General features: G+C 71.8%; 49 protein-coding genes, 1 tRNA gene and 1 pseudogene (1 of these 51 cut by a window edge). 19 read left to right on the top strand and 32 right to left on the bottom strand.

All coding sequences use genetic code 11. The features are described from left to right. Window positions 1-28, bottom strand: the 5' portion of a protein-coding gene (locus tag ABZ911_RS30855; protein WP_358063682.1) for an ATP-binding cassette domain-containing protein. Its footprint begins 965 nt before the window's first position; only the first 28 of its 993 coding nucleotides appear in the window; the start codon lies at window positions 26-28; the stop codon falls past the left edge of the window. Between the two features lie 274 nt (window positions 29-302). On the opposite strand from ABZ911_RS30855, the gene ABZ911_RS30850 reads away from it, so the two are divergent. Continuing rightward, window positions 303-809, top strand: a complete 507-nt coding sequence (locus ABZ911_RS30850) for a hypothetical protein (RefSeq protein WP_358063679.1) — start codon at window positions 303-305, stop codon at window positions 807-809. A gap of 15 nt (window positions 810-824) precedes the next feature. Here the strand turns inward: ABZ911_RS30850 and ABZ911_RS30845 are convergent, their stop codons facing one another. The 6 genes from ABZ911_RS30845 to ABZ911_RS30820 form a co-directional block, all read right to left on the bottom strand. Next, window positions 825-1,964, bottom strand: coding sequence for a winged helix DNA-binding domain-containing protein (locus ABZ911_RS30845; protein WP_358063676.1), 1,140 nt, complete (start codon window positions 1,962-1,964; stop codon window positions 825-827). 58 nt (window positions 1,965-2,022) lie between these two features. Beyond that, on the bottom strand, window positions 2,023-2,991 hold the full coding sequence (locus ABZ911_RS30840; RefSeq protein ID WP_358063673.1) for an NAD(P)-dependent oxidoreductase: 969 nt from the start codon (window positions 2,989-2,991) through the stop codon (window positions 2,023-2,025). 5 nt (window positions 2,992-2,996) lie between these two features. Continuing rightward, entirely contained in the window at window positions 2,997-4,145 is a 1,149-nt protein-coding gene (locus tag ABZ911_RS30835) for a nucleotide disphospho-sugar-binding domain-containing protein (RefSeq protein ID WP_358063670.1), read from the bottom strand. A gap of 64 nt (window positions 4,146-4,209) precedes the next feature. Further along, window positions 4,210-5,082, bottom strand: coding sequence for a glucose-1-phosphate thymidylyltransferase RfbA (gene rfbA / locus ABZ911_RS30830; protein ID WP_358063667.1), 873 nt, complete (start codon window positions 5,080-5,082; stop codon window positions 4,210-4,212). Next, entirely contained in the window at window positions 5,079-6,518 is a 1,440-nt protein-coding gene (locus ABZ911_RS30825; RefSeq protein WP_358063665.1) for an NDP-hexose 2,3-dehydratase family protein, read from the bottom strand. The genes rfbA and ABZ911_RS30825 overlap by 4 nt, the downstream gene beginning before the upstream one ends. Further along, window positions 6,518-7,150: a dTDP-4-dehydrorhamnose 3,5-epimerase family protein gene (locus ABZ911_RS30820; protein ID WP_358063662.1), complete on the bottom strand. Its 633-nt coding sequence runs from the start codon at window positions 7,148-7,150 to the stop codon at window positions 6,518-6,520. Before ABZ911_RS30820 ends, ABZ911_RS30825 begins: the two co-directional genes overlap by 1 nt. Before the next feature lie 238 nt (window positions 7,151-7,388). On the opposite strand from ABZ911_RS30820, the gene ABZ911_RS30815 reads away from it, so the two are divergent. Both ABZ911_RS30815 and ABZ911_RS30810 read left to right on the top strand, forming a co-directional pair. Beyond that, entirely contained in the window at window positions 7,389-8,168 is a 780-nt protein-coding gene (locus ABZ911_RS30815; protein WP_358063659.1) for a cyclase family protein, read from the top strand. A 35-nt stretch (window positions 8,169-8,203) separates the two neighbouring features. Continuing rightward, window positions 8,204-9,433 (top strand): class I SAM-dependent methyltransferase, encoded by a 1,230-nt coding sequence (locus tag ABZ911_RS30810; protein ID WP_358063656.1) that lies wholly within the window; start codon window positions 8,204-8,206, stop codon window positions 9,431-9,433. Between the two features lie 69 nt (window positions 9,434-9,502). Here ABZ911_RS30810 and ABZ911_RS30805 read toward each other — a convergent pair whose 3' ends face one another. Beyond that, on the bottom strand, window positions 9,503-10,930 hold the full coding sequence (locus ABZ911_RS30805) for a carboxyl transferase domain-containing protein (RefSeq protein ID WP_358063653.1): 1,428 nt from the start codon (window positions 10,928-10,930) through the stop codon (window positions 9,503-9,505). 177 nt (window positions 10,931-11,107) lie between these two features. On the opposite strand from ABZ911_RS30805, the gene rfbB reads away from it, so the two are divergent. Then, on the top strand, window positions 11,108-12,103 hold the full coding sequence (gene rfbB, locus ABZ911_RS30800; RefSeq protein ID WP_358063650.1) for a dTDP-glucose 4,6-dehydratase: 996 nt from the start codon (window positions 11,108-11,110) through the stop codon (window positions 12,101-12,103). An 11-nt stretch (window positions 12,104-12,114) separates the two neighbouring features. On the opposite strand, the gene ABZ911_RS30795 is transcribed toward rfbB, so the two are convergent. The 9 genes from ABZ911_RS30795 to ABZ911_RS30755 all read right to left on the bottom strand — a co-directional run bounded on the left by ABZ911_RS30795 (window position 12,115) and on the right by ABZ911_RS30755 (window position 22,879). After that, complete coding sequence (locus ABZ911_RS30795) at window positions 12,115-14,250, bottom strand: BTAD domain-containing putative transcriptional regulator (protein ID WP_358063647.1); 2,136 nt, start codon at window positions 14,248-14,250, stop codon at window positions 12,115-12,117. 161 nt (window positions 14,251-14,411) lie between these two features. Further along, window positions 14,412-14,633 carry a hypothetical protein gene (locus tag ABZ911_RS30790; protein ID WP_358063644.1) on the bottom strand — a complete coding sequence of 74 codons (222 nt, stop codon included), beginning with the start codon at window positions 14,631-14,633 and terminating at the stop codon, window positions 14,412-14,414. Window positions 14,634-14,836: 203 nt separating this feature from the next. After that, a complete protein-coding gene (locus ABZ911_RS30785) occupies window positions 14,837-16,420 on the bottom strand; it encodes an acyl-CoA carboxylase subunit beta (RefSeq protein ID WP_358063641.1) in 1,584 nt (527 codons plus the stop codon). Further along, entirely contained in the window at window positions 16,413-17,078 is a 666-nt protein-coding gene (locus ABZ911_RS30780) for a hypothetical protein (RefSeq protein WP_358063638.1), read from the bottom strand. The genes ABZ911_RS30785 and ABZ911_RS30780 overlap by 8 nt, the downstream gene beginning before the upstream one ends. 20 nt (window positions 17,079-17,098) lie before the next feature. Next, on the bottom strand, window positions 17,099-17,809 hold the full coding sequence (locus ABZ911_RS30775; protein ID WP_358063635.1) for a class I SAM-dependent methyltransferase: 711 nt from the start codon (window positions 17,807-17,809) through the stop codon (window positions 17,099-17,101). 19 nt (window positions 17,810-17,828) lie between these two features. After that, complete coding sequence (locus tag ABZ911_RS30770; protein ID WP_358063632.1) at window positions 17,829-19,028, bottom strand: NAD(P)/FAD-dependent oxidoreductase; 1,200 nt, start codon at window positions 19,026-19,028, stop codon at window positions 17,829-17,831. Window positions 19,029-19,066: 38 nt separating this feature from the next. Continuing rightward, window positions 19,067-20,512 (bottom strand): alpha/beta fold hydrolase, encoded by a 1,446-nt coding sequence (locus tag ABZ911_RS30765; protein ID WP_358063629.1) that lies wholly within the window; start codon window positions 20,510-20,512, stop codon window positions 19,067-19,069. Between the two features lie 53 nt (window positions 20,513-20,565). Further along, window positions 20,566-21,777 carry a cytochrome P450 gene (locus ABZ911_RS30760; protein WP_358063627.1) on the bottom strand — a complete coding sequence of 404 codons (1,212 nt, stop codon included), beginning with the start codon at window positions 21,775-21,777 and terminating at the stop codon, window positions 20,566-20,568. 85 nt (window positions 21,778-21,862) lie between these two features. Further along, on the bottom strand, window positions 21,863-22,879 hold the full coding sequence (locus ABZ911_RS30755; protein ID WP_358063624.1) for a ketoacyl-ACP synthase III family protein: 1,017 nt from the start codon (window positions 22,877-22,879) through the stop codon (window positions 21,863-21,865). A 217-nt stretch (window positions 22,880-23,096) separates the two neighbouring features. Here ABZ911_RS30755 and ABZ911_RS30750 point away from each other — a divergent pair, with 217 nt between their 5' ends. From ABZ911_RS30750 to ABZ911_RS30725, 6 genes are read left to right on the top strand one after another with little or no spacing between them, the layout of a single operon-like run. Continuing rightward, the gene (locus ABZ911_RS30750; RefSeq protein ID WP_358063621.1) at window positions 23,097-24,143 is read left to right on the top strand and encodes an acyltransferase domain-containing protein; all 1,047 of its coding nucleotides are present in this window, start codon (window positions 23,097-23,099) and stop codon (window positions 24,141-24,143) included. Between the two features lie 14 nt (window positions 24,144-24,157). Next, a complete protein-coding gene (locus ABZ911_RS30745) occupies window positions 24,158-27,067 on the top strand; it encodes a type I polyketide synthase (protein WP_358063618.1) in 2,910 nt (969 codons plus the stop codon). 39 nt (window positions 27,068-27,106) lie between these two features. After that, complete coding sequence (locus tag ABZ911_RS30740; RefSeq protein WP_358063615.1) at window positions 27,107-33,172, top strand: type I polyketide synthase; 6,066 nt, start codon at window positions 27,107-27,109, stop codon at window positions 33,170-33,172. A gap of 23 nt (window positions 33,173-33,195) precedes the next feature. Beyond that, window positions 33,196-34,131 (top strand): aromatase/cyclase, encoded by a 936-nt coding sequence (locus tag ABZ911_RS30735; protein ID WP_358063612.1) that lies wholly within the window; start codon window positions 33,196-33,198, stop codon window positions 34,129-34,131. Window positions 34,132-34,155: 24 nt separating this feature from the next. Continuing rightward, on the top strand, window positions 34,156-34,401 hold the full coding sequence (locus ABZ911_RS30730) for an acyl carrier protein (protein ID WP_358063610.1): 246 nt from the start codon (window positions 34,156-34,158) through the stop codon (window positions 34,399-34,401). A 30-nt stretch (window positions 34,402-34,431) separates the two neighbouring features. Then, a complete protein-coding gene (locus ABZ911_RS30725; protein ID WP_358063607.1) occupies window positions 34,432-35,592 on the top strand; it encodes an acyl-CoA dehydrogenase family protein in 1,161 nt (386 codons plus the stop codon). A gap of 55 nt (window positions 35,593-35,647) precedes the next feature. Here the strand turns inward: ABZ911_RS30725 and ABZ911_RS30720 are convergent, their stop codons facing one another. Then, window positions 35,648-36,862 (bottom strand): beta-ketoacyl synthase N-terminal-like domain-containing protein, encoded by a 1,215-nt coding sequence (locus tag ABZ911_RS30720; RefSeq protein ID WP_358063604.1) that lies wholly within the window; start codon window positions 36,860-36,862, stop codon window positions 35,648-35,650. Further along, window positions 36,859-38,127: a beta-ketoacyl-[acyl-carrier-protein] synthase family protein gene (locus tag ABZ911_RS30715; RefSeq protein WP_358063602.1), complete on the bottom strand. Its 1,269-nt coding sequence runs from the start codon at window positions 38,125-38,127 to the stop codon at window positions 36,859-36,861. Before ABZ911_RS30715 ends, ABZ911_RS30720 begins: the two co-directional genes overlap by 4 nt. A gap of 250 nt (window positions 38,128-38,377) precedes the next feature. Here ABZ911_RS30715 and ABZ911_RS30710 point away from each other — a divergent pair, with 250 nt between their 5' ends. Next, entirely contained in the window at window positions 38,378-38,845 is a 468-nt protein-coding gene (locus ABZ911_RS30710; protein ID WP_358063599.1) for an SRPBCC family protein, read from the top strand. A 67-nt stretch (window positions 38,846-38,912) separates the two neighbouring features. Here ABZ911_RS30710 and pruA read toward each other — a convergent pair whose 3' ends face one another. Then, entirely contained in the window at window positions 38,913-40,538 is a 1,626-nt protein-coding gene (gene pruA, locus ABZ911_RS30705) for an L-glutamate gamma-semialdehyde dehydrogenase (protein WP_358063597.1), read from the bottom strand. Next, complete coding sequence (locus ABZ911_RS30700; protein WP_358063594.1) at window positions 40,538-41,455, bottom strand: proline dehydrogenase family protein; 918 nt, start codon at window positions 41,453-41,455, stop codon at window positions 40,538-40,540. Before ABZ911_RS30700 ends, pruA begins: the two co-directional genes overlap by 1 nt. 75 nt (window positions 41,456-41,530) lie before the next feature. On the opposite strand from ABZ911_RS30700, the gene ABZ911_RS30695 reads away from it, so the two are divergent. Next, the gene (locus ABZ911_RS30695; RefSeq protein WP_358063591.1) at window positions 41,531-42,604 is read left to right on the top strand and encodes a helix-turn-helix domain-containing protein; all 1,074 of its coding nucleotides are present in this window, start codon (window positions 41,531-41,533) and stop codon (window positions 42,602-42,604) included. Here ABZ911_RS30695 and ABZ911_RS30690 read toward each other — a convergent pair. The 6 genes from ABZ911_RS30690 to ABZ911_RS30665 form a co-directional block, all read right to left on the bottom strand. Continuing rightward, window positions 42,583-43,302 carry a glycoside hydrolase family 16 protein gene (locus tag ABZ911_RS30690; RefSeq protein ID WP_358063588.1) on the bottom strand — a complete coding sequence of 240 codons (720 nt, stop codon included), beginning with the start codon at window positions 43,300-43,302 and terminating at the stop codon, window positions 42,583-42,585. The two genes, ABZ911_RS30695 and ABZ911_RS30690, sit on opposite strands and share 22 nt — an antisense overlap. A 39-nt stretch (window positions 43,303-43,341) precedes the next feature. After that, complete coding sequence (locus ABZ911_RS30685) at window positions 43,342-43,962, bottom strand: FMN-binding negative transcriptional regulator (RefSeq protein WP_358063585.1); 621 nt, start codon at window positions 43,960-43,962, stop codon at window positions 43,342-43,344. Window positions 43,963-43,980: 18 nt separating this feature from the next. Next, complete coding sequence (locus tag ABZ911_RS30680) at window positions 43,981-45,099, bottom strand: glycosyltransferase (protein ID WP_358063583.1); 1,119 nt, start codon at window positions 45,097-45,099, stop codon at window positions 43,981-43,983. Window positions 45,100-45,174: 75 nt separating this feature from the next. Beyond that, the gene (locus tag ABZ911_RS30675; RefSeq protein ID WP_358063580.1) at window positions 45,175-46,179 is read right to left on the bottom strand and encodes a sensor histidine kinase; all 1,005 of its coding nucleotides are present in this window, start codon (window positions 46,177-46,179) and stop codon (window positions 45,175-45,177) included. Next, window positions 46,172-47,002, bottom strand: coding sequence for an MEDS domain-containing protein (locus ABZ911_RS30670; protein WP_358063577.1), 831 nt, complete (start codon window positions 47,000-47,002; stop codon window positions 46,172-46,174). Before ABZ911_RS30670 ends, ABZ911_RS30675 begins: the two co-directional genes overlap by 8 nt. A 72-nt stretch (window positions 47,003-47,074) precedes the next feature. Then, window positions 47,075-48,928 carry a SpoIIE family protein phosphatase gene (locus ABZ911_RS30665; protein WP_358063574.1) on the bottom strand — a complete coding sequence of 618 codons (1,854 nt, stop codon included), beginning with the start codon at window positions 48,926-48,928 and terminating at the stop codon, window positions 47,075-47,077. Between the two features lie 83 nt (window positions 48,929-49,011). Between ABZ911_RS30665 and ABZ911_RS30660 the strand changes: the two genes are divergently transcribed. Then, window positions 49,012-49,710 carry a GAF and ANTAR domain-containing protein gene (locus ABZ911_RS30660; protein ID WP_358063571.1) on the top strand — a complete coding sequence of 233 codons (699 nt, stop codon included), beginning with the start codon at window positions 49,012-49,014 and terminating at the stop codon, window positions 49,708-49,710. Here the strand turns inward: ABZ911_RS30660 and ABZ911_RS30655 are convergent. Next, entirely contained in the window at window positions 49,707-50,081 is a 375-nt protein-coding gene (locus tag ABZ911_RS30655) for an STAS domain-containing protein (RefSeq protein ID WP_358063568.1), read from the bottom strand. The genes ABZ911_RS30660 and ABZ911_RS30655 overlap by 4 nt on opposite strands. 202 nt (window positions 50,082-50,283) lie before the next feature. Between ABZ911_RS30655 and ABZ911_RS30650 the strand changes: the two genes are divergently transcribed. The 3 genes from ABZ911_RS30650 (at window position 50,284) to ABZ911_RS30640 (ending at window position 51,860) form a co-directional block, all read left to right on the top strand. Beyond that, window positions 50,284-51,054: a SigB/SigF/SigG family RNA polymerase sigma factor gene (locus ABZ911_RS30650; RefSeq protein ID WP_358063566.1), complete on the top strand. Its 771-nt coding sequence runs from the start codon at window positions 50,284-50,286 to the stop codon at window positions 51,052-51,054. Window positions 51,055-51,126: 72 nt separating this feature from the next. After that, window positions 51,127-51,540 (top strand): ATP-binding protein, encoded by a 414-nt coding sequence (locus tag ABZ911_RS30645; RefSeq protein ID WP_358063564.1) that lies wholly within the window; start codon window positions 51,127-51,129, stop codon window positions 51,538-51,540. A 131-nt stretch (window positions 51,541-51,671) separates the two neighbouring features. Beyond that, complete coding sequence (locus ABZ911_RS30640; protein ID WP_358063561.1) at window positions 51,672-51,860, top strand: hypothetical protein; 189 nt, start codon at window positions 51,672-51,674, stop codon at window positions 51,858-51,860. A 478-nt stretch (window positions 51,861-52,338) separates the two neighbouring features. On the opposite strand, the gene ABZ911_RS30635 is transcribed toward ABZ911_RS30640, so the two are convergent. The 4 genes from ABZ911_RS30635 to ABZ911_RS30620 form a co-directional block, all read right to left on the bottom strand. Next, window positions 52,339-52,536, bottom strand: coding sequence for a hypothetical protein (locus tag ABZ911_RS30635; RefSeq protein ID WP_358063558.1), 198 nt, complete (start codon window positions 52,534-52,536; stop codon window positions 52,339-52,341). A 1-nt stretch (window position 52,537) separates the two neighbouring features. After that, window positions 52,538-53,473 carry a hypothetical protein gene (locus ABZ911_RS30630; RefSeq protein ID WP_358063555.1) on the bottom strand — a complete coding sequence of 312 codons (936 nt, stop codon included), beginning with the start codon at window positions 53,471-53,473 and terminating at the stop codon, window positions 52,538-52,540. Between the two features lie 4 nt (window positions 53,474-53,477). Next, complete coding sequence (locus tag ABZ911_RS30625; RefSeq protein ID WP_358063552.1) at window positions 53,478-54,050, bottom strand: hypothetical protein; 573 nt, start codon at window positions 54,048-54,050, stop codon at window positions 53,478-53,480. 394 nt (window positions 54,051-54,444) lie between these two features. Next, window positions 54,445-54,870, bottom strand: a complete 426-nt coding sequence (locus ABZ911_RS30620) for a hypothetical protein (protein WP_358063549.1) — start codon at window positions 54,868-54,870, stop codon at window positions 54,445-54,447. A gap of 101 nt (window positions 54,871-54,971) precedes the next feature. Between ABZ911_RS30620 and ABZ911_RS30615 the strand changes: the two genes are divergently transcribed. From ABZ911_RS30615 to ABZ911_RS30605, 3 genes and pseudogenes are all read left to right on the top strand, one after another. Next, a tRNA-Pro gene (locus tag ABZ911_RS30615) sits at window positions 54,972-55,045 on the top strand. A gap of 330 nt (window positions 55,046-55,375) precedes the next feature. Further along, window positions 55,376-55,501, top strand: a pseudogene (locus ABZ911_RS30610) (IS256 family transposase); the annotation flags it as partial. Between the two features lie 81 nt (window positions 55,502-55,582). Then, window positions 55,583-55,810: a transposase gene (locus tag ABZ911_RS30605; protein WP_358063546.1), complete on the top strand. Its 228-nt coding sequence runs from the start codon at window positions 55,583-55,585 to the stop codon at window positions 55,808-55,810. Window positions 55,811-56,449: the final 639 nt, after the last annotated feature.

The raw sequence follows: 56,449 nt of genomic DNA, 5'->3' as shown, positions 1-56,449 counted from the left end.
AACCCTCTGCGACTATGGCATTTCGCATGTACCCCTCCAACTTCCCGATCAGGTGGTTGCGCGGGGCCTCACTGTAGAACTCGTCGCGGTCAACTTCCGTCCGCCATTGCGCAGGCCTGGGGAAAAGGGCTTCCGCGGTTCGAGCGTCCGGCTTTGACCAGCATCAAACCGGCGTCTGGACATCCGGTTGAAATCGGCTTAACAGTCCACTCAAGGTGAAATCCAGACCGTCTGCCGTGTCGCTATATAGTCTGCTAATCATGGAGGTCCCGCCGAAATCGGTCATAAGGGGGCAAGGTGTGATGAGACATCAATTACGTACTCTCGCGGTCGCCGGCGTTCTAGGGGCGGCGCTGCTCGTCACCCCGGTCACCGGCGGCCTCGCGCACGCCGTCACCGGGCGTGCGGCCGGGAGCGAGGCGCGGCTGAGCACCCCTATCGGTCTCTGGACCGGGACCGTGGTGTTCGAGGGTGGTCAGATCGAGGCCAAGGTGTCGTTCCACCTCGACGGCGCCATGTGCCTGCACCCCGGGCCGCCCGGTCCGGACGGCGGCGTCGAAGGGTCGGGCACCTGGACGCGTACCGGCTTCAGGACCTTCACCTTCCAGGGCACGGAACGCTTCTTCGACGGCGCGGGCACCACCACGGGCTACCTGGTCACCACGCACAGCGCCACGCAACGGCACAACGTCTTCACCGGTACGGGCACCGCCACCTTCTACGACGCCGCCTGGGTGCAGCAGGGGGACCCGCTCACCACCGCCAGCGAGATGCGGCGCACGCAGTACTACCCGGGACCCCACTGCTGAAGCCGCGGGCGCGGTTCAGGATGCGACCGGTGGCCGGTAGGAGCAGTTCCACGGCGTCTTGTCCGGCCACGGCGCGTCGATGGGCTGGAAGACGAGGTCGTGCTCGCCGGACTCCCTGGCCGCGAAGCGCAGCAGGCGCAGACCCTCCTCGGTCACCGCGTCCCTGTCCTGGCCGGACAGCGGCTCGAAGAGCCTGACGACCACCGTGGCCCGGCCCTTGTCCCGCCTGATCCGCCAGAGTCCGCGGACGAAGCCGTCCACGGTCATCGCCGCTTCGAGGAAGACGTGCTTGCGCTGCTCGTCGTTCACGACCCGGCTCCGGTCGTGGTGGCCGAGCAGCACGTTGTCGAGCGCGGCCAGGAAGCGGACGGGCGCCTCGACGTCCGGGCCGGGCCGCGGCGCGTCGGGGAGGTCGAACAGCTCGCGGCCGCTCTCGTTGCGGAACACCCGCAGCCCCGGCCTGAGCTCCTCCATCACCTCGCGCAGCCGGGTCAGGCCGCTCCACGCCTGGACGTCCCTGACGGTGGCCGGGCCGAAGGCGGCCAGGTGGCGCAGGATGAGCCGGGCCGCGGACGGTTCGTCGGCCAGCGGGCGGCCGAGCCACTGCTCGGCCAGGACGAAGGGCGTCTTGCTGCGCCAGGCCCAGGTGCCGTCGGGCGGCGGGTGCACCACCGCCGTCAGGAACTGGATCGACCTGGCCAGCTCGACGGGATCGCCGTCCGGCCACCGCTCGGCGAGCGTCCGGCCGAGTTCGGGGCGGGTCAGCTCGCCCTGACCGAGCAGCGTGCGCGCGGTCCCCACGAGCTCGTCGAGCGCTATCCCGTCCGTGGTCTTGAAGGCGTTCTTCTGCAGCCGGACCAGCATCGGGTGCAGCAGCGGGCGCAGCCACAGGTAGTCGTCCGCGGTCACCATGTGCTGGGTGCCGCGGTACAGCGACCCCCGCACCACGGTCCGCTCGTACAGCAACCGGGTCAGGTCATCGGTCTCGAAGCCGGTGATCCGCGACCAGAGCCCGATGTACGGCGGGTCGGGATCCTGCGCGTTCAGGCCGACGAGATGATCGACCACGCTGAGCGCGGATGTCTCCCGCCTTTCCAGGAGCATTTGACGGGCCAGCAGCGCCCTGTTGAGCCCGCGCAGGCTCAGGACTTCCATGATGCCCTTTCCCCCGTTTGACGGCATGCCGCTGACATGTTTACCAAGGAAACGCGTTTCATTCCAGTCGGATGCCCGCTGTGCGCGACTCGTCCGGGGCATCGGTGCGCGAATATTCGGCGAACGCCGTCTCCCACATATCCCGTAATGAGGTGATAAGACCTATTTGCGGCTTCCAATGGAGGAGTTCGGCCGCCGGCCGGATATCGGCTTTCCCGCCCTCGCCGCCCAGGCTCGCCACTTCCCTGTGCTCTTCCCTGAGCATGCCGAGCGGGTATCCGGCCGCCGTGACGAACGTTCTGACGAACGTGCGCATGTCCACGACGCCGCCGCCGCCGATGTCGAGCGCCCGCCCGGTGAGCGCCGCGTCGGCCGCCCTGAGCACGGCGCCCGCGACGTCGCGCACGTCCACGAAGTCGCGCCTGGAGTCGGAGACGGCGACCTCCATCGGGCGGCCTGTGGCGACGGCGGCCAGCAGCAGGCGGACCAGCTTGCCGGGAAAGGTCTCCGGCGAGGGATGCGGTCCGGTCATGTTGGCGCACCGCAGCACCACGCCGTCCACCTCGCCGGAGCGGGCCGCGGCCAGCACCGCCCGCGATCCGGCGAGCTTCGTCCGGACGTAGGCGGACGCGGGCTCGGCGTCCCCGCCCTGGCCGTACTCGTGGATCGTGCCGACGTGCACGACGCGCGACGGCCACGGCAGGGCGCGCATCGCGGCCAGGACGTTGCGGACGAGGCCGACGTTGGCCGCGGTCATCTCCTCCTCGGTGCGCGCCCAGCCGTCCGTGGCGTTGGCGGCGTCGGTGGCGTTCACGACGACGCTCACCCCGCGCGAGCGCAGCAGCGCGTGGATCGTCTCCGGTGCGGCGACGGTGAGGTCGAGCCCGGCGAAGAAGTGGCCCGCGACATGAGGCGCGGGACGGCGCGCGACCACGACGACGTCCTGGCCGCGCCGGGCGAAAGCCGCGCACACGTGCCGTCCGAGCCACCCCGTGCCGCCCAGCACGGCGACACGGGGGGCGTTCACCGTGCTCACCAGGCCGGCTTCCGCCTCGCGCCGACCTGCTCGATCGCGGCCACGATCTCGGCCGGCGAGGGCTGCGCGGCGATCTGGTCGCGCACGATGGCGGCCTGCCTACGGTAGCCGGGCTCGTCGAGCAGGGCCTGGCAGGCCTTGGGCACCCGGCTCAGCTCGTCCGGCGCCACCTGGCAGGCGGCGCCGAAGTCGACCAGCCGCGCGATCGCGTCGAGCGGCTTGCCGATGCCCGGGATGATCACCTGGGGCAGCCCCTCGCAGAGGCACGCCATCATGGTCCCCGGACCGCCGTGGTGCACGACGGCGTCGCAGCCGGGCAGCACCGAGGTCAGCGACTGCCATCCGGCCGCGATGACCGAGTCGGGCAGCGGCCCGAGCTTCGGCACCAGGACGTCCGCCACCGCCACGACGATCTCCACGTCCAGCGACGAGACGGATCGTACGAGCTCGCCGAGCGCGCCGAGCCCGCCGGCCATGGGCTGGACAGAGCCCAGGGTGACCAGGACGCGCGGCCGATTCCGATCCCGCCGCAGCGCCCAGCCGGGCACCAGGCCCGGCTCGCCGTACGGGACGTAGCGCATCGGCTGGGCGCCGGGGAACGCCTCGCCCAGCAGCGGCGGGCAGTTGTCGAGGACGAGGTCGGGGCTGGGCAGCCGGTCCAGGCCCAGCTGCGCGAGCTCGGGGGCGAGTTCCTCCGCCACCCAGGTGTCGATGTCCAGGTCGCCGGGTCCCACGCTGTGCTTGACCCAGCCGATGCCGTTCTTCGCGGCCACGGCCGCCGCCGCGGCGTAGGAGTAGGCCTCGGCCAGGACGACGTCGGGCTGCCACCGCTCGACCAGGTCCGTGGTGCCTTCGAGGGCGCGGGCGGCCAGCCTGCCGAACCCGTGGCCGACCGCCACCGTCGCCTCGTGGTCCGTGCGCGGCGGCGTGATCGGTGTGCCGTCGCGGTGGCGCGCCATCGCCTCGGGCATCTGTAGCGGGCCGCAGACCGCCGCCATGGGCAGGCCGGAGCCGCGTACCGTCTCGGCGAAGCTCTCCGGAGCCCCGACCAGGACGTCGTGCCCGGCCGCGCGCAGCGCCCAAGCCAGTGGCACGATCGGGTAGTACAGAGGGTGGGCGGGCCCCGTCGTCACCAATATCTTCATGCCGGGACCGTAGGCGGAGCCGCTGGAGGACAGCTCGACCCTGGTTGGACCGGGCGCACGGCCGTCATCCCAGTTCCTGCGCGATGTCCATGACGTATTTTCCGTACTCGGACGCGCCGAGCCGCCGGCCGAGGTCGTAGCAGGACTGAGCGTCGATGAAGCCCATGCGCAGCGCCACCTCCTCGACGCAGGCGATGCGCACCCCCTGCCGCTCCTCCAGCGTGCGCACGTACAGGCTGGCCTGGAGGAGGGAGGCGGGGGTCCCGGTGTCGAGCCAGGCGAAGCCGCGGCCCAGGTCGACGACCCTGGCCTGGCCGCGGAGCATGTAGGCCCGGATGACGTCGGTGATCTCCAGTTCGCCGCGGGCCGAGGGCCGCAGGTTCTTGGCGATGTCGACCACGTCGGCGTCGCAGCTGTACAGGCCGGTGATGGCCCGGTTGGAGCGCGGCTTGCGGGGCTTCTCCTCGATCGACACCAGCTTCCCCGCGTCGTCGGTCTCGCCTACCCCGTAGCGCCCCGGGTCGGTGACGCCGTAGCCGAACAGTACGCAGCCGCGCAGGTCGGTGAGGTTCGCCCGCAGCACGTCGTAGAAGTGCTGACCGTGGAAGATGTTGTCGCCGAGCACCAGCGTGACGTTGTCGCCGCCGATGTGGTCGGCGCCGATGACGAACGCCTCCGCCAGGCCCCTCGGCTCCGGCTGCAGGGCGTACCCGAGGTTCAGGCCGAGCTGCGAACCGTCGCCGAGCAGCCGCTGGAACTGCTGGAGGTCGTCCGGGGTGGAGATGATCAGGATGTCCGTGATGCCGGCGAGCATCAGCACCGACAGCGGGTAGTAGATCATCGGTTTGTCGCCGACCGGAAGCAGCTGCTTGGAGACCGCCAGCGTCGTCGGGTACAGGCGGCTGCCCCTGCCCCCCGCGAGAATGATCCCTTTCATGACTGAGCCCCTCCGGATAGGCTGTGCAGGCAGGCGATCAGGCTTCGGGCCTGAATGTCCAGGTAGTGGCTGTGCCTGAGCAGGTCGACGAGCTGGTGCAGGGTCATCCAGCGGAAATCGGGGCGGCCGGCGCCCAGGTCCGAATCGGCCTCGATGATCATGTGGCGGATGCGCGCGTGGTAGAAGCGCCCGCCCTCCTCCGACAGCTCGGCGTCGAACCTGATCTGGTCGGGCCGGGCCCGCAGCACCTCGTCCATGAACGCGGGCCGGGCGGCGGCGGGCAGGTGCTCGTAGTTGCGCGGCACGCACTGGAGGGTCGGCGCCAGCTCGACGGTGTCCACGAACCCGGGCTCCGCCCTGGCGTGCATCAGCACGTGCAGGACCCCCTCGATCTCGCTGACCAGGAACGCGACCACGCCGGTCCCGTACGGCTCGATCAACGGCTGGGACCACTGGGCGACCTCCCGGCCCTCCGCGCTCACATCCACGCCGATGACGCCGAAGTACCGGCCGCTCTCATGGCTGATCGCCTCCGCCGTCCGCCGCCAGCCGCGCACCTGGTGGAGCGGGATCTGCCGGGCGCTGACCTCGGTACGGGTGCGCGCCTCGGTGATCCAGCGCAGGATGTCGTCCATGCCGTGCAGGCCGCCGTCTCCGGCGCACGAACGCAGCAGCCCGGCCCGGAACACGTCCCCGCCGGGAGGCAGCGCGGTGTCCAGGCCGGGACCGGCGAACGGCAGGCAGGAGAGCACCGTGCGCGTGTCGCCGTGGACCACGTGGTCGACGGCGAGCAGCCGGTGCAACTGGCCCAGGGTCAGCCAGCGGAACCCGTCGAGCACCTCCACCTCACCGGCGACCTCGACCACCATGTTGCGGTTGCGCTTGCGGTCGAACCACGAGCCGTGCTCGGACTGCCGCACGTCGGCCAGCACCCGGTGCGACGAGGTGTCGGCGAAGTACTCCAGGTAGGGGACCGGCCGCCCGCGATGCACGCCGGTGTAGTTGCTGCGGGTGGCCTGCACGGTGGGGGAGAGCTGGAGGCCGTTCAGGTTGCCCGGCTCGAACTTCGCCTGCATCAGGCAGTGCGGCACGCCGTCGAACTCCTTGACCAGGATGCCCAGGATCCCGATCTCCGGCTGGTTGAGTATCGGCTGGCTCCACCGGGCGACCGGGCTCGCCGGCATGTGCACGTCCAGCCCTTCGACGCTGAAGAACCGGCCGCTGCGGTGCGCGATGTCGCCGGTCTCCGGCCTGGTACGCCAGCCGTTCAGCGCGTCGAGCGGGATCCTCTCCACCCGGGCCCGGTAGCGGTGCCCGAGCTCCTCGAACCAGTGCCGGGCGTCCGCCCACCGCGAGAGCGCCGTGTCCGTGGCCGCGACCGACCTGGCGATCCGCGACGCCGTACGGACCTCGGAGAAGGCCGCGTGGCCGTTCATCAGGCGCCTCCCGGACGGCCGGCGCCCGGCGGCGGGCACAGCTCCCGCTCCCGCTGAAGGCAGGCCGCGTACTCGGGCAGCAGGCCGGTGACCCTGGCCTCCTCCAGCGTGGGCGCCTTGACGTCCCGCTCCGAAAGGATCGGCTCCAGGCCGGCGGGCAGCGGCAGCGCCAGCGCCGGGTCCGTGACGGACAGGGCCCGCTCGTTCTCCGCGACGTAGCTCTCCGACAGCAGGTACGTCATCACCGTGTCGTCCTCCAGCGCGGCGAACGCGTGGCCGACCCCCACCGGCAGGTAGATCGCCCGCGGGCGCTCCTCGTCCAGGACGACGGCCTCGCACCGGCCGAAGGTCGGCGACCCCAGCCTGATGTCCACCACCATGTCCAGCGCCCTGCCCCGGGTACAGGTGACGTACTTGGCGGTGCCCGGCGGCAGCAGCGTGAAATGGACGCCCCGCACCACGCCCCGCCGCGACCTGCTGTGACTGGTCTGGGCCACCGGGAACAGGCCGTGCCCGACGGCCTCCTCGAACGCCGCCCGCTCGAGCGGCGACACGAACATGCCCCGATCGTCGGCAAAGACCGTCGGGGTGAACTCGACCGCGCCCTCAATGGACAGTGCACGTGCCTGCATGAGCGTCGCTCTCCTCCTCGCGGTGCCGATCGGCCCGCTGGACGGACCGATCGGCACCGGGCCGTCGCCGCCGATCGTGGAGCGGCGAGGTCGAGCCTCGCTGGAGAGGCCGGTGAGGCGGGGTCGTCCAACACCTGTTGAGCACTGTTCTAGGCGGGGACGGAAGGGTTCAGTCCATCGTCGCCGGCCGCGCGGAGGCGGTCGCGGCACGGACGCCGCGTGACACTCGGAGGTGCATGTGCGGATCATCGACCTGTCCTCGCCGGTTGACGCGTCCTCGTGGGAACCCGATCCCCTCAACCACGAGATCCTGACGCCGCGCGAGGGCGCCCTGCACATGTGCGAGGAGATGCGCACCCACTTCGGCATGGACTTCTCGGCCGACGAACTGCCGGACGGGGAGTTCCTGTCACTGGACAGGATCACGCTGACCACGCACACCGGCACCCACGTGGACGCGCCGTCGCACTACGGGACCCGCGCCGCCTACCGCGACGGCCCGCCCAGGCACATCCACGAGATGCCGCTGGAGTGGTTCTACAACCCGGGTGTGGTGCTGGACCTGCGGCACATCGGCACCGGGACGGCGGGAGCGGACGACCTGCGCAAGGAGTTCGACCGCATCGGCTACGAGCCGGCGCCGATGGACATCGTGCTGCTGAACACCGGCGCCGCGCACTGGGCCGGGCAGCAGCGGTACTTCACCGACTTCACCGGGCTGGACGGCCCGGCCGTGCACCTGCTGCTCGACCTGGGCGTCCGGGTGATCGGCACCGACGCGTTCAGCCTCGACGCCCCCTTCGGCCACATCATCTCCACCTACCGCGCGACCGGCGACCGTTCCGCGCTGTGGCCGGCGCACTTCGCCGGGCGCGAGCGGGAGTACTGCCAGATCGAGCGGCTCAGCAACCTGGAGGCCCTCCCGAGCGACCACGGGTTCCGCGTCGCCTGCTTTCCGGTGAAGATCGCCGGGGCCGGCGCGGGCTGGACCCGAGCGGTCGCCCTGATCGACGAGTAGCCCACCGCAGGATCCGTTTCATTGGAGGACCTTCCATGAGCCAAGGGAATCTCGCTTGTCGCGTGTGTGGCGGCCGGTTGGCCGAGTTCTTCGACTTCGGGCGCCAGCCGCTGTCGGACGCGTTCCTCACGCCGGACGACATCGACGAGGAGTTCTTCTACCAGCTGACCGTCGGGGCGTGCGAGTCGTGCACCATGGTCCAGCTCACCGAGGAGGTCCCCCGCGATCGCATGTTCCACGAGGACTACCCGTACCACTCGTCGGGGTCGGCGACCATGCGCCAGCACTTCGAGCAACTGGCGAAGCACCTCATCGACACCGAGCTGTCCGGCCGGGACCCGTTCATCGTCGAGATCGGCTGCAACGACGGCGTCATGCTCAGGCAGATCAGCAAGGCCGGCATCCGCCACCTGGGCGTCGATCCGTCCGGGGGCGTGACCAGGCTGGCCATGGCCGACGGCGTGCGGGTGCTGACGGACTTCTTCGAGGAGTCGCTGGCCGAGGCCGTACTGGCCGACGAGGGACCGGCGGACGTGATCTACGCCGCCAACACCATCTGCCACATCCCGTACCTCGACTCCGTCTTCCGCGGCGTGGACCTGCTGCTCAAACCGGACGGGGTGTTCATCTTCGAGGATCCGTCCTTCGGCGACATCATCGAGCGCAACAGCTTCGACCAGATCTACGACGAGCACTTCTACTTCTTCACCCTCCGCTCGGTCCAGGCGATGGCCGAGCGCATGGGGTTCGAGCTGGTCGACGCCGAGCGCCTGCCCGTGCACGGCGGTGAGATCCGCTACACGCTGGCCAGGAAGGGCCGGCGCCGGCCGAGCGCGCGGGTCGCCGAGCTCACCGCCGCCGAGCGCGTCCTCGACCTGGCCGCTCCGGCGACGCTCGAGCGCTTCGCCGCCGCCGTGCGCAACATCCGCCAGGACCTCACGCGCCTGCTGGAGGACCTGCGGGCGGAGGGCAAGCGGGTCGTCGGGTACGGCGCGACCGCCAAGAGCGCGACCGTGACGAACTACTGCGGCATCGGCCCCGGCCTCATCCCGTACGTCTGCGACACCACGCCCGCCAAGCACGGCAAGCTGATGCCGGGCTCGCACATCCCGGTACTGCCCGCCGAGGCGCTCGCCGAGCCGTTTCCGGACTACGCGCTGCTGTTCGCGTGGAACCACGCGGAGGAGATCATGGCCAAGGAGCAGGCCTTCCGCGAGGCAGGGGGCCGCTGGATCCTCTACACGCCGAAGGTGCACATCCTCTGAGCCGCCTCGCCGCGGCTCTGCCGAGCCCGCCGGACGCGTCCGGCGGGCTCGGTTCTGCTTCGGGGGTGTTCACAGGGGGATGTTGCCGTGCGCGCCCCGCCGCACGGGGGCCGCCGCGAACGCCTCCACCAGCGTGCGCCTGGTCAGGGCCGGATCGATGATCTCGTCGACGACGCCGATCGTGAGGGCGCGGCCGAGCCCGTCGTCGCCTCGCTCGTACTCGTCGGCGAGGGCGGTGCGCAGCGCCGCCCTGTCCTCCTCCCGCACGGCGGCGAGCTTCTTGCGGTGCAGGATGCCCACCGCGGCGTCGGCGCCCATCACCGCGGCCTTCACCCCCGGCCAGGCGTACACCGCCGTCGCGCCGAGCGCGCGGGAGTTCATCGCGACGTACGCGCCGCCGTAGGATTTGCGCAGCATGAGGGTGACCCGCGCGACGACCGCCTCGGCGAACGCGTGCAGCAGCTTCGCCCCGCGCCGCACCACGCCGTCCCACTCCTGCCCGACGCCGGGCAGGTAGCCGGGGACGTCCACGACGACCAGCAGCGGGATCCCGAACGCGTCGCACAGCCGGACGAACCTGGCCGCCTTCTCCGAGGCGAGCGAGTCCAGGCAGCCGCCCTTGCGCAGCGGGTTGTTCGCGACCACGCCGACGTGGTGCCCGCCCAGCCGGCCGAACCCGATGACGATGTTGGGCGCCCACCCGGCCTGGAGTTCGTCGAAGGTCTCGGCGCCGTCCCGGCCAGCGTCGAGGAGGCGGCGCAGCAGCGGCTTGATGTCGTAGGCGCGGCGGTCCCGTTCCGGCAGCAGCTTCCTGAGGCCGTCTCCGTCGTCGGCCACGGCGGCGGGATCGAAGCGGCCGGGCCGGGTGAACACGCCGGTGATGCGCCGGGCCCGCGTGTACGCGTCGGCCTCGGAGTCGGCCAGCACGTGGACCACGCCGGACCGGCGGCCGTGCGCCTCGGCGCCGCCCAGCCCCACCATGTCGATCTGCTCACCGGTGACCGCGCGGATCACTTCCGGCCCGGTGACGAAGACGCGCCCTTCCGGGGCCATGATCACCAGGTCGGTCAGCGCGGGACCGTAGGCGGCGCCGCCGGCCGCGGGGCCGACCACGACCGAGATCTGCGGCACCCGGCCGGAGGCGCGGACCATCGCGGCGAACACCTGGCCGACGCCGTCCAGCGAGCCGACGCCCTCGGTCAGCCGCGCGCCGCCGCAGTGCCAGACCCCGATCACCGGGCAGCGCTCTCTCATCGCCAGGTCGATGGCGTCGACGATGCGCAGGCAGTCGGCGGCGCCGATGGCGCCCCCCATGAGGGTGGCGTCGGTGCAGAAGGCGACCGCCCTGGCGCCGTCGACGAGCCCGCGCGCGGCGTACACGCCGCCGCCGTCGTAGTCGCCCAGCGGCTGCGCGGAGCCGGGGTCGAGCAGCCGCGACAACCTCAGTGCCGGGTCGAAGGGTGCGGGGCCGGGGGTCCGCTGTCGTTGTTGGTCCACCGCGTGCGTCACCATCGTCCGCCCTCCGGATCTTCCGGCTTTCGCCATGAGTCAGCCGGCGGATAGCGTACGTAGGGGGCGATCGAGGGCGGCTCGAAGAATTCAGGAAAGCCGTCGACCGGCATGCGACCGAGCTTGCTGCCGCCGCGCGGAACGCCCGGGCTAGTGTGCGGCCTCATGAGATTACTCGTCACCGGCGGCGCCGGCTTCATCGGCTCGCACTATGTCCGCACCATGCTCGGCGGCGGATATCGCGGCTACGAGAACGCGGAGATCACGGTCCTCGACAAGCTGACCTACGCCGGCAGCGTCGGCAACGTCCCCGCCGATCACCCCCGGTTGACGTTCGTGCACGGGGACGTGTGCGACCGCGAACTGCTGGCGGGCGTGCTGCCGGGGCACGACGCGGTGGTGCACTTCGCCGCCGAGTCGCACGTGGACCGGTCGGTGGAGTTCTCCGATCCTTTCGTCACCACCAATGTGGTGGGCACGCAGGCCCTCCTGGACAGCTGTCTGCGCGCCGGCGTGCAGCGGTTCGTCCACATCTCCACGGACGAGGTGTACGGCTCCATCGACGAGGGAACCTGGACCGAGGAGTCCGCCCTGCTGCCGAACTCGCCCTACGCCGCCTCCAAGGCCGCCGGGGACCTGCTCGTCCGGGCCTTCCACCAGACGCACGGACTGCACACCACGATCACTCGGTGTTCCAACAACTACGGGCCCTACCAGTTCCCGGAGAAGGTCATCCCGCTCTTCGTCACCAACCTGCTGGAGGGCAGGGACGTGCCGCTGTACGGCGACGGGCTCAACGTCCGGGAATGGGTGCACGTCGATGACCACTGCCGCGCGGTCCAGCTCGTCCTGGAGTCCGGCCGCCCGGGGGCCGTCTACAACATCGGCGGGACGGCCGCGCTGACCAACCGGCGGCTGACTGAGATGCTCCTGAAGCTGTGCGGGGCCGGCTGGGACCGGGTGACGCCCGTCGAAGATCGCAAGGGGCACGACCGGCGCTACGCCATGGACGACACGAGGATCCGTGAGGAACTCGGCTACCGGCCGCTGCGCCCTTTCGAGCGGGGCCTGGCCGAGACCGTCCGCTGGTACCGGGACAACTCGGAGTGGTGGCGCTCCGGCCGGCCGCAGGCCGTAGGCCCGCGCGCCGCGCTCGGATAGTCGCTACGCGATCATCTGATGCGTGCCGCGGCCGACCTGGCCGTTCTGGTCAGGACCTCGCTCTCGCCGTTCAAGCCGATCCGCCTGGTCCAGGGCTCGGCCACCGCCGGCATCCCGTCCGCGGGCACGGCCGTCCCGTCCGGCGGCGTCCCGTGACCCCTCGGTCCGGTGCGCGCCGGGTCATCGGACGGGGGCTCGCGCCGGGAATCCAGCGCCGAGGTCAGCCGCTCCCAGGCGTAGGCGCGGGTCAGCTCGGGGAAGGCGTAGCGGACCTCGCCGTCCGCCCAGCACATCGTGATCAGGTGGTGGTTCCCGAGCTGTTCCAGCACATGCTGCGCCTCCGGCTCCTCCAGACCGAGCAGGTCGGCCGTGGCCGAGGCGGTGAACTCGGTCACCGGCAGCGCGCTGAGCAGCCTGAAGACGCGCTGCTCCACCTCGCCGAGCCCCTCGTACGCGGAGTCGAACGTGGAGTGCACGTTGAGCCGCCCGATGCGCAGCAGGTCGAGCCGCCGGGACGAGCGCGCCAGTTGCTCGGCCATCTTGGCGATCGGGAGCCCCGGCATCGTGGTGAGGCGCCCGCCGAGGCAGCGCAGCGCCAGGGGCAGCCGGCCGGCCAGTTCCACGAGCCGGGACGCGGCCACGGGCTCGCGGGCCACCCGATCCGGCCCGATCATGCGGGCGAGCAGCTCGACGGCTTCCTCCTCGTCGAGCACGCGCAGGTTGATGTCCCATCGGCCGCCCAGCTCGAACAGCCACCTGCGGCTGGTGACGATCACCGCGCACTGCGAGCCGCCGGGCAGCAGCGGCGACACGTCGGCCTGGGATCCGGCGTCGTCGATGACCACCAGCAGTCGCTTGTCGGTGGTGATGGAGCGGAGCATCTTGCCGCGCTCTTCCAGCGCGTCGGGGATGTAGGTGTCGGGGACGCCCAGCGCGCGCAGGAAGCCGTGCAGCGTCTCGGAGACGCTCTGGCCGGCGCTGCTCGCCCCGTGCAACTCCGTGTAGAGCTGGCCGTCGGGGAACCCGCCGCGCAGCCGGTGGGCCAGGTGGACGGCGAACGCGGTCTTGCCCACCCCCGGCATGCCGGTGATCGCGACGAGGCCGGTGGCGGTACGGTCGGCGGCGATCTCGTCCTCCGCCAGGAGGCCCGCGGCGATCTCGTCCATGAGCTTTTCGCGCCCGGTGAAGTCCGCCAGGTCGGGAGGCAACTGGGCGGGCGGGATGACGGGTTCGGTGAGCGTGGCCTGCGCCGCCGGGGGAGCGGGGTCGAGCGGCGGGAGCTCGGCGGGGACCGGTTCGAGCACGACGGCGGCGTCCGTCAGGCGAGCCGGGAGCATCTGGGACGGGATGGACAGGGCGGTGGCCGAGCCGCCGTGGTGGATGAGCTCGACGGCCTTCTGCTGGGGCCCGGGTTCGAAGGGCGGACCGGTCGGGGAGTCGGCCAGCAGCGCCTGGTGCACCTGCTTGACCTCCGGCCCCGGCTCCAGCCCGAGGTCCTCGATCATGTTGCCGCGCAGGACCCGGTAGGTCTCCAGCGCCTCGTGCCGCCGCCCCGAGCGGTAGAGGGCGATCATCAGGGAGGCGTGCAGGTGTTCGTTGAGCGTGTGGGTCAGCACCAGCGACTTCAGCTCGCTGATCAGCTCGCGGTGGCCGCCGAGCCGCAGGTCGGCCTCGATCCGCAGCTCCAGGGCGCGAAACCGCAGCTCTTCGAGCCGCGTCACGTACGACGACAGCAGCTCCCCTTGGACCACGTCCACGAGCGCGGCCCCGCGCCACATGCCCAGCGCCCGTCTCAGCACCTCGGCGGCACGAGGGGCGTCACCCCCCTCCATGAGCGCCTTTCCAGCCTGGGCGCTCTGCTCGAACACGTGCAGGTCGATGGAGGAGTTGGGGATGGTGAGCATGTACCCGCACGGCTGCGTCCGCAGTATCGTCTCTCCGCCGTGCTCCATCAGGATCTTCCGGAGCTTGTAGATATAGGTCTGCAGCGTCGTCATCGCGCTCGCCGGAGGACCGCCCTCCCATAATTCGTCGATGAGCTCGGACGTCTGCACCATGGTGTTGCGGCGAAACAGGAGCAGCGAGATGACCTGTCGAGGCTTGGCGGCGGTCGGCGCGATATTACGGCCCCGCTCGATTATCTCCATCGGGCCTAGTACGCGGAAATCCACAACACTCCCGAACCGATGCTCGAGTAGATACTCTGCCGTCACTTACCTAAGATGCTTAACACGGGACGACAAGGCGAGTCAAACTTCATTCACCGCATTGACGTAAATATCTTGTCACAGGAGGTGATGAGTGCAGTCTACCGGTCTGTCAGATCTTTGATCGGACTGGTGGAGTTAGGCCTTTCTGTCTCACCAGACAGCCGATTGGTGAGATTTTCTCGTCTTCGGCCGACCAGGTGGTTCTGAAGGGCGGCGATGGCCCTGTCCTGCGGGATCTCCTCGGCGCTCACGGCGCCGGGCCCGGCGGACGGCGAGATCGCCATGAAGAGATCCCGTCCACGGTGGTGGATCAGCCCCATCGGTGAACGGATATATCGGTCGGAGCCGTATCCGCTGATCGAGAGCCTCAATATCCGCCCGGCCACGCTGGACGGGGAAGAGTTGCAAGCGGTTGAGGACCTTCAAGAAGGCGATAAGCTTCAATGCTTCGTTGTTTGATATTTAAATTATGGCGCCAATTTGACTTTTCTCGCATATGCGGATAGTGCAGATCACGGGCGGGTCACAGGGGGATGTTGCCGTGCTTCCTGGGTGGCGGCGTCGTGCGCTTGCCGCGCAGTGCGCGCAGCGCCGACGCGACATGGCGACGCGTGGTGGCCGGCCGGATGACCGCGTCGACGTAGCCGCGTTCCGCGGCCAGATGCGGGTTCTCCAGCGTGTCCTCGTACTCGGCGGCCAGCCGGAGCCGGAGCCCGTCCGGGTCGTCGCTCCCGGCGATCTCGCGGCGGTGCAGGACCTCGACCGCGCCTTTCGCGCCCATCATCGCGACCCGCGCGGTGGGCCAGGCCAGGTTGACGTCCGCGTGCAGGTGCTTGGAGCCCATGACGACGTAGGCGCCGCCGTACGCCTTGCGGATGACCACGGTCACCAGGGGGACGGTGGCCTCGGCGTAGGCGTAGATGAGCTTGGCGCCGCGCCGGATGATGCCGTTCCACTCCTGGTCGGCGCCGGGCAGGAAGCCGGGCGCGTCGACCAGGGTCACCACCGGGATGTTGAAGGCGTCACAGGTGCGCACGAAACGCGCCGCCTTCTCACTGGCGTCGATGTCGAGGCAGCCGGCGGACCGGCTGGGCTGGTTGGCCACGATCCCCACACTGCGGCCCTCCACCCGCCCGAAGCCGACCAGGATGTTCGGGGCGAAAAGCGGTTGCACCTCAAGGAAGTGGCCCTCGTCCAGGATCCGATCGATCACCACCCGCATGTCGTACGGCGCGTTGGGCGAGTCCGGGATCAGCCGGTCCAGGGCCAGGTCGCCGTCCTGCGGCCCGGTGCCGGCCGCGCCGGGCTGCCAGGCGTAGGCGGGCGGCTCGTCCAGGTTGTTCGACGGCAGGAAGGACAGCAGGTTCTTGACGTAGTCGAGGGCGTCCTCCTCGCCGGCGGCGGCGTAGTGGGCGTTACCCGACCTGGAGTTGTGCGTGTGCGCGCCGCCCAGCTGTTCGAGCGCCACCTCTTCGCCGGTCGTCGCCTTGATCACGTCCGGTCCGGTGATGAACATGTGCGAGGTCCCGGCCACCATCACGGTGAAGTCGGTGATGGCCGGCGAGTAGACGGCGCCGCCCGCGCACGGGCCCATGATCAGGGAGATCTGCGGCACGATGCCGGAGGCGCTGACGTTGCGGTAGAAGATCTCGCCGTAGAGCGCCTGCGCCGCGACGCCCTCCTGGATGCGGCCGCCCGCGCCGTCGTTGATGCCGACGATCGGGCATCCGATCTTCATCGCCAGGTCCATGACCTTGAGCACCTTCTGGCCGAACGCCTCGCCGAGCGCGCCGCCGTACACCGTGAAGTCCTGGCTGAACACGCAGATCGGGCGCCCGTCCATCGTTCCGTGGCCGGTGACGACGCCGTCGCCGAGCGGGCGGTGGCCGTTCATGCCCAGGTGGGTGACGCGATGCCGGACCAGCTCGTCGAGCTCGGCGAACGAGCCGGGGTCCAGCAGCAGGTCGACGCGTTCCCGCGCGGTCAGCTTCCCCCGGGCCCGCTGCTTCTCGACGGCTCGCGTGTCGGTTCGGCGCGCCTCGTGCTGGGAGCGGAGCAGCTCGGCCAGTTTGGCCGCGGTCGTGCGGGGAGGCGGCGACTCAGTCATCGCGCCCCTTCTGCGCGGTTCCCGGCAGGCCGTTCGGGGCCTCGGGCAGGCCGGGCCAGATCTCCACGGCGCGCTCGGCGGCGGCCCTGATCTCGAGGCCGCTCAGGTCGGCGCGGGCGGACGTGATGCCCTGGTCCCGCCAGGCGATCGCCAGCACCACGGGACCGGACGGCGGCAGCGGCCAGATGTGCGCACTCTGCCGGTAGTGGAAGGGCCCGCCCTCGCCGCGGCCGGCGAGCAGGACGGGGCCGTCCGGCGGCTTCTCGTCCTCCGGCCGGCGGTTCAGCCAGGGCCTCGAACCCCGCCGGACGGCGCGCCGGCCGTCGGCGAACCAGGCCTCCACCCGCAACCCGCCGGCCCCGGCCTGGCGCGGCGCCTCCTTGCCGAAGGGGGCGAGCCAATCCGGCGTGCGCGGCGGGGCCTGGCGTGCGAAGACCTCCACGTCCACGGTGAACGACTCCGTCCACACCCGGATCCCGGTGAGCAGCACGCGGACGTTCATCGCCTGGGCCAGCACCCGCGTCCACGGCAGCGCCGCGGGCAGCACCCACTGCCGCGGCGGTTCCAGCCATTCCGCGGGACGGCGGGCGTAGAGCTTGAGCAGCGGCTCGCTCACCTGGGCCGCGTCCTCCCACGATGCGACATCGTCATAGATCACGTCGTCGTCCCCTCACTGACTCACTTCAGGACGCCGGCGAACAGGCCACAGGCGAACCGGCCGCTCTCGATGTACTCGACCTGGCAGCCGGCCCGCTCGAACGCCGTCTCGTACTGCCGCCTGGTGAACAGGTTCATCTCATGGACATCGGTGAAGTGCCGGACTCCCGTGGCCCTGTCGCCGACGAGGTAGTGCACGTTGATCGGCACCCGGTCGCCGGCCCGCTGCGAGTGCGACAGCCGTACGACGACCTGGTCGTCTCCCTTGACCAGGTCGTGCGCGATGTAGCCGGGGATGAAGGTGCCGGGGGTGTGCCAGGGCTCGATGACGATGACGCCGCCCGGGTTCAGGTGACGCGCCATGCACGCCAGCGTCCGGTCCAGTTCCTCCGGCGAGCGCAGGTATCCGATGGAGCTGAACATGCAGACGATCGCGTCGAAGGCGCGGCCCAGGTCGAAGTCGCGCATGTCGCCCTCGCGCACGGGGACACCGGGCAGGTTCTCCCCGGCCTGGCGGACCATGTGCTCGGAGGCGTCCAGCCCGGCCACCTCGAACCAGTCCTTGAAGTACGCCAGGTGCGCGCCCGTTCCGCAGGCGACGTCGAGCAGCGACGACGCGGACGCGTGGCGGGCTCGGACGACGTCGGCCACCTCGGTGGACTCCGCCAGGTAGTCCTTCCCCCGGCCGGAGTAGATCAGGTCGTAGATCTTCGAGAACTCGGCACCGTACACCTCGGCAAACCCCCTCTCCTCAAACCGTGTACCGGGTTTCCTTGGCGTCCCAGTCGATGTGGTGCTTCTGCATCCAGGTCGGGTCCTTGACCTTGCCGGGCGGCTTCCTGAAGGCCCTGGCGAGGAAGAAGTTGCGGACCGTACGGCCGACCGGGCCGCGCATGTTGCCCTCGATGTTGTACTTGCCCTGCGCCACGACGGCCTCGACGCGGTCGCGGCGCACCGCCTCGTACGCGGCGAACCCGGCGGCGATCGTCGGAGCGTCGCGCAGGCACTTGGCCAGGACGACGCCGTCCTCCATGGCGATGGACGCTCCGGAGCCGACGGTGGGGGAGACCGCGTGCGCGGCGTCACCGATGATGATCATGCGGCCCCGGTGCCAGCGCCTGACCGTCGGCAGGTCGCGGTTGGGGAAGAGCGGGGCCATGTCGGTGGTGGCCCTGATGATGTCGGCGGCCGGCATGCGGTCCCCCTCGAACAGCCGCAGCAGCTCGTCGCGCCAGGCCGGGTCGCGCAGATCCGCCGCGCCGGGCTCCGTCGGCCGCGGCGGGTTCGCGTACCACACGATGTTGCTCGCGTGGTCCTCGGTGTACATGAAGAAGCACTTCCTGCCGAAGAACATGCGGATCGCGCCCGGGGCCTCGCCGGTCGGGTAGCCGCGCAGGTAGCCGAAGGCGTTGAGCACGCCGAGGTAGCGGGGGCCGGGCGCCGCGGGGTCGATGACCTTGCGCACCTGGGAGTGCAGGCCGTCGGCGCCGACGAGCAGGTCGCCCTCGACCTGCTGCCCGTCCTCGAAGACCGCGACGACCTTGTCGCCCTCGTTGGTGGCGTCCACGAGCCGCTTGCCGTACTCGATGGGGATGCCGCGTTTGACTGCTTCGTCGCGAAGTGTGATGTAGAGGTCGGAGCGTTGCAGCGTGTGGATGGTGGTGCCGTTGCGGGACAGGCGGTTCGTCGGGATGTCGCCGGTGAGGCGGCGGCCGGTGTGCCCGTAGAACGCCATCACCGGGGTGTCGAAGCCGTTCTTGCGGACGATGTCGGCCAGGTCGAGGCAGTCGAGCGCGTCCAGGCCGTTCGCGCCGATGTTCATGAAGGCGCCGACGCCCTCCGCGGTGCGGTCGAACGCCTCGTAGAGGGTCGGCTTGAAGCCCGCTTTCTGCAGGGCCATGGCGGTGACCGGGCCGGCGATACCACCGCCGATGACGAGTGTGCGTAACATGTCCACTTCCTCTTGTCGGGCTCGGCTGCGAATCGGCGTCATGCGGTCGGGTCGGCGGGGACGTCCGGGCGGGGCACGGTGCCGGGACAGACCACGTCGGCCGCGGGCAGGACGCCGTCGAGCAGGTAGTCGTTGACCAGGGCGTTGACGGCGGGATTGCCGCAGAAGGCGTAGATCTCGTGCTGGCCCGAGTCCCGTACGGTGACCAGCCGGTGGCCGAGCAGCCTGGCCATGGCCGCCCCGCCGGACGGGTGGTCGATCGGGTCGCCGTCCGCCACCACGACCAGGCCCGGGGGGAACCCGGCCCGGGTCAGCTCGGCCGGTTTCTCCGGCGGCGTGAACGAGCGGAAGGCACCGACCCACGGCTGGGCCCGCAGCACCCCGTACCCGTACGGGTACTGCTCGCGGTATCGGCGCATGTCGTCGAAGTAGACCTCGAGGTCGGTGGGCCAGTCCTTCTCCAGCGTCACGGCGTCGAGCACCCCGCACCGCGTCGGCCCCTCGGTCTCGGCCGGCGGCCAGACCTTCTCCGCGGCCAGCCAGCGCGCTGCCGCGGGCAGGCCCTCGGCCCGGATGCCGGCGACCATGCGGCCGAGTTCCTCCCACCGGGCCCGGTCGGCCGACCGGTTGCCGAGCGCTCCGTCGAACAGGGATCGGAGGGGGATGCCCGCAGGCTGGGCGGCGAGCCGGTCCACGGCCTCCTCGACGGCGGCCAGCACCCGCTCCCCGGTCGTGCCGAGGCCGAAGGCGCGGTCGCGTCCGGCCACCCAGCCGGCCCACGCTTCGAGGTTGGCCCGGTTGGCCGGCCCCTGCGCCATGAGCTGTTCGCGCCAGGACCAGTCCGGGTGCACGCAGGAGTCGAGCACGCTGCGGTCGAGCCGGGAGCCGAACATACTGCCGTACACCGCGCCGAGATAGGTGCCGTAGGTGTAGCCGAGGTAGTTGATCGTGCTCTCGCCGAGCACCTCCCTGATCGTCTCCATGTCCCTGGCGACGTTGCGGGTGCTGAAGTGCGGGCGCAGCTCCCCGCCCGCCCGCCGGTTGCCGTCCTCGCGGGCGCGGAAGTCCTCGGCGATGGCGAGGAAGTCGGCGTCGGGCGGCCGTGAGTCGAAGGGGGCTTTCGTGTCGGTGATCTCGGCCCGCAGCGGCGTCGAGTCGCCCGTGCCGCGCGGGTCGAAGCCGATCAGGTCGTAGCGCCGGCTCAGCGGGGTGTGCGCCAGGGCCGCGGGGAACCGGCGGCCGAGGCCGAAATAGCCGCCGGGCCCGCCGTTGACCGCCAGGAGCACGCCGCGCCGCCGCCGCGGGTCCGGTGCCCGCCTGCGGCTGAGCGCGATCGTCAGGCGCGGGCCGTGCGGGCTGGAGTAGTCGAGCGGGACCTCGATCTCCGCGTGTTCGACGCCGTCCGTGGCAGGCGCCGCCGACCACACCGGTCGCTGCCGGTGGAAGTCGCCGAGGGCCGCCGACGGATCTTCGCTCGTGCGCATGGTGTGAGCTCGACCTCCGGGATAGGCGGGGCGCTGGGCTTCGATGGGTGGGCTCACCAGGTGACGGGCAGCTCCCGCACGCCGTACGCGAGCCCGCCGTCGCGGAAGGAGAGCTCCTCGGACGGCACGGCCAGCCGCAGTGTGGGAATCCTGCGGAACAGGGTCCCGTAGACGACGTCGAGCTCCAGCCTGGTGAGGTTCGCGCCGATGCACAGGTGGACGCCGTGGCCGAAGGCGAGGTGCCGGTCGGCGTTGGGGCGCCGCAGGTCGAGCTCGTCCGGCTGGTCGAACACCTCGGGATCGCGGTTGGCGGCGCCGCCGAGCATGATGATGCCCTCACCCTTGCGGATCAGAACTCCGCCGATCTCGATGTCGTCGATCGCCACCCGCGGCGTGGCCAGGTCGGCGACGGTCAGGTAGCGCAGCAGCTCCTCGGCCGCGTTGGTGGCCAGCGACGGGTCGCGCCGCAGTTCGGCGAGCTGGCCGGGGCGCTCGAGCAGCACCAGCGTGCCGACCGCGATCATGTTGGCGCTGCTCTCGTGGCCGCCGTTGAGCAGCAGCCTGGCCAGGTCGGGCAGGCGGTCGTACAGGCCGGCCGCCCGGTACTTCGGCACCAGCTCGCTGATCAGGTCGTCGCCCGGTTCCCGCTCCTTGTCCTCGATCAGCCGCAGGAAGTAGGCGTTGAGCCGGTCGAGCCCGGCTCTGCGCTGCTCGGCCGTGCTCGTGCCGTCGAGCATCCCCTCGGTGGCGGCGCGGAAGATGCCGTGGTCGGCTTCCGGCATGCCGAGCAGGTTGCCGATCACGAAGGTCGGCACCGGCAGCGCCAGGGCCTTCATCAGATCGACGGGACGGTCCCCGGCGAGCATGGCGTCGACGCACTCGTCCACCTTCCGCTGCACCTGCGGGCGCATCGAGCGCACCCGCCGGGTGGTGAACGCGCTGGCGATCATGGTGCGGTGCACGGTGTGGTCGGGCGGGTCCATCCCCAGGAACCCGGCGTTGTCGCGGAACTCCTGCGGGACGGGGAAGAAGTAGGGGAAGCCCGGGTCGGCGCGGTTGGAGCTCGCGCGCCGATCGGTCAGGAGGCTGCGCATGTGGTCGTGCCGGGTCACCACCCAGGCGCTCATGCCGGTCGCCAGGCGGATCTTCGTGATCGGCTCCGTGGCGCGCAGCTCGGCGTACTCGGCGGGCGGCAGGTGCGGGCACTGCCGGAGCCAGGGGAACAGCGCACGGGTGGTCTCGGCTGATGCTGGGCTGTTGGTCATGCCCCCTACCTCTCGGTCGGCGTCATGGGTCCCTTGCTACGGCAGCGCGGTGGAGCACTGCTCGAACCACCCCGGATCCGGCCCGTCAGGGGCTGTCCACCATGTCGAGTACGGCCACCGTCCAGGCGAAGCCGCCGCCCGCGCCGACCAGGGCGCAGGACTGGCCGGGGACGATCGCGCCGGTGCTCACGAGGTGCGCCAGCCCGGCGAACTGGTCGCCCGCGCCCAGATGGCCCACCTCCGATCCCCAGGACCAGGTGGTCCGCTCGGGGGCGATGTCGAGCGGCTGGAAGAACTGGTGATCCATCTTCGGATAGCCGAGGTTCGGCGGCACGATCCAGGTGATGTCGACCGCTTTGCTACCGGCCTCGGCTACCGCCTGCTCGAAGGCCCGGCGCTGCCCGGCCTGCAGCCGCTCCAGGACCGCCGCCATGCCGAGCTCGCGGAACAGCGCCTCCCGGTGCGGCTCCACGCTGATGGGCCGCCGGGCGGTCAGCGGCGCGGCCGCGAAGGGGTCGTCGCCGCGCCCCATCTTCTCCAGCCACGGGTCCGATACGGTCACCAGGCTGCGGATCCTCGCGAAACCCCCGGCCTTGGACAGGACGACGGCCGTGCCGCCGTCCGCGCACACGGTTCCCGGCTCGGAGTTCCAGCGGTCGAATCCCGGCTCGCAGAAGCGGTCGCCGGTGGTGATCAGCGCGCTGTGCCGGCCGGGCGCCGCCTGCAGGTAGGCCACGGCGAGTTCCATGGCCGCCATCCCGCCGTTGGACAGCTGGCGCACCTCCATGGCCGGGCAGGCGTTGCCGACGGCCTCGTTCTGCACGTACGAGGCGGGCGCCCACAGGTCATGGCCCTGGAAGTAGGCCCCGGCGTGCAGTACCAGGTCGATGTCGTCGGGGGCCGCCCCCGCGGCGCGGATCGCGTCCTTGGCCGCCCGGGCCGCCATCTCGGGGCCCGACTCCTCGCTCACGCACACCGAGCGCATCCGCGTACGCCGGATGGTCTTCCAGTCGGTCAGTCCCTGCTCCGCGGCCTGCGCCACCGGCATCGCCCGGGGCAGGCAGAGGCCCGTGCCTGACACGTACACACCGGTCACCTTCATCGAGCGTCCCTCCATCGGGTCCGGCCGCGACCGCGGCGCGGCCGGAAACCGGGTCCGGTCAACTGGTGCTCAAGCGAGCCTTGACTCCACGGCCACGGCCCGAGTCTGCTGCCCGCGGCTCGAATCCGGCCTGAGCTCCACCCGGTCAACCCGTTCTCAAGCGAGCCTTGACTCCCGCGGGCCCACCATGTCCCAAGCCCCTAGGAAAGGCGCGTGCATGACGGACATGGCGCAGCGGCCCAGCCGAGCCGTCGCCCTGCTGTTCACCGGGCAGGGCACCCAGCACCTCAGGATGGCGGCGGGCCTGTACGGCACGGAGGAGTCGTTCACCACCTGGATGGACCGCACCTTCGAGCTGTTCGGAGCCGTCGGCCCGCGACTGCGGGAGCAGTGGCTGGCGACCGAGCCGTCCCCGATGTTCGACGACGTGTCGGTGGCGCAGCCGCTGCTGTACGCGGTGAACCACGCGCTCGGCCGGATGCTGCTCGGCTGGGGCGTCCGGCCGGTGGCCCTGCTCGGGCACAGCGCGGGCGAGCTCGCCGCCGCCACCCTGGCCGGGGTGTTCGACTTCGCCGACGGCGTCCGGCTGATGCGCGGGCGGATCGGGCAGTTCGCCGACACCCCGCCGGGCGGGATGCTGGCGGTGGCGGCCTCGGTGGACGACGTCGCCGACGTGCTGCCGCTCGGCGCGCATGTGGCGGCCGTGAACGCGAGCCGCCAGGTGCTGCTGTCCGGCGCGCTCGGTCCGCTGCGGGAGGCGGCGCGGGTCCTCGCCGCCCGGGGCGTGGTCTGCCGGGAGGTGCCCGCCCGGCAGGCGTTCCACAGCCCGCTGGTCGCCTCCGCGGCGACGGCCGCGCTGCCCGACTGGCAGGCGGTACGCCTGCGGCCGCCCCGGCTGACCCTCTACTCCGCCTACACCGGAGGACTGCTCGACGATCTCACGGCCGTCGACCCGGCGTTCTGGGCCGACCAGGCCGTCGCCACCGTCTACTTCGGTCCCGCGCTGACCAGGCTGCTGGCCGACCACGACTGCCTGCTGGTGGAGTGCGGCCCCGGCAACAGCCTCAGCACGCTGGCGCGCAGGCAGCCTGCGGTGATCAGCCGCAGCAGCGCCGTGCAGCCGCTGCTGCCGGACCGTCCCCGCGGCGACGTGGCCGACCTGCGGGCGGTCGCGGAGGCGCGACGGCGGCTGCGGTCCGAGGGAGCGCTCGGCGCGGCCGCTCATCCGCCGGGACGTGAACCGTCGCCGGTTCGTCTTCGCTGATTCCGGAGGATGACGTGTCTGATCACCCCACCCGAACCCCCGCGCCCGCCCCTGGCGAGCCGATCGCCGTGGCCGGCATGGCCTGCCGCTTCCCCGGCGCCGACGACCTCGGCGCGTTCTGGCGGCTGCTGACCTCCGGCGGCCAGGCCATCGCCCCCGGCACGGGCCGCCGGGCCGGGCGCCGGCCGGGTGGCTACCTCCGGGACGTCGAGCGCTTCGACGCCGAGTTCTTCGGCATCTCGCCCAGGGAGGCCGCCGCGGCGGACCCGCAGCAGCGGCTGCTGCTCGAACTGTGCTGGCACGCCCTCGAGGACGCCAGGATCGCCCCGGACTCGTGGTCCGGCCTGCCGGTCGGCGTCTTCGTCGGGGCCTGCGCCGACGAGTACGCCTACCTGACCCGCGCGAGCGGCCCCCCGACCTCCCACACCATGCCGGGGACCGGCCGCGGCTTCCTGGCCAACCGGCTCTCGTACGCGTTCGGCTTCACCGGCCCCAGCCTGGCCGTCGACTGCGGGCCCGCCTCCTCGCTCGCCGCCCTCCAGCAGGCCATGCACGGCCTTCGGCGGGGGGAGTTCGACACGGCGATCGTCGCCGGGGTCCAGTTGAACCTCACCGCCGAGGGCGATCAGGTCATCGAGGCGCTCGGCGCCCTGTCCGCGGGCGGGCGCTGCCACACCTTCGACGAGCGAGCCGACGGGATCGTCCGGGGCGAGGGCGCGGGCGTGCTGGTGCTCAAGCCGCTCAGCGCGGTGGACGCCGGCCGCGACCGCGTCTACTGCACGGTGCTCGGCGGCGCGACGAACAACGACGGCACCGGCTCCAGCCTGACCGCTCCCAGCCGGGCGGGCCAGCGCGACCTACTGGCGGCGGCGTACCGGGCGGCCGGAGTGTCCCCGCAGGAGGTGGGCTATGTCGAGCTGCACGGGACGGGCACCGCGCTGGGCGACCCGGTGGAGGCGGCGGCGCTGGGCGGCGTGCTCGGCCAGGGCCGCCCCGTTGAAGCGCCCCTGCTGGTGGGGTCGGTGAAGACCAACATCGGCCATCTCGAAGGCGCGGCCGGCGTCGCGGGCTTCATCAAGACCGCGCTCAGCCTGTTCCACCGCGAGCTGCCGGCCAGCCTGAACTTCCGCCGGCCGAACCCGGCCATCGACCTGGCCGCGCTCCGGCTGCGCGTGTGCGACCAACGGCAGGGGTGGCCGCCTGCCGGGCGCACGCCGCTGGTCGCCGGAGTCTCCGCGTTCGGTCTCGGCGGAACGAACTGCCATGTGGTGCTGGCCGAAGCGCCCCGACCGGCCGACACCGAGCGGCGGCCGGAGGCCGAGCCGAAGGCCGTACCCGTCCTCGTGTCCGGCCCGAGCCCGGCGGCGCTGCGGCGGCAGGCGGCGGCGATGGCCGGCGCGGCGCGCGGCGGCCTCCCGGCCCTGGCCGATCTCGGGCTGTCTTCAGCGACGACGCGGACCGCGTTCCGGCACCGCGGCGCCGTGGTCGCCGCCACCGTGGACGAGCTCGTCTCCCGCCTGCGCGTGCTCGCCGACGGCGCCCCGGGCACCGCCGAGGGGGTGGTCGAGGGCGTCGAGGGGGACGGCCGCACGGTGTTCCTGTTCCCCGGCCAGGGCGTGCAGCGGCCCGGCATGGGGCAGCGCCTGCACAAGGAGTTCACCGTCTTCGCGCGCGCCTTCGACGCGGCCTGCGCCGCCCTGGAGCCGGTGCTCGGCGTGAGCATCAAGGACGCCATGTGGGGAGGCGGCGACTCCGGCGCGGTCGACGCCAGCGAGTACGCCCAGCCCGCGCTGTTCGCCATCGAGGTCGCGCTGTACCGGCTGCTCGAATCCTGGAACCTGACACCCGACCTGGTGATCGGCCACTCCCGGGGGGAGATCTCCGCGGCGCACGTCGCGGGCGTGCTGTCCCTGGAGGACGCGGCGACGCTGGTCGCCCAGCGTGCCCGCCTGATCGGCGGCCTGCCGCCGGGCGGCGCGATGGTCGCCATCCAGGCCGAGGAGGCCGAGGTACGCGCGGTGATCGCCGGCGAGCCCGGCCTGGTCGGCATCGCCGCCGTCAACAGCCCGCAGTCCCTGGTGGTGTCCGGTGAGGAGCGGGCCACGCTGCGGGTCGCCGACCACTTCGCCGCCCTGTCACGCAAGACCCGCAGGCTGCGCAACGCGGTGGCCGGGCACTCCCCGTTGATGGCCCCCATCCGGGAGGAACTGCGGGCCGTCGCGGAAAGCCTCACCTGGCACCCGCCCACCGGGCCGGCGATCGTCTCCACGGTGACCGGGCGGCCGGTGACCGGCCAGGAGTTCGGCGACCCCGGATACTGGCCGCACCACCTGTGCGCCACGGTCCGGTTCGGGCCGGCGGTGCAGAAGGCGCATGAGCTCGGCGGGCGCTTCTTCGTCGAGCTCGGCCCCGGGCGCGGGCTCATCGCCATGGTGGGCGAGTGCGTCGCCGACGGCGGCGAGCACTTCGCCGCGCCGCTGGCCACCGACGACGAGGTGGGCGGCGTGGCCGAGACGGCGGCCAGGGCCTTCGTCTTCGGCGCGCCGATCGACTGGCCCGCCGTCCACGGACCGCGGGCGCAAGCCGTGGATCTGCCGCTGTACCCGTTCGCGGGGGATCGCCACTGGCTCGACACCCCACTGCCGGATCAGGCGGCCCCGGAGGAACTGCCCGCACCCCGGTGGACGGGCGACCCGCTCGACCTGGTCGTCGACTGCACCTTCCAGGTGCTTGGCCGGAACCCGGACGCCGACCTGGACCTGAGCCGCCCCTTCAACGACCTCGGACTCGACTCCCTGATGGCGGTGCAACTGCGTAACGCCCTGGCCACCGCCACCGGCAGGCGCCTGCCCGCGACACTGCTGTTCGACCACCCCACCCCGGCGGCGCTGAGCGAGGCGCTCAGGTCAGGCGACCCCATCTGACGGCCGGTTTGTGCTCATCCGACCACGTTGAGAAAGGCCATGCTGAGGATGACTCGCGAAACAGCTTCGCGGCGGGCGGCGCAGGACGCGATCGCGATCGTCGCCATGGGCTGCCGGTATCCGGGCGGCGTCCGCTCACCCGAGGATCTCTGGCACCTGGTCGAGGCGGGCGGCGACGCGATCTCCGAGTTCCCGGGCAACCGCGGCTGGGACCTGGCGGAGATCTACGACCCGTCGCCGGAGGCCCACGGCAAGTCGTACACCAGACAGGGCGGGTTCGTGCACGACGCCGACCTGTTCGACGCCAAGTTCTTCGGCATCTCGCCGCGCGAGGCGGCCGGGATGGACCCGCAGCAGCGGCTGCTCCTGGAGGTGGCCTGGGACACCTTCGAACGGGCCGCCCTCAGCCGCGACCGCCTGGCCGGCAGCAACACCGGCGTCTTCGTCGGCGCCATCGCCCAGGAGTACGGGCCGCGCCTGTACGAGCCCGACCCGAGCACGGGCGGGCACCGCATCACCGGCACCATGACCAGCGTCGCCTCCGGGCGCATCGCCTACTGCTTCGGCCTGTCCGGCCCCGCGGTCACGGTGGACACAGCCTGCTCCTCCTCGCTGGTCGCCATCCACCTGGCCGCGCAGGCCCTGCGCCAGGGCGAGTGCGACCTGGCGCTGGCCGGAGGCGTCACGGTGATGCCGTCGCCCGGGCTCTTCATCGACTTCAGCAGGCAGGGCGGACTCTCTCCCGACGGCCGCTGCAGATCGTTCTCCGACGACGCGAACGGCACCTCCTGGTCGGAAGGCGCCGGGCTGCTGCTGCTCGAGCGCGTACCGGACGCCGTCGCCCACGGGCACCGGATCCTGGCGCTGATCCGCGGCAGCGCCACGAACCAGGACGGCGCCAGCAACGGGCTGACGGCGCCACGCGCCCCGGCCCAGGCCGAGGTCATCACGCTCGCCCTGGACCGGGCCGGGCTCGCCCCTCCGGACGTGGACGCGGTGGAGGCGCACGGCACGGGCACCCCACTCGGAGATCCGATCGAGGCGCGGGCGCTGGCGGCGACCTACGGCAGGGAACGCACCCCCGACCGCCCGCTCTGGGTCGGCTCGCTCAAGTCGAACCTGGGACACGCCCAGGCCGCCGCCGGCGTCGGCGGCGTGATCAAGATGGTGCAGGCGATGCGCGCCGGGGTCCTGCCCCCCACCCTGCACGCCGAGCGGCCGAGCCGGCACGTGGACTGGCCGGAGAGCGGGCTCGCGTTGCTCTCCGAGGCCCGCCCGTGGCCGCGCGAGGGCAGGCCCCGGCGCGCCGGGGTGTCGGCGTTCGGCATCAGCGGCACCAACGCGCACCTCGTCCTGGAGGAGGCCGCCCCCGCACCCGCCGAGGAGCGGCGCGAACCGGCGGCGGGCCCGTTCGTGTGGACGGTCTCCGCGCCGAGCTCCGGCTCCCTGCGGACCCAGGCCGCGGCCCTGGCCGGCTTCCTCGCCGACACGCCCGCGACCCTGCCCGAGGACGTGGGGCACGTCCTGCGGTCGCGGACCCGCTTCGCCCACCGCGGCGCCGTGGTCGCCGACACCGCGGCGGACCTGGCCGCCGGGCTGTCCCAACTGGCCGCCGGAACCGCGGCCTCCGCCGTCCCCGGCCGTTACAGGTCGCCGACCGTCCTGGTCGCCGAGGCCCGCCCCGGCGACCCTGGGCCCGTCTTCGTCTTCCCCGGCCAGGGGTCGCAGTGGCGCGGGATGGGGCTCGACCTGCTCGACCAGTCCGAGCCGTTCCGCGCGAGCATGGCGGCCTGCGCCGAGGCGCTGGCCCCGCACTGGGAGGGACGGCTGTTCGACGTGCTGCGCGACGACGCCCTCGACCGGGTGGAGATCGTACAGCCCGCCCTGTTCGCGGTGATGGTGTCGCTAGCGCGCATGTGGGAGTCCGCGGGGGTCAGGCCCGCCGTGGTGGTCGGCCACTCGCAGGGGGAGATCGCCGCCGCCCACATCGCGGGCCTGCTGAGCCTGGAGGACGCCTGCCGGATCGTCAGCGTGCGCGCCCGCGCCCTGCAGTCGGTCGCGGGCAGCGGCGGGATGGCCTCCATCCCGCTGGACGCGACCGAGACGCGGCGGCTGCTGAACTCCGTGGGGGGAGTATCCGTCGCGGCGGTGAACGGCCCCCAGGCCACCGTGGTGGCCGGCCCCGAGCCCGCCCTCGCCGAGGTGCTGGCGGCCTGCGAGCGGCAGGGCCTGGACGCCAGAAGGATCGACGTCGACTACGCCTCGCACACCGAGGCCATGGAAGTGCTGCGCGAGCCGCTGGCCAAGGAACTGGAGGGCGTGCGCGGGCGGCCCGCCACCGTGCCGATGTACTCGACGCTGACCGGCGAGCCCGTCACCGCCGCCGACCTGACCGCCGGCTACTGGTACGAGAACCTCCGCAACACCGTGCGGTTCGAGCCCGCGATCAGCCGCCTGGTCGCGGCCAGGCACCGCGTCTTCATCGAGATCAGCCCGCACCCCGTGCTCACCATCGGCGTCCAGGACATCCTGGACGGCGCCGGCGCGCAGGGCACGGTCGTCGGCACCGTGCGCAGGGACGGCGCGGGCACCGCCCAGTTCCTGGCCGCCGCGGCAGCCGTGCACGCGGCCGGCGCGGCCGTGGACCTCGCCCCGGTGCAGCCGGCCGGTCGCCCCGTCGACCTGCCGCCCTTCGTCTTCGACCGCAGCCGCCACTGGGTGACGCCGCCGGGCGACGCCGGCCGCACACCGGGCGCCTTCCAGATCGGGCGCATGGAGACGCCGACCGGGCAGACCGTGTTCAGCGCGGCCCTCGACCCGGAGCGCCACCCCTGGCTGGCCGACCACGTGGTACGGGACGCCGCCCTGGTCCCCGCGACCGCGCTGCTGTCGATGCTCGCCGAGATGGGCGCCCAGGAGGGGTGCGGCCTCGTCGACGAGCTCGTGCACGGGGTGCCGCTGCCGGTGCCCGAGCGCGGGACGATCGAGCTGCGCGTCACCCTGGAACCGGCGGACGACGCCGGCCGCCGCGCGCTGACCGTCCACGCGCGGCAGGAGGACGGCTGGGTCCAGCACGCCTCGGGCGCGCTCGCGCCCGGAGACGGCGCCGCCGCCGATCCGGTGGAGTGGCCGCCCGGCGACGCGACCCCGATGGACGTGGCCGGGGCCTACACCGCGCTGGCCGGGCGCGGCTACCACTACGGGCCGGCGTTCACCGGCCTGCGGCGCATGTGGGTGCGCGGCGACGAGGTCCTGGCGGAGGTCGCGCTGCCCGGTGAGGCTTCCGCGGCGCCGTACGCGACCGCCCATCCCGCGCTGCTCGACGCCGCGCTGCACGCCGCGCTGCTGCACCTGGACCGGGGGCTGCTGGTGCCGTTCGCCTGGAACGGCGTCACGCTGCGGCGCCGCGACGCGCGGACGCTGCGGGTCCGCGCGGCCGTGGCCGGCGACCGGCTCTCGCTGACCTTCGCGGACGAGCGGGGCATCCCCGTCGGATCGGTCGACTCGCTGGCGCTGCGCCCGCTCGACGCGGCAGCCGACCCCGCCGACGGGACCGTACTCTCGCTGACCTGGGAAGAGGTGCCGGCCCGCGACGACCTCGCGCCGCGCGACTGGTCCGTGCTCGGCGCGCGAGAGTTCGGCGGCAGGGAGGCCCATCCCGACCTCGGGTCCGTGCCCCAGCCCGTGCCGGAGTTCCTCGTCGCGCCCGCCGACGGCTTCACCGCGGGCGGCGACGACCTGGTGGACTCGGTGGACCGGCTGACCGGAGAGATCACTGACCTGCTGCAGGCGTGGCTGGCGGACCGGCGACCGGCCGCGGCGCGGCTGGCGGTGGTGACCCAGTCGGCGCTGGCCGTGTCCGGGCGCGAACATGTGCCGGGACTCGCGCACGCGCCGGTCACCGGCCTGGTCCGGGCGGCCCAGACCGAGCATCCCGACACGTTCGTCCTCATCGACGTCGACGACGAGCCGGAGTCCGTCCAAGCCCTGGGCCTCGCGCTGGCCTGCGGCGAGCCCGAGGTGGCGATCAGGGCGGGCCGGCTGTACCGGCCGCGCCTGCGCGCCCGGACCGACGACGGCCTGCCCCAGCCGCCCGGGCCGTGGCGGCTCGACGTGACCACCAGAGGCACCCTGGACGACCTGGCCCTGGTCCCGCACCCGGAGGCGGCCGGCGTGCTCGGGCCGCGCGAGATCCGCGTCGCGGTACGCGCGGCGGGGCTCAACTTCCGCGACATCGCGGTCGGGCTCAACCTGGTCGCCGCCGAGAAGACGATGGGCGGCGAGGCGTCCGGCGTGGTCACGGAGGTCGGCGCCGAGGTCACCGGGGTCGGGGTCGGCGACCGGGTGTTCGGGATGATCCCGCGCTCGCTCGGCCCGGTCGCGGTGGCCGACGAGCGGGCGGTCAGGCCGGTCCCGGCGAGCTGGAGCGACGCGCAGGCGGCCGCCGTGCCGACCGTGTACATCACCGCCTACCAGTGCCTGGTCGAACTCGCCGACGCCAAGCCCGGGGAAAGCGTGCTCATTCACACGGCGACCGGCGGGGTCGGACTCGCCGCGATCCAGCTGGCCAGGCACCTCGGCCTGGAGGTCTTCGCCACCGCGAGCCCCGGCAAGCACCACATCCTGCGCGCCTGGGGTGTCGCCGACGACCACATCGCCTCCTCGCGCTCGCTGTCCTTCGCCGAGGAGTTCCGCGCGGTCACCGGCGGCCGGGGCGTCGACCTGGTGATCAACTCGCTGTCCGGCGCGGCCACCGACGCGTCGCTGGCGCTGCTCGCCTCCGGCGGGCGGTTCCTCGAGATCGGCAAGACCGACCTGCGCGACAAGGCGCGGACCGAGGCCGCCTACCCCGGCATCACGTACTGGGCCTACAACATCCTGGGCGTCGAACCCGAGCGGATCGGCGAGGTGCTGTCCGACCTGATCGCCCTGTACGCCGACGGCACCCTGACCCACCTGCCGCTGCGCACCTGGGACGTCCGCCAGGGCAAGGTACCGCTGCACCTGCTCAGCAGGGCGCGGCACCACGGCAAGCTGGCGCTGACCATGCCCCGCTCCTTCGACCCCGAGCGGCCCGCCCTCATCACCGGCGGCGTGAACGGCCTCGGCGCGCTCCTCGCCCGCCACCTCGTCACCCGGTACGGCGCCCGCCACCTGGTCCTGACGAGCCGGCGGGGCCCCGCCACACCGGGAGCCGACGCCCTGCGGGCCGAACTGTCGGCACTCGGCGCCGAGGTGAGCATCCTCGCCGCCGACATCACCGACCGGGCGCAGGTCGAGCGGCTGGTCACCGAGCATCCGCCGGGAAGCGTCTTCCACGCCGCCGGAGTGCTGAGCGACGGGCTGGTCACCCAGCTGACGCCCGCCAAGCTCCGCGCCGTGCTGGGCCCCAAGGTGGCCGGAGCCTGGCACCTGCACGAGCTCACCCGCGACCTCGACATGTCGGCGTTCGTCCTGTTCTCCTCCGCGGCCAGCGTCATCGGCACGCCCGGACAGGCCAACTACGCCGCCGCCAACGCCTTCCTCAACGCGCTGGCCCAGCACCGGCGCTCGATCGGCCTGGAGGCGACCTCGCTGGCGTGGGGCCTCTGGGAGCTGCCGACCGCGATGACCGCGCACCTGACCGCGGGCGACCTCGGCGCGCTGGCCCTGAGCGGGATCGCCCCGATGCCGACGGGGAGCGGGCTGCGGCTGTTCGACGAGGCCCTCGCGACCGTCGAGCCGCTCGCGGTGCCGCTGCGCCTGGCCGAGGGGCACCGCACTCCCGGCAGTCGGCCCGCGCGGCTGCTGGAGGTGCCCGGCCGCCCGCCCGCCGCCTCGAACGGGTCGGCGCACGCCCGGCACATCGGTACCCGGCCGTCCCTGGAGAACCTGCTGGCGGTGATCCGCACGCACACGGCCGAGGTGCTCGGCTATCCCGACCCGTCGATGGTCGACGCGGGGAATTCGTTCAAGGAACTGGGACTCGACTCGCTGCTCAGCGTCGATCTACGCAACCGGCTGAACGCGGCCACCGGGTTGCGGCTGGCGGCGGGAGTGGTGCTGGAGAACCCGACACCGCGCGAGCTGGCCGAGTTCATGGCGGTCAGGTTGAGCGAGCAGTGAGCAGCGAACCGAGGAGGCCCATCATGACCACCACCAGAGTGACCCACCGGATCGACGTGACCGGACCGGCCGAGGCCGTCTACCGGATCGTGTCGGACGTGACCCGGTGGCCGCTGTACTTCCCGCCGACGATCTGGGCCGAGCGCGTGTCCGGCGACGACCGCGAGGAACGGATCCGGATCTGGGCGCTGGCCCAGGACGAGGTGCGCACCTGGGAGTCGCGGCGCCGGTTGCGGCCCGACGCGTACCGGGTGGAGTTCGAGCAGGTCCGGCCGGCCGACCCGGTGGCCGAGCTGGGCGGCGCGTGGTCGGTCGAGGAGCGCGGCGACGGCGTGTGCGGCGTGACCCTCGACCACCACTACCGGGCCGCGGGCGACGACCCGGTGAACCTCGGGCGGATCGCGCGCGCGGTGGAGGCCAACAGCGTCTCCGAGCTCGCCAATCTCAAGCGGGTGGTGGAGGGCCGGGGGCGCGAGCCGGGGCTGCTCCTCGACTTCTCCGACAGCCAGACCATCGCGGGCTCCGCCGAGGACGCCTACGACTTCGTCTACGACGTGGCCAGGTGGCCCGAGCGCATCCCGCACGTCCAGGCCGTCGACCTCAAGGAAGGCGTGACCGGCCTGCAGTACATGAAGATGGACACCCGGGCGCTGGACGGCTCCGTCCACACGACCGTGTCCGGCCGGGTCTGCACGCCGTCGCGGCGGATCGTCTACAAGCAGACCGTGCTGCCGCCCGGCCTGCGGGCGCACCGCGGCGAGTGGTTGTTCGAGCCGGCGCACGACGGAACGGTCACGGTGACCTCGCGGCACGTGGTGATCCTCGACCCCGAGGCCCTCGCCGCGCTGCCCAAGCCCCCCGCCTCGCTGGAGGCCGCCAGGGCCGCGGTACGGCACGCGCTCGGCTCCAACAGCCGGGCGACGATGGCCGTGGCCAAGGAGTTCGTCGAAGCGCGTTGACCACCCATGAAAGGAGCGGATGACATGCAGGAGCTGACCATCGACACGCTGAAGGAGTTCCTCCTGAAGGCCGTCGGCGAGGACGAGTCCATCGACCTGTCGGGCGACATCATGGACGTCGAGCTCGGGGAGCTGGGCTTCGACTCGCTGGCGATCATCGACACCACGGCCAAGATCGAGAGGCACTTCGGAATCAAGCTGCCCGACCTGGAGATCAGGACTCCGCGGGACTTCCTGACCACCGTCAACGCGCAGTTCACCGGTGCCTGACCGGCGGCTCCCGGGGCGCGAGGAGAGATGATGACAACCACGCTGGTGGATCGCGTCCGGGCCTTCGCGCAGGCGGAGTTGACCTCCAAGGAGGCCTACTTCGACAGCCTGCCGGAGGCGCCGACGGTCGAGTCGGTCAGGCTGCACGAGGCGGGACTGGCGAACTGGTGGATTCCGGCCGCCTACGGCGGCCCGGGGGTGTCCCTGGAGGACGGCGTCGACGTCGTCTCCGAGCTGGCCTACGGGGACGGCGGGTTCGCGCTCGGCTCGATCCCGACGATCATCGGCACCACCGTGCTGCAGTTGTGCGGCGACGAGTCCCTCGCCCGGCCGTACCTGGAGGGGCTGGCCCGCGACGGAGGGTTCCACGCGATCTTGGCCGCCGAGCAGGACGCGGGCAGCGAACTGGTCCGGACGTCGGCCACCTACGTCCAGGCGGGCGAGGAGGTGGTGGTCTCCGGGGACAAGTACTTCTCCACCAACGCCGCCACCGCCGCGGTGCTGTTCGCGCTGGCCAGGTCCGGCGGCGAGGACGGCGGGATCAGCGTGGTCGTGCTGCCCCGCGACACCCCCGGCATCGAGATCGTCAAGCGCTGGGACATGGTGGGCGTCCGCGGCTCGGCCACCTACCAGGTGCGGCTGCGGGACTGCGCCGTCCCCGCGCGGCACCGCCTGCGCGGCAACGGCGTGCGGAACCTGGAGATCGGCCTGAACGCCAGCAGGATCCTGATCGCCGCCACCGCGGTCGGCATGGCCCGCAAGGTGCGGGACCTGGCGATGGAGTACGCGGCGGTCAAGCACGTCAAGGGCGCCCCGCTGGCCGACAACGCGGTGTTCGCCGCCAAGCTGGGCCAGATCGAGATGCTCGTCGACGTGATGCGCAACCAGTGCCGGGCCGCGGCGGCGGAGTTCGACCGGGCCATGGCCGCCGCCCGGTCGGGCGACACCACGCTCTACCGGGTCGGGACGCTGCGCTCGGCGCTGGCCGCGAAGATGTACTGCGGCCAGGCCGGCTGGCAGGTGGCGACCATCGGTTCCGAGATGTTCGGCGGCCTCGGCTACACGCACGACCACCCGATCGGGAAGCTGGTGCGCGACCTGCGGCACGTCGGCCTGGTGGAGGGCGGTGACGACGTCATCCGCGATCTGCTCTACGCCCGGTACGTGGTGCCGACGGGCAGACGCCGCTGACCCCGGCCGGCCCGCCGCAGGCCGGGCCGGCCGCCAGGATCATCGGCGAGGCCCTTCAGGGCTTGGTGAGGACCATCGCCGAGGCGAATCCGCCGTGCCCCCTCGCCAGCACCAGCGCCGAGTCGAGCCGCTGCCGCCGCGGCTCACCGACCACCAGGTCCACCCGCGGATCCACGGTGTCCTCCTCGGCGCCGGCGACCGCGGGGATGACCCCGTCGCGCAGGCTGAGCAGCGCCGCCACCACGTCCAGTACGGCCCCGCCCGACATCAGCCGCCCGACCAGCGCCTTCGGCGCGCTGACCGGGACCGCTCGTTCGCCGAACAGCCGCTCGATCGCGTCCGCCTCGGCTCTGTCGAGCGGCCCGCTGCCGCCGGCGTCGGCGAAGACCACGTCGATGTCCCGCGGCGACATCCCGGCGTCGGCGAGCGCAGCCCGCGCGGCCCGCACCAGCCCGTCGCCCGCCCCCGCCGGGTCCGGGTCGAAGGCCGATCCGTGGCCGGCCAGCACCCCGTACACGACGGGCACGCCGCGCTCGGCCGCGCTCGTCCGCGACTCGATCACGAGGATCGCCCCGCCCTCGCCTGGGACGAAACCGGTGGACTCGGCGCGGAAGGGCAGGTAGGCCCGCTCGGGGTCGTGGCTCCGGCTCATCCCGGCGGCCGTCGCCGCCGTCGCCACCCCGTACGGGCAGAGCATGCTGTCGAAGCCGCCCGTGCACATGATGGAGGTGCCCTTGCGGATCAGCCGCCGGGCGAAGGCCAGCGTGTCGAGGCCGCCGGCCTGTTCCGACACGACCACCCCGCTGGGGCCGCGCATGCCGTTCCTGATCGAGATCTGGCCGGTGTGGACCGCGTAGTACCAGGCGAAGGACATGTACGGGCTCACCGACTCCCAGCCCGTGCCCCACTGCAGTTGCATCTGCCGCTGGCCGAACTCGAGCCCGCCGGTCGAACTGGAGACGGCCACGCCCGCCTCGAAGTCCGCCAGCGCCGCCGGGTCGACCTTCGCGTCCGCCATCGCCAGGTCGGAGCAGATCAGCGCCAGCCTGGTCAGCCTGTCGGTCTGGGGGAGCAGCTTCTTCTGCAGGGCGGACTCGGCTTCGAAGACGGGGATCTCGGCGGCCAGCCGGACCGGGTAGTGCGGCGCGTCGAACCGCTGGATCGGGCCGATCGCGGAGACCCCGTCGAGGGTGGCGTCCCAGTAGGCCTGGGCGCCGATGCCGTTCGGCGCGATGACGCCGACACCGGTGACGACTACGTCCTGCTTCATACTCGGCCTCGCTCCAAACTCGTCAGGATCAGCGCGCTCTGGAATCCGCCGAACCCGCTGCCGACGGTGAGCACCGCGTCGAGGCGGCGCTCCCGCGGCGTGTTGGGCACGTAGTCCAGGTCGCATTCCGGGTCCGGCTCGTGGAGGTTGACGGTGGGGACGACCACGCCGTGCCGGATGGACAGCGCGCAGGCCGCGATCTCGATCGAGCCGATCGCGCCGAGCGAGTGGCCGACGACCGCCTTGATGCCGCTCATCGGGGTCCGGTAGGCGTGCTCGCCGAGGCTGCGTTTGACGGCCGCCGTCTCGTGGCGGTCGTTCTGCTTGGTGCCGGATCCGTGCGCGTTGATGTAGTCGATGTCGGTGGGGTTGACCTTCGCCTCGGACAGCGCGATGTCGATGGCCTCCGACATCTCCCTGCCGTCGGCCTTGAGCCCGGTCATGTGGAAGGCGTTGCACCGGGAGGCGTAGCCCGGTATCTCCGCGTAGATGTCCGCGCCGCGCCGCCGGGCGTGCTCGTACTCCTCGAGGATCAGCACCGCCGCGCCCTCACCGAGGATCAGCCCGGTTCTGGTGCGGTCGAACGGCCGGCAGGCGGTCGCCGGGTCGTCGTTGCGGGCGGAGGTCGCCTTGATGACGTCGAAGCAGGTGAGCGTGATGGGGGAGATCGGCGCGTCGGTGGCGCCGGTCACCATGACGTCGGCCCGGCCCTCGTGGATCAGCTCCACCGCGTACCCGACGGCGTCGATGCCCGAGGTGCATCCGGTCGACACCACCGCGGCGGGGCCGAGCGCGCCGGTGATCAGGGCGACCTCGGCCGCGATCGAGCTGGGCAGGAAGTAGTCGTACATGTGCGGCAGGGCGAAGGTCGGGTCGACGACCCAGTCGCGGCCGCTCTCGGAGAGCACCGCGTACTCGCGCTCCATGGTGATGGTGCCGCCGACGGCGTTGCCGATGGCCACCCCGGTGCGCTCGGCGAGCCGGCCGTCGACGACCAGGCCGCTGTCGGCCAGCGCCTCCATGGCCGAGACCATCGCCAGTTGCGCCACCCGGTCGGTCCGCCTGGCCTGCTGCCGGGACAGCCCGTGGTCGAGCGGGTCGAAGTCGCATTCGGCCGCGACCTGGCAGCGGTGCGCGCCGGCGTCGAAGTGCGTGATCATCCGCGTCGCGGTCTTCCCGCTGGTCAGCAGGTTCCAGAACGGTTCCTTGCCGATACCTCCTGGCGCGACGACGCCGATTCCGGTGATGACTGCCCTTCGGGCCATGAGGCAGGCTCCTCCATGAGACGGACTGGTCAGGCGATGTCCCCGTGTCTTCGGCCAGGTCCGGGCATGGGCCCCCGGCGGCCCGTACGGGCAGATGCGCGTGTGCCCCACTGTGCAGGTGTCCGCTCGAAGCGCGATAAAGGCCCGTTGGAGCCGGGAGGGAGCGCCGGTCAAGCCCTTGTCCACACGAGGTCGAGGCGGAGGCTTCATCGTGGGCGGAACACACGACACACCACGAGCGGAGGGCCTCATGCGAGAGGGTGTGGTTTCGGACGTACGGAAGTCGGTGGTCGTCCCGGCCACCCGGGAACACTGCTTCCAGGTGTTCACCGAGCGGATGGCCGACTGGTGGCCGCCGTCTCACGTCCTGCTCACCGAGCCCCGCGTCGGCCTGGCCATGGAACCGAAAGCCGGCGGCCGGTACTACGAGTGGGACGCCGCGGGAAACGAGAAGACCTGGGGCACGGTGCTGGAATGGGAGCCCCCGCACCGGATCAGGCTCACCTGGCGGGTGGACGGCCGGTTCCAGTCACTGCCCGACGACGAGGCGGCCAGTGAGATCGAGGTGCTGTTCACGCCGCTCGAACCGGCGGGCACCCGGGTGGAACTGGCGCACGTACGGCTCGACAAGCACGGCGAGGACGCCGAGCGGATCTTCCAGGCGCTGAACGGCCCCAGCCCGGGCGAGACACTGCAGCGCTTCGCCGACGCCGTCTGACAACGGGAGACGCCCGGGACTCCCACTTGCGGGAATCCCGGGCGTCGCCGTACAGCGGGCGGAGATGTCAGCCCATGTGCGGGTAGCCGTGGGTGGTCGGCGGCACGAAGGTCTCCTTGATCGTGCGGGCGTTCACCCAGCGGATCAGGTTGAAGATCGAACCCGCCTTGTCGTTGGTGCCCGACGCGCGGGCGCCGCCGAACGGCTGCTGCCCGACGACCGCCCCGGTCGGCTTGTCGTTGATGTAGAAGTTGCCCGCCGCGAACCGCAGCCGCTCCGCCGCCGAGGCGACCGCGTACCGGTCCTGCGCGATGATCGAGCCGGTCAGCGCGTACGGCGAGACGCTCTCCATCTGGTCCAGCACCGAGTCGTAGGAGGCGTCGTCGTAGACGTGCACCCCCAGGATCGGCCCGAAGTACTCCTTGACGAAGATCTCGTCGGCCGGGTCCGCGCACTCCAGCACGGTCGGCTTGACGAAGTAGCCGACGCTGTCGTCGTAGGATCCGGTGAGCAGGTCGATGTTCGAGGCCGCGCGGGCCCGGTCGATCGCCGCCTTGTGCTTGGCGAAGGCCCGGTCGTCGATGACCGCGCCCATGAAGGTCGACAGCTCCGCCGCCACGTCGCCGATGGTCAGCGACTCGGCGGTGCCGACGAGGTCGTCCTTGATCCGGTTCCAGATCGAGCGCGGCACGTAGGCGCGGGAGGCGGCCGAGCACTTCTGACCCTGGTACTCGAACGCGCCGCGGATCATCGCGGTGGTCAGCACCGCGGGGTCGGCCGACGGGTGGGCGACGATGAAGTCCTTGCCGCCGGTCTCGCCGACCAGGCGCGGGTAGCCGTGGTAGGAGCCGATGTTGGCGCCCACGGTCGACCACAGGTGCTGGAAGGTCGGAGTGGAGCCGGTGAAGTGGATGCCCGCCAGGGCCGGGTGGGTCATCGCGACCTCGGACACGGCGGCGCCGTTGCCGGTGACCATGTTGATGACGCCCGGCGGCAGCCCGGCCTCCTCCAGCAGGCGCATGGTGAAGTGCGCCGCGAACTGCTGGGTGGGCGAAGGCTTCCAGACGACGACGTTGCCCATCAGGGCGGCGGACGTCGGCAGGTTTCCGGCGATGGCCGTGAAGTTGAACGGGGTGATCGCGAGCACGAAGCCCTCGAGCGGGCGGTACTCCATCCGGTTCCACACCCCGGGCGAGGAGACCGGCTGGTCGGCGTAGAGCTGGCGGGCGTAGGCCACGTTGAACCGCAGGAAGTCGATCAGCTCACAGGCCGCGTCGATCTCCGCCTGCTGCGCCGACTTCGACTGCCCGAGCACGGTGGCCGCGTTCAGCGTCTGCCGCCACGGCCCCGCCAGCAGGTCGGCCGCCTTGAGGAAGACCGCCGCGCGCTCGTCGAAGGAGAGCGCCCGCCAGGCCGGCGCGGCCTTCAGCGCCGCGTCGATCGCCTGGCGCACGTCCCCGGCCGTAGCGTCGTTGGTACGGCCGAGAACGGCGCTCTTGTTGTGCGGCTGCACCACGTTGATGGGCGCGCCGCCACCGAGGCGCTGCTCGCCGTCGATGGTCATGGTCAGGTCGATCGCCGACCCGGACAGCTCCTTGATCCGCTTCTCCAGCGCGGCGCGCTCGGTGCTGCCGGGCGCGTAGCCGTACACCGGCTCGTTGGCAGGGACCGGGACGTTGCTGATGGCATCCATTACTTACCCCCAAGGGAACGAAGGAAGAAGACGACGTTGGCCGGGCGCTCGGCCAGGCGGCGCATGAAGTAGCCGTACCAGTCGTCGCCGTAGGGCACGTAGACGCGGACCGTGTGACCCGCTCCGGCCAGGGCCTCCTGCTTGTCGGTCCTGATGCCGTAGAGCATCTGGTACTCGTAGTCGCCGCGGGTGCGGGCGAAACGGTCCGCGAGCAGCTCGGTGATCGAGATCAGCCGGTCGTCGTGCGTACCCACCATGGGGTAGCCCTTGCCCGCCATGAGGATCCGCAGGCATCGCACGTAGGCCTTGTCGACCTCGCTCTTGCTCTGGTGGGCGACCGAGGCGGGCTCGCGGTAGGCGCCCTTGACCAGGCGCACCCGCGACCCCTCGACCGCCAGGTCGCGGCAGTCGCCCTCGCTGCGGAACAGGTAGGACTGGATCGCCACGCCCGTGGCCGGGAAGTCCTCGCGCAGCGTGCGCAGGATGTCCAGCGTCGAGTCGACGGTGGTGTGGTCCTCCATGTCGAGCGTCACGGTGGAGCCGGCGGCCTGGGCCGCGGCGCAGATGCCGCGCGCGTGCTCCAGCGCCATCGCGTCGTCCAGCGCCTGGCCGACGGCCGACAGCTTGACCGACACCTCGGCGCGCCCGCCCAGCTCGGCGGGCCGCAGCGCCTCCAGCAGCGTGACGTACGCCTTGGCCGTCTGGGCCGCCGCCTCGGCGTCGCGTGTCTCCTCGCCCAGGTGGTCGATCGTGACGGTGAGGCCCGCGTCGCAGAGCCGCTCGGCGGCCGCGCAGGCGTCCGGGGTCGTCTCACCGGCCACGAAGCGGTCGACGACCTTGCGAGTCAGCGGGAAGCCGGAAACCGCGCGCCGTACCAACGGACTGCGCGAACCGGCGAGAAGGACTTGACCGAGCATGCTTCCAGCCTAAAACCCCTGCTCATGACCACCCATCTACGACCGTAACGCGGGATGTGGGAGGCTGTCAGACAAATGCACAACACCGCTGATCTTCAGGAGACCGTCGACGAGATCGCCCGCGTTCTGGGGGCGTCGGCGACGCTGGAGGACCGCTCGTTCCGGCTGCTCGCGTACGGCGCGCAGCACGGCGACATCGACCTGGTCCGCCAGGAGTCCATCCTGCGCAAACGCGCCAGCGGCGAGGTGCGCGACTACTTCGAGCGCTACGGCATCGCCAGGGCCGAAGGCCCGGTCCGCATCCCCGCCGACGCCGAGCTGGGCGTACTGGCCAGGGTCTGCGTGCCGCTCCGGCACCGCGGGGTCACCTACGGTTACCTGTGGCTGCTCGACTCGGGCAGCCTCACCGAGCCGCTGCTGGAGCAGGCCGCCCCGCTGATCGCGCGGGCCGCCTCGATGCTCGCCCAGGAGGCGCGCAGCCGCCAGGACCTGGGCCGCGAGCTGGGCGCCCTGCTGTCGGCCGACCCGGAGGAGCGCGAGACGGTCTCGCTGGAGATGCGCGGCCCGGTCGCGGCGATAGCCGTACGGGAGTCGCAGGAACGGCTGGCGGCGCTCTGGACGCTGCCGCGCGGGGTGCTGGTGCGCGCCGGCTCGCCGGTCGCGCTGCTCGCGCCCGCCCACCTGGCCGCGGAGGTCGCGGCCGGCCTCCAGGCGGCGTACGGCACCGCGGCCGGACTCGGCGCCCCCCGGGCCGACCAGGGGGAGGCGTGGCAGAGCTGGCGCGAGGCCAAGCACGCGCTCCGGGTGGCCGAGCACTTCCCCCGCTTCGCCCCGGTCGCCCGCTGGGAGGACCTCGGCGTGCACCGGCTGCTGGCCCGGCTGAGCAGCACCGACCTGCGCGAGCTGGCCGCCGAGACCGCCGCCCTGGACGCGGAGCTGGCGCGCACCGTGGAGACCTACCTCGACCTGGGCGGGCACGCGCAGAAGGTGGCGGCGCGGCTGGGCGTGCACCGCCAGACCCTCTACTACCGCCTGGGCAAGGCCGAGCGGGCGCTCGACCGGGACCTGGCCGACGGCGAGGACCGCCTGGTCGTCCACCTCGGCCTGAAGGCGGCCCGGCTGCTGCCTCAGCCACCGGGCGCCCGGTAGATCCGCACCCAGTCGACGTACATCGACACGGTGTCGGGGGTGGAGCCGTTGCGGCACGGCGACCACTCGTTGCACACCACGTCGTTCTGCAGGGCCAGCCCCATCCGGCGGCCCTCGGGCACGTTCGGGCCCCGGTAGTCCCACACCTTGCGGCCGTCCAGCCAGAACGTCAGCCGTCCGGGCAGCCAGTCGACGGCGACGGTGTGCCAGCGGGTGAAGTCGGCGCGCAGTTGCCGCTGCGCCTGCTGCCGCCCGGCGTGCACGAAGATGCCGCCGCCCTGCCGCTTGGGGTCGATGATCTCGGCGAAGTCGACCTCGGCGTAGTCGCCGTCGCTCTGCCGGTCGGGCCAGAGCAGCGCCACCGGCGTGTACCCGGCGCCCTTCTCGGCCTTGAACCTGACCTCCCAGCGGCCGTACTCCTGCGCCGACCTGGTGGCGACGCCGCCGGAGAGGTCCCTGCCGCCGTAGAAGCCGCCCTTGAGGCGCAGGACCCCGTTGGCGACGGTCGTGGCCCTGCCGGTGCGGGGGTTCTCGCCGGCATTGGGGGAGTGGTAGACCATCCAGGTGTTCGTGTCGAGCGAGTCGAAGTTCTCCACCAGGACCGGCTTGCCCCAGCCTGACTCGGCGTGCGCGCTGTGGGGGATAGCGGCGGCCGTCACGAGAACGGCCGCGGCCATGATCGAACCGCGAGTTGACATGCGCCCTATCGAAGCAAAGATTTCACTCTAGTAACAGAGTTATGGCGATTTAGCATCCGTAACCGCCGAGCCCAGGTGGGTCAGCGCGCTCGCGTCGCCCGGCCCGTTCCTGGTGGCCAGGTGGCCGGCCACCCGCTCGCGGTGCCCGTCGTCCTTGTGGCCGTCGTACTTGAACTTGCCCCGGACCTCCTCGATCGCCAGGCGCAGCCCCCGGATGCCGGACAGCAGGCGCGGCATCGCGGCCGGGTCGCCGGGGTCGGCTTCGAGTCCGGCGAGCTGCCGGCGCAGGATGTCCAGCTTCTCCCCGGTCTCGGTGACGATCTCGGCGTGGCAGACGAGCTGGACGGAGGAGTAGTAGGTGGTCGGCACGCCGAGCCGCGGGTCGGTGCCCGGCTCGGCCCGCCAGCCCCCGGGAATGTACGCCCAGGGACCGGCGACCGACATGACCACCTTCGGGTTCTCCTCGATCGGCGCCCAGATCGGGTTCGGCCGGGCCAGGTGGAGCAGGATCGTGCACTCGTCGGCGAGCAGGAACTGCGTCGGCACCACCACGGGCACCGCCCGGTCACGGCCGGCGGCGATCAGATGGCCGAACTCGTGAGCCTTGACGAACGCGAGGGAGGATTCCTCGGTGCCGGCATCCCATGGATGAATGAGCATGCTTTGCACCATATGAGATCAGCGCGCCACCGAGATCAGCGCGTCCTGGTAGACCCGTACGAGCTCCTGCCCGACCCGCTCCCACGAGTAGCGCGAGCGGACCCGGTCGGCCCCCGCGAAGCCCAGCGCGGTCCGCGTGGTCAGGTCACCCAGCAGCTCCCTGGCCAGCCTGGCGACCTGCGCGGGCCGATCCGGCGGCACCAGCAGGCCGGTCACCCCGTCGACGACCGAGTCCAGGTGCGCGCCGACGGCCGAGGCGATCACCGGCACGCCGCAGGCCATGGCCTCCAGCGCCACCATGCCGCCCGGCGCCTCGCGCGGCAGCGACACCACGATGTCGGCGCCGCGCATGAGCTTCGGCACCGCCGAGCGCGCCACCTGCCCCAGCACGGTGACCCGGTCGGCCACCCCCGCCTGCTCGGCCAGCGCCCGCAGCCCGCACGCGTCCCGGTCCCGGGCCAGCTCCTCGGCCTCCGGACCGCCCGCCAGGACGAGTTCCACCTCCGGCAGCCCGGCCAGCGCGCGGACCACCGTGTGCGCGCCGCCGTCCGGCGCCAGCGACCCGACGTGCAGCAGCCGCTGACGGCTGCCCTTGGCCGCCGCCACCCCCAGCCGCCGGAACCGCTCGGTGTCCACGCCGTACGGCACCACCGCGATGTGGTCACGCGGCACGCCCAGCCTGATCAGCTCCGCCCCCTCGTCCTCCGACCCGGCGATCACCGCGTCGGCGCGACGCCCGAGCGCCCGCTCCAGCTTCAGATGATGAGCGGACCCGCCCCGCGGCCCCGAGAAGGTCTGGGTGACCGGCACGCCCAGCCCCTGCGCCCCCGCCACCGCGGCCAGACCGCAGGTCCAGGAGTAGGCGTGGATGACGTCAGGACGATCCTGCCCCCACCGTCGCGCCAGATGCCCGCCCAGATCGGACAGATAGGGCATGACCTCGTCGGCGCCCAAATCCTTGGCCGGACCCGCGTCGATCTGCTCGACCGTCACACCGTGGGCCACGCGTGCCTTCGGTCGGCGTTCGGCGTCGTTGCGGCGGCTGTAGACGGTGACCCGGTGCTCGCGGCCCAGCTCGCGGGCGACGGACATGATCGGGATGCGACGGTCGTCGGAGGAAACGATCGCAATATGCATGACACACCTCGGGAAGAGATGGGCGGGAAGACAGCCCTGTCTTTCAGGTGTGCCTGCGTCTTAGGCACGGACGAACTACTCCACGACCATACCCATTTCCACCGCGAGCGCAAACCCCGCCCCCCGCCGCGCCTCCTCGGCCCGCGCCCCCGGCACGTTGAGCTGCACCACGCACAGCCCGTCGCGCGAGCGGATCTCGAGGCTGTCGCAGAGCTGGCGAGCCAGCCACACGCCGTCGCCGGGGGACGGCCGCGGCCCCGGCGGGCAGTAGCCGGACAGCGGGTCGACCTCGCGTTCGCCGCGGCGGCGCAGCTCGCAGGTGACCCCGCCGAAGCGGTCCCAGATCCGCACGGTGAGCGGGTCGGAGTCGCCCATCGCCAGGAACACCGCCATCTCGTTGGCGGCGACGGTCAGCAGCCCGGCGCGCTCGCCGTACAGGCCGAGCTCGGCCGCGCGCTCGGTGGTGTACTCGCGCAGCGCCGACAGCGAGGTCAGGATCGCCGCGGGCGTGCCCTTCGGCGGGACGGCCAGCGGCACCGCCGCGTCGCAGCGCTCGATGAACCTCTCCGTGCCGGTGAAGCGCTCGTTGGCGGCGGGCTCGTGGCCGCCGCCGATGGTGTGCGGGTGGGTGCGCAGCGCGTTGTCGAGCACCTCGCGGCTGCTCGCGCGGGTGTCGTACGGGCAGAGCATCCAGATGTCGGTGCCGGCCAGCAGCACGTTGAGGCCCGCCTCCATCCGGTGCCAGGCGATCCGCTCGCGCTCCGAACGGCCCGCCCACATCGGCTCCGACAGCACCCTGACCCGCCCGCGCGGGGTGTCGCGGCGGCGGCGCCGCCAGTAGCGCAGGTAGGCGGCGGTGCGCTCGTGCGTGCGGCGGCCGAGGTAGGCGCTCTCGCCGTAGTCGAGCAGCCCCGCCCGGTCGCCGAGAGCCTCGCCGAGCAGCTCCAGGTTCGCCTGGGTGGTGATGGCCAGGACGGGCTCGCCCCGCCTGATGCCGTCCTCGCAGAAGGGGACCGCGATGTCGAGGAAGGACCGCTCGCCGCAGTAGGTGGCCACCTGGTGCACGAATCGCTCAGCCATGGTCACCTTCGCGTACCGAGAAGCCCGGCTGGTCGCCCGCGCCCAGCAGGCGCAGCAGGTGGGACAGGGACGCCCCGGCGAGCACCGTGGTCGTGCCGGCCGTACGGCCGCCGAGGGCGATCAGCTCGCGCATGGCCGCCAGGTCGGCGAAGGACAGCTGCCGGGCGTCCAGCGTCACGTCGTCGCGGCCCGCGCCGAGCGGCGCGAGCAGCCCGGCCAGCGCGGGGGCGTTGGTCAGGTCGGCCTCGCCGAACAGGATCAGCCGCGGCGGCGTGGCGATGAAGCGCAGCTCGGCCTGCCCGGGGGTGAGCGGATGGGCGGCCGATGCCTCGCGCATCCGATCGGGCGGGAACAGGCGGCGGTCGTACAGACAGGCGGCGGCCAGGCCGCCGACGGCGAACAGCGGGTTGATCGCCGCCTCGTACGCGAACAGGTCCTCCGCGCCGGGGGAGTCGCGCGCCGCCCAGCCCATGTCGGCCAGCACGCACACCCCCGACCAGCCGGAGCGCAGCGCCTCACGCACGGCGGCGGTCAGCGCCGAGGTCGAGCGCGCCGCGTCGAACACGCCGCCGGCCAGGTGCGACCCGGCCGAACAGGTGATCTCCACCTGGCCGCCGGCCTCGGCCGCGGCCAGCCGGGGGATCGATCTGGACAGCTCGGTACGCATGGCGGCGGGAGACAGCGCGTCGGTGTGCACCAGCACTTTCCTGCCGGTACGCATGGCACTGCCCACATAGGCGACGGAGAAGGCCAGCCGCTCGCCGTCACTGTCGTACGGCAGGCAGAGGTGATCGCCGAAGCGGGGATGGGCGAAGGGGGTCATCTCCGCGGTCCTTCGTGTGACGCAGGTCGGGAGGTTCGAGCATACGCCGCCGACACGCACAGTAGCGGCCTGTTACACGACTCGTAGTGCCAGCACCACGATCTCGTCCCACACCTGGCCGCCGGAGAAGGCGTGCCGGTCCTGCTCGATCGCCTTGACGACGGTGGACGGGGTCTGTCCCACGCAGCGGGCCAGCGCGTCGGCCAGCCTCGCCTCGCCGTACGGCTCGCCGTCCTCGTTCCTGGAGGAGACCAGGCCCTCCGAGTACAGCACCAGGGTCTGCCCCTGGACGAGGGTGATGTCCTCGACCGACGTCTCGGCCTCCGCCGAGATGCCCAGCGGCACCCCGCCGCCCGCCGCGAACCGCACCGTCCCGTCGGGCTGCACCAGCGCCGCCGGATGGTGGCCGGCCGAGGACAGCCGGATCTTCCGGCCGCGCACGAATCCGGCGGCGGCCATCACGAACATGCCGGTGTGCTGGGCGACGAGCGCCTCGTTGACCTTGCGCACGGCCTGGTCCGGGTCGCTCTCCCAGACGCTCAGCACGCGCAGCCCGCCGCGCACCATCGCGCTGACCGAGGCGGCCTCCTCGCCGGTGCCGACCGCGCCGCCGAGGGAGAAGGCCCAGCCGTCCTTGACCGGGAAGACGTCGTAGAACTCCGCGCCGACCGAAGCGCCCGGATGGTAGATCGCGGCGGCCTCGAAACCCGGCACGTCCGGCAGGGTCCGCGGCACCACGCTGGCGGTCAGCGCCTCGGCCGCCCGCGAGCGGGTCCTGAAGCTCTCCTGGGCGTTCAGCGCCAGGCCGAGATGCCTGCCGATCTCCTGGACGACGCCGAGGTCGGCGAGCGTGAACGGCGGCCGGTCGTGCAGGCGGACCAGGGTGAGCACGCCGCACACCCCTCCGTCGCCGCCGATCGGCACGCTCAGCAGCGAGCCCGCGCCCATGGCGCTCAGCAGCGGCACCTCCTCGGCGGAGCCGAGCAGCGTCTCCTCCTCCACCATCTCGTGCAGCACCCCGGACTCCTGGTCCAGGACCTGCGCCACCAATGGCGCGGCGGCGGGGGCGCAGCCCTCGATCAGGCGGACCAGGTCGCCCAGCGGCTGGTCGCCGGGCGCCAGCACGACCGCCCGCCGGACCAGGCCCTCGCGGACGTGGTCGGCGATCACCCAGTCCGCGCACTCGGCGGCCAGCAGCCTGGCCGCGCGGGCCAGCGCCACCGGCTGGCGCTGGCTCTCCTCATCCAGGAGCAGGGCGGTCATCCTGGACAGCAGCTCCTGCCGCTTGGCCGAGGCCATCAGCAGGCTCGCGTCCGACGCCCCAGCCCGGCCGGCGCCCGGCCCGGCCACCTGAACCTCGGTGGGCAGCGCCACCGCGGCCACCATCTGCTGCGGCTCGCCCGGCATCGTCAGCCGGGTCAGCACGAGTTGGACGGTGTGCGTGCGGCCCTGATGGGCCAGCCGGGTCTCGAACGCGGACGGCTGCCCCGTCTGCAGCACCGCCGTCAGGTGCGAGCGGAACGCGGCCCGCCTGGACACGTCGACCAGCAGGGGGAAGGAGCGCCCCACCAGGAAGCCGTCGGGGCTGCCCAGCAGGCGGGAGGTCTCGGCGTTGATCCGCCTGATCGCGCCGCCGCCGTCGAGGACGGCCACCGGCACGGGGAACGCCCTGAACACCTGCCGCAGCATCTTCAGCTCGCGCTGCGAGGTGCTCTCCCGCCCCGCCTGCCGGCGCGGCGGCCTGCGCAGCTCCGCCCGTGCCGCGACCAGCAGCTCGGTCGCGGTGTCCAGCTCGGCCAGCGCGGCGTCGAGCGTCGGCCCGAGATCGCCGGGATAGGCGGTCCTGGCCGCGCGCAGCGAGGAGACACGGCCGGACAGCTCGTCCACCGCCTCCTCGAGGGCGCTCAGGCCCATGGGATCGCTCAAGGCACCTCCTGGTGCGTCAATGCCGACGCTACGTCACGCTGGATTAACCTAGCCATATCGGGAAGGGGTCTGGTGTGGCAAGAATGATCACTTCCGTCCTGGCCAGGGATCTGGCCGCGCTGGGGCGCGTCCACGAGGACACCTCCAGCGAGAGTGTCCTGCGCGGCCTCACCACCACGCTCGCCAGAGGCGTGCCGGGCTGCTCGGGCGGCTCGGCGGAGCTGTGGCGCGACGACAAGGTCCTGGTCTCCGGCTCGCACAGCGAGCTGATCATGCTGGTCGAGGGGGAGCGGGAGCTCGGCGAGGGCCCCTCCGTCGAGGCCAGGGCGATCAGACGCCGGGTCGTGGTCGCCGACGTCCTTCAGGAGCGCCGCTGGCCCCGCTACGCCGGCCTGGCCACCCGCTGGGGGGTGCGCTCGGCACTGCTGCTGCCGATCGAGATCCCGCCGGTCCTGCTGGTGGTCGGCCTCTACTCGGTACGCCCCGGGGCCTTCACCGCGCAGGCGGCCGAGCCGCTGACCGAGATGCTGACCGAACAGCTCGGCGTCGCGCTGGCCAACATGTGGGACTACGCGGACGTGCGCACCGACGCCGCCCAGATGCAGGAGGCGCTGGCCGGCCGGGCGATCATCGACCAGGCCAAGGGCATCATCATGAAGACCAGCGGCTGCACCTCCGAAGCGGCCTTCGAGGAGCTGCGACGCGTCTCCCAGCACCACCAGGTCAAGGTCGTCGACCTGGCCAGGCTCCTGGTGGAGGAGCACCAGCGCAAGACCCGCTAACCCAGCGCCGCCAGCGCCTCGTCGAGCGAGTCGAACAGCGGCAGCCGCTGCGCCAGCCCGGTGATCCACATCACCTTCGAGGTGGAGTACCGCACGCCGATCAGCGCGAACCTGCCGCCGGAGTCCACGCAGGTCTGCCAGTGGTGCACGATCAGGCCCAGCGCGCGCGAGTCCATGAACGTCACCCCCGACAGGTCGAGGATGAGGTGGTGGCCGTGCTCGGCCACGACCTGCGCCAGGTGGTCGGCGAACTGCTCGCGGGTCGTGGCGTCCAGGACGCCGTCGACGTTCACCACCGCGAGCCCGCCCGCCGTCGACGACACCAGGCTCAGGGCCGCGACCGGCCCCCCACCGTTCTCGGACACCGGCACCCGACGCCTCCTCGTTCCACCCGCTTGCACAAGTAACCTTACTGTCACGGGAACTGGGTGGAATACTTCCAGCCCATTGGGGCATACTCATCCCGAAGTCCAGCAGAGGGCTTCGCCTCCAGCTTTAGTGGGGCGTGCTTCTGCCTGGGCTTTTTCTGTTTGGGCGGGGGCCGCCTGCGCATCCATATGAGGAGCCGCAGCGATGGCTGTCCAGGAACTCTCCCTCCACAGCATGACCGCCGAAGAGCTTCTAGCCGAGCTGGCCCACCCGGAAACCCCCGACTCCGTCCGCGAGCGGCTGCGCGAGCGCATCGTCGAGATGCACCGGCCGATGGCCGCCGAGATCGCCCGCCGCTACCGCTACCGGGGCGAGCCCACCGAGGATCTCCTCCAGGCCGCCTACGTCGGCCTGATGAAGGCCATCAACGGCTTCGATGCCGACCTCGGCCACGCCTTCAGGGGCTACGCGGTCGTCACCATGACCGGCGAGGTCAAGCGCCACTTCCGCGACCGCACCTGGGCCATCCGGGTGCCCCGCCTCTACCAGGAACGCCGCTCGGAGCTGAACCGCCTCGTCGCCGACCTCAGCCAGGACCTCGGCCGCTCCCCGACGATCGCCGAACTGGCCGCCAGGATGAACATCTCCGAAGAGGACGTCCTGCTCACCCTCGACGCCTCCGCCGCCTACAGCACCCTGTCCCTCGACGCCCCGCTCGGCTCCGACGACGACGCCGGCTCCCTCGGCGACGTCATCCCCGAGGTCGACGACACGCTCACCACCATGCTCGACGCGCACGCGGTCAAGCCGCTCATCGACGCGCTGCCCACCCGCGAGCGCAACATCCTGCTCCTGCGCTTCTTCGGCAACATGACCCAGGCGGAGATCGCCACCGAGTTCGGCATCTCCCAGATGCACGTGTCCCGCATCCTGCGCAAGGTGCTCGACCAGCTGAGGACCCAGCTTGTTCGCTAGAGACGACTACCACCCGGACAACGGGGCACCGTGAGAGGTGTCGCCGCGGTCAAATGGGGAGGCGGTGCACGGATGAACTTCCCGGACCCGCCCCCCGGCGCGCCCGTGCGCGAGGTCGCCTTCCGCCTGCCCGACCTGCCTGGCGTCCGCGACTTCGTCGCCGTCCACGCCCGCCGCCTCGGCATGTCCGAGGATCACGTCGGCGACTTCCTGCTCGCCGTCAACGAGGTGACCACCAACGCCGTCACCCACGGCGCCCCCGCCAAGGCGTACCTGCGCGTCTGGACCGACCACGGCGACCTGGTGGTCGAGGTCCACGACCAGGGCGACTGGACACCCGGCTTCGCGCCCGGCCGCGCCGCCCCCGGCCCCTACGCCACCAGCGGCATGGGGCTGTGGGTGGCGCGGGTGCTCGCCGCCGACATCGTCTTCCGCACCAGCGAGGACGGCAGCACCGTCACGATGCGTTTCACCGTCCCGGGGTAACGCCTCCTGACCGTGGGCGGCGGATACGTTCTCAACGGCTGGCTCACCCGCATCGACACCGCCGCCCGCGCGGTCGAGTTCGCCCGCCCTGCGAGGCCACCGGCCGCATCCTGCCCGAGGTCGGCCCTCACATGGGCCGCTGGACGGTGGAGCGGTTGCGCGCCCGCGGCGTCGACGTGCGCCTCGGCACCAGGCTCGAATCGGCCGAGTCCAGCAGGACAGTCCTCGACGACGGCACCTCCTTCGCCGCCGCCACCCTGGACCGCCGGAGTCAAACCCACCCCGTCGTCAGGGCCGGAGACCCGCCCACCGCACGGTGAAGTCCACCCCCTGCCTCCACGTCGAAGGGCTCACCGACGTCTACACCGCGGGCGACTGCGCCCCCGTCCCCGACCTGACCCGGCCCGGCGAGTACTGCGCGCCCAACGCGGGGCATGCCGTACGGCGTGCGAAGGTCCTGGCCGGGAACATCTTCGCCGGGCTGCGTGGAGGGGCGCGCCGACCGTACCGGCACGCCTACGCAGGATCCGTCGCCGGCCTTGGGCTGCACCAAGGGGTCGCGCTGATCTACGGGCGCGATGCGCGGGCCGCTGGCCTGGTTCGTGCACCGGAGCCACCACCTGTCGCGGGTGGCCACCGTCAACCGCAAGGTCCGAGACGCTGGTGCTGTTCTTCCGCCGCGACATCACCTCCCTGGGCGCGCTGACCCAGCCGCGCCGCGAATTCGAGTTCGCGGCCCGCACCGCGGAGACACCGAGAGGGGCGGCCCGGCAGGCCGCCCTTCTCGGTCTTCGCTCCCTACCTCCGGGTACGGCGCCAGCCGCCGCTCCGGTAGCCGCTGAGCGTCCCCTTGCCGACGCCGCCCTGGTGCAGGGCCAGCAGGCACAGGCCCAGCAGCATGAACGTCACCCCGTTGATGCCGCCCGCGATCTGCGTGTTCAGCAGGTCGAGCAGGAAGCCTAACCCGAAGACGATCGCCGCCACGATGGCGAGCATGTCACTTCACCTCACTCTTCCGGTCTGACAGCTCCAGCAGCCCCTCGAGCACGTTCCGGTACTCCCGCAGCGCCAGCCGCAGCCGCTCGGTGTCGTGCCGCTCCTTGTCCTGCCAGCTCTCCCGCAGCTCGGCGGTCCTGGCGGCCAGCGTGGCGGTGACCGCGGTGACGATCTCGTCGAGCAGCCCGTCGGCGCGCTCCACGGCCTCCCGGGGGTCGTCCACGAACGCGGCCTGCACGTCCCGCCACCGCGAATGAACCTGCGCGGGATCCTGATCGAACAGAACCAGACCGGTGGGCGCGGCATGCACAGGCTCGGAATCGACCAGCACGTCCCCAGCCCTCGCGTACGGGTCCTTGTACGGCGAGCCATCGTCGACCGGGACACTCTGGACGTCGCGGCCGGTCTCGCTCACAGGGGTCAGGGGGTCGTGTGTCCGGAAGGGATCACGCTCTCCGGCGCTCGACGGGTCCGCCTGGTCTTCCGCGGCGCGCCCAGCGGCCATCGGGCCGCGGTCCTCGTCGGCCGGGTCATGGCCGGACGCCGCGCCGCCGCTGTACTCCAGACCGCTCGCGTGGCCTGGGCCGCTGCTGTGTTCCACGCCACTGGTGCGTTCCACGCCATGCTCCACGCCACTGGTGTGTTCCACGCCGATGGTGTGCTGACGGTCGCGGCTGGGGTGCTCCGGGGCGTCGGTGTCTGCCGGGGCTTCGGTATGGTGCGGGTCACGGTCCCCGGCATGTGCCGGATCGAGATCGCTGGTGTACAGCGGGTCGCGGTCCCGGAACTCGTCGCCGGCGGGGTCCTGGGGGTCACGGCCGGACCTGTCGCGCACCAGGACGTCGTCGTCGTTGGGGGCCACCGGGACGTCGGCGGCGGCGTCGGCACGCTGGTGCGGGACCTTCAGATCGTCGTCCGCGTGCTTGCGGTCGTTCATGTCGTCACCGTTCCCGAACGTTGTGGTCGTCGCGGACGGGCGCCTCGTCCAGAAGCTCCTCGAACAGGGAGCGGTAGTGCACCATCGCCTGGCGCAGCTCCTCCGTCGAAGCCTCCTTCCTGGCGGCCCTGCCGCTGATCTCGTGAGCCTGGCGGTAGTGGTCCAGCGTGGCGCCGTGCGCCACCGACAGATCCGACACCCGCTGCTCGAAGTCCTCCGTCGGGTAGCCGCGCTCGGCCATCACGGACGTCACCAGTTGGTCGGCCTCCGTCACCGCGAAGCCCGGCGCGTCGACGAAGCGCTCCTGCACCTCGGCCCACCGCCTGGCGTACGCCTCCCGCGTCTCGGGGGCCAGCGGCCGGATGTCAAGCTCGGCGAAGCGCTGCTCACGGGCGAGCAACTCCTGCTCGGCCTCGCGCCTGCTCTCGCGCTCCGCGACCGTACGCTCGTACTCAGGGCCGAAACGTTCGCGAAGGCGGTTGCGACGCTGTTGCTGCAGTACGACATAGCCGACTGCGGCGATCGCCGCCACCACTACCACGACGACGGCCACCCAGATCAATATCTCGGCGGTCATAACGCCTCCGGTGTCTTCTAGGGTGCCCCCGCGCCTGCCCTGAGACTCCCCCTCAAAACCCACCCCCGCAGTTGGGCGGCCCAGAGACGTCACCCAGGCGGCCCAAAGACGTGGCCGCGCGCACCCCAGAGAGGCCACCCCGCGCGGCCCAGAGACGAGAGACGCCGCGCGCCCCTAAACGAGGTCACCCCGCGCAGCCCAGAGACGTCACCCAGGCGGGCACGGAAGACCGCCCTGCCTCCTGGGGAGAGACGATGGGAGTCCGGCCTGCCGGACCCCGGGGTAGCGCGATAGGGGATGGCAGCCTTGCATACCTGATCTCGGGGCGGTGGGGATGGGAGTCCGGCCGCCCGACTTCGGGTAGCGGCGAACATCCGGTCGGCTCAGCTTGGGTTCAGGTCTCGTCGATGGCTTTGAGGGTGCGGTTCAGGACGCCGGCGATGTGCGAGCCTGCGGCGGGAGCGGGGACCTCGAGGAAACCCTCGGCCGGGTCATAGGTGACGTCGAGTCCACCATCGACAAGCCTGCGGGCCCACCGCAGCGCGGTGTTCAGCCGCTCGGGAGCCACCGCCCGGCCCTGGGCCGCGGCGGAAAGGTTGCGCAGGTTGGTGGCCGGGCCTGACTGGCTGTGTTCACGACTGAGCTTCCACGGGATGCTCTGGCCGTGATCCAGTTGCGCCTTGCTCAACCCGGCCGCCCGCTTCGCCTGCAGAATGCCGGACTCGCTCACGCCGAAGTACGCGGCCATCTCCTGGACACTCCGCCCGGCGGCTGCCAGCCGTACCAGCTCCCGCTTGTCGATGAGCGGCTTGCGCCCCAAACGCCACCTCCATACCCCTGCCCGGCCCACGTTCGTGTGCGCAGGTCCCTGCGATGTGCGCTAAGGTTATGACGTCTCGCCACGCAAGGGGCAGACAAAACCGGGACGTAGCGCAGCTTGGTAGCGCACTTGACTGGGGGTCAAGGGGTCGCAGGTTCAAATCCTGTCGTCCCGACCGCGTTTTCGCAGGTCGGAGCCGTGATCATAAGAAATATGATCACGGCTTTCTGCTTTCTCGTTGCCCATTTGTTGCTCGGACGAGGCGTCAGTTGCTGAGAGTCTGGTGCCTGTCGTTGTCGCAGGTTGCCGCCAGTTCCGGGCTCGTCGAGCGGGTGTGTCGCCGGGTTGTTCAAACGAGTGTGGCGCCTGCATGCTGATCTACAGCGTAAAGGCGTCGGGTGTTGTGGTCACCTGTAGGACGTCTTTCTCGATGCCTGGTTGCTTCTCTTCGATCAGGCGGGGTGGGCGAGGATCTCGCGGAACACGTCCATGTCGTAGCTGCCAGAGCACTTCTAACCCCAACCGCGAGCCGACCGAGTCGTTGGCAGATCTGCTGCGTGACTGCGCCGGCGCGGGAGGCGCGCCAGTGCTGGCCATCGGTGACGGAACGCTCGGGTTCTGGCCGGCGCTCTGGGGGCGTAAGGAGGTCGATGCTGCTGGCAGGGCCTTGTAGCTGGTCCGATCGACGGTTCCTCTGGCGTTGAATTTGGAGATGGCTCGTTTGACGACGCGCGGGCTGGTCCGATGCGGCGATCGGACATGGGGATGGGCCAGTCCCACGAACAACCAAGCCGAGCGCGATCTGCGGCCAGCCAAAACCCAGCAGAAGATCTCCGGCAGACTCCGCTCGGAGAGGGCCACCGAGCAGCGCTACGCCGTCTGCGGTTACCTGTCCACCGCGCTCAAGTACGGCGCTGCGCAGCCTCATCCACGCCGCTAACCTCGCCCGCCAGCAGGCAAGGATGCCATCGCGGCGGGCATCCTGGCGATGTTCACGAAGGCGTTCCGCGGGCGGGGTCGGGGTCGGCCTGTCGCAGGTCAAGCGCCTGCGTGGCCAGGCCAAGACCGTCACCCAGCCGGTCGGCCGATCACGACGGTCCTGCGCGACGCGCTCCTGGGCAACCTCTGGATGCCACCCGACCGGCAACAACGGCCTGACACTCCGGCAGCAGCCGTACCCGCGCACGCCCTGGGACGATCACACAGCGCGATCGCCAGGACCCGAAATGCGCTGGAGGTGCATGCTTACCGAAGTAGCCGATGCTGTGACGCACCCAGTCCATGATCACCTGCTCCAGCAGAGCCCTGCTGTCCTTCAGGGACCGATGAGGTCCGATGCGTCACGGGCGCTCTCTGTCGCAGGGGTATTCCGGGACGTTGCACGATCGATCGCAAGATAAGTCCGGACGTCGCAAGGTTCGCGCGGACTGGACACCGATAGTTGGCGGGGCAAGAACCATGCCGGGCTGTGCCGGAGCGGAGCAAGATAAGTCCGGACGTCGCAAGGTTCGCGCGGACTGGACACCGATAGTTGGCGGGGCAAGAACCATGCCGGGCTGTGCCGGAGCGGAGCAAGATA

Origin of the sequence: Nonomuraea sp. NPDC046570 (genome assembly GCF_040645915.1) — a bacterium.
Classification (GTDB): domain Bacteria; phylum Actinomycetota; class Actinomycetes; order Streptosporangiales; family Streptosporangiaceae; genus Nonomuraea.
Note: the sequence above shows the minus strand (reverse complement) of the source record. Positions and strands in the feature narration are given on the sequence as shown.

Excerpts from the sequence above, each read along its gene's own strand:
- ABZ911_RS30850 (WP_358063679.1), top strand. The coding sequence starts at position 303 with ATGAGACATCAATTACGTACTCTCGCGGTCGCCGGCGTTCTAGGGGCG.
- ABZ911_RS30845 (WP_358063676.1), bottom strand. The coding sequence starts at position 1,964 with ATGGAAGTCCTGAGCCTGCGCGGGCTCAACAGGGCGCTGCTGGCCCGT.
- ABZ911_RS30835 (WP_358063670.1), bottom strand. The coding sequence starts at position 4,145 with ATGAAGATATTGGTGACGACGGGGCCCGCCCACCCTCTGTACTACCCG.
- rfbA (WP_358063667.1), bottom strand. The coding sequence starts at position 5,082 with ATGAAAGGGATCATTCTCGCGGGGGGCAGGGGCAGCCGCCTGTACCCG.
- ABZ911_RS30825 (WP_358063665.1), bottom strand. The coding sequence starts at position 6,518 with ATGAACGGCCACGCGGCCTTCTCCGAGGTCCGTACGGCGTCGCGGATC.
- ABZ911_RS30820 (WP_358063662.1), bottom strand. The coding sequence starts at position 7,150 with ATGCAGGCACGTGCACTGTCCATTGAGGGCGCGGTCGAGTTCACCCCG.
- ABZ911_RS30810 (WP_358063656.1), top strand. The coding sequence starts at position 8,204 with ATGAGCCAAGGGAATCTCGCTTGTCGCGTGTGTGGCGGCCGGTTGGCC.
- rfbB (WP_358063650.1), top strand. The coding sequence starts at position 11,108 with ATGAGATTACTCGTCACCGGCGGCGCCGGCTTCATCGGCTCGCACTAT.
- ABZ911_RS30795 (WP_358063647.1), bottom strand. The coding sequence starts at position 14,250 with ATGGAGATAATCGAGCGGGGCCGTAATATCGCGCCGACCGCCGCCAAG.
- ABZ911_RS30790 (WP_358063644.1), bottom strand. The coding sequence starts at position 14,633 with ATGGGGCTGATCCACCACCGTGGACGGGATCTCTTCATGGCGATCTCG.
- ABZ911_RS30785 (WP_358063641.1), bottom strand. The coding sequence starts at position 16,420 with ATGACTGAGTCGCCGCCTCCCCGCACGACCGCGGCCAAACTGGCCGAG.
- ABZ911_RS30770 (WP_358063632.1), bottom strand. The coding sequence starts at position 19,028 with ATGTTACGCACACTCGTCATCGGCGGTGGTATCGCCGGCCCGGTCACC.
- ABZ911_RS30765 (WP_358063629.1), bottom strand. The coding sequence starts at position 20,512 with ATGCGCACGAGCGAAGATCCGTCGGCGGCCCTCGGCGACTTCCACCGG.
- ABZ911_RS30760 (WP_358063627.1), bottom strand. The coding sequence starts at position 21,777 with ATGACCAACAGCCCAGCATCAGCCGAGACCACCCGTGCGCTGTTCCCC.
- ABZ911_RS30755 (WP_358063624.1), bottom strand. The coding sequence starts at position 22,879 with ATGAAGGTGACCGGTGTGTACGTGTCAGGCACGGGCCTCTGCCTGCCC.
- ABZ911_RS30750 (WP_358063621.1), top strand. The coding sequence starts at position 23,097 with ATGACGGACATGGCGCAGCGGCCCAGCCGAGCCGTCGCCCTGCTGTTC.
- ABZ911_RS30740 (WP_358063615.1), top strand. The coding sequence starts at position 27,107 with ATGCTGAGGATGACTCGCGAAACAGCTTCGCGGCGGGCGGCGCAGGAC.
- ABZ911_RS30735 (WP_358063612.1), top strand. The coding sequence starts at position 33,196 with ATGACCACCACCAGAGTGACCCACCGGATCGACGTGACCGGACCGGCC.
- ABZ911_RS30730 (WP_358063610.1), top strand. The coding sequence starts at position 34,156 with ATGCAGGAGCTGACCATCGACACGCTGAAGGAGTTCCTCCTGAAGGCC.
- ABZ911_RS30725 (WP_358063607.1), top strand. The coding sequence starts at position 34,432 with ATGACAACCACGCTGGTGGATCGCGTCCGGGCCTTCGCGCAGGCGGAG.
- ABZ911_RS30720 (WP_358063604.1), bottom strand. The coding sequence starts at position 36,862 with ATGAAGCAGGACGTAGTCGTCACCGGTGTCGGCGTCATCGCGCCGAAC.
- ABZ911_RS30715 (WP_358063602.1), bottom strand. The coding sequence starts at position 38,127 with ATGGCCCGAAGGGCAGTCATCACCGGAATCGGCGTCGTCGCGCCAGGA.
- ABZ911_RS30710 (WP_358063599.1), top strand. The coding sequence starts at position 38,378 with ATGCGAGAGGGTGTGGTTTCGGACGTACGGAAGTCGGTGGTCGTCCCG.
- pruA (WP_358063597.1), bottom strand. The coding sequence starts at position 40,538 with ATGGATGCCATCAGCAACGTCCCGGTCCCTGCCAACGAGCCGGTGTAC.
- ABZ911_RS30700 (WP_358063594.1), bottom strand. The coding sequence starts at position 41,455 with ATGCTCGGTCAAGTCCTTCTCGCCGGTTCGCGCAGTCCGTTGGTACGG.
- ABZ911_RS30695 (WP_358063591.1), top strand. The coding sequence starts at position 41,531 with ATGCACAACACCGCTGATCTTCAGGAGACCGTCGACGAGATCGCCCGC.
- ABZ911_RS30690 (WP_358063588.1), bottom strand. The coding sequence starts at position 43,302 with ATGTCAACTCGCGGTTCGATCATGGCCGCGGCCGTTCTCGTGACGGCC.
- ABZ911_RS30685 (WP_358063585.1), bottom strand. The coding sequence starts at position 43,962 with ATGCTCATTCATCCATGGGATGCCGGCACCGAGGAATCCTCCCTCGCG.
- ABZ911_RS30680 (WP_358063583.1), bottom strand. The coding sequence starts at position 45,099 with ATGCATATTGCGATCGTTTCCTCCGACGACCGTCGCATCCCGATCATG.
- ABZ911_RS30675 (WP_358063580.1), bottom strand. The coding sequence starts at position 46,179 with ATGGCTGAGCGATTCGTGCACCAGGTGGCCACCTACTGCGGCGAGCGG.
- ABZ911_RS30670 (WP_358063577.1), bottom strand. The coding sequence starts at position 47,002 with ATGACCCCCTTCGCCCATCCCCGCTTCGGCGATCACCTCTGCCTGCCG.
- ABZ911_RS30660 (WP_358063571.1), top strand. The coding sequence starts at position 49,012 with ATGATCACTTCCGTCCTGGCCAGGGATCTGGCCGCGCTGGGGCGCGTC.
- ABZ911_RS30650 (WP_358063566.1), top strand. The coding sequence starts at position 50,284 with ATGGCTGTCCAGGAACTCTCCCTCCACAGCATGACCGCCGAAGAGCTT.
- ABZ911_RS30645 (WP_358063564.1), top strand. The coding sequence starts at position 51,127 with ATGAACTTCCCGGACCCGCCCCCCGGCGCGCCCGTGCGCGAGGTCGCC.
- ABZ911_RS30640 (WP_358063561.1), top strand. The coding sequence starts at position 51,672 with ATGGGCCGCTGGACGGTGGAGCGGTTGCGCGCCCGCGGCGTCGACGTG.
- ABZ911_RS30635 (WP_358063558.1), bottom strand. The coding sequence starts at position 52,536 with ATGCTCGCCATCGTGGCGGCGATCGTCTTCGGGTTAGGCTTCCTGCTC.
- ABZ911_RS30630 (WP_358063555.1), bottom strand. The coding sequence starts at position 53,473 with ATGAACGACCGCAAGCACGCGGACGACGATCTGAAGGTCCCGCACCAG.
- ABZ911_RS30625 (WP_358063552.1), bottom strand. The coding sequence starts at position 54,050 with ATGACCGCCGAGATATTGATCTGGGTGGCCGTCGTCGTGGTAGTGGTG.
- ABZ911_RS30605 (WP_358063546.1), top strand. The coding sequence starts at position 55,583 with ATGGCTCGTTTGACGACGCGCGGGCTGGTCCGATGCGGCGATCGGACA.